At 65.0% G+C, this 51,034-nt stretch carries 32 protein-coding genes and 1 pseudogene; 10 read left to right on the top strand and 23 right to left on the bottom strand.

Features of this window, described 5'->3' with window-relative positions; translation table 11 throughout:
• A pseudogene (locus KIH78_RS09395) lies at positions 1-271 on the top strand (hypothetical protein); the annotation flags it as partial.
• Here the strand turns inward: KIH78_RS09395 and KIH78_RS09400 are convergent.
• On the bottom strand, positions 249-4,118 hold the full coding sequence (locus KIH78_RS09400; RefSeq protein ID WP_219132142.1) for a phosphodiester glycosidase family protein: 3,870 nt from the start codon (positions 4,116-4,118) through the stop codon (positions 249-251). The pseudogene KIH78_RS09395 and the gene KIH78_RS09400 sit on opposite strands and share 23 nt — an antisense overlap.
• A 265-nt stretch (positions 4,119-4,383) precedes the next feature.
• On the opposite strand from KIH78_RS09400, the gene upp reads away from it, so the two are divergent.
• The 4 genes from upp to KIH78_RS09420 all read left to right on the top strand — a co-directional run bounded on the left by upp (position 4,384) and on the right by KIH78_RS09420 (position 8,127).
• Positions 4,384-5,025 (top strand): uracil phosphoribosyltransferase, encoded by a 642-nt coding sequence (gene upp / locus KIH78_RS09405; RefSeq protein WP_214313899.1) that lies wholly within the window; start codon positions 4,384-4,386, stop codon positions 5,023-5,025.
• Between the two features lie 144 nt (positions 5,026-5,169).
• Complete coding sequence (gene rlmH / locus KIH78_RS09410; RefSeq protein ID WP_214313897.1) at positions 5,170-5,649, top strand: 23S rRNA (pseudouridine(1915)-N(3))-methyltransferase RlmH; 480 nt, start codon at positions 5,170-5,172, stop codon at positions 5,647-5,649.
• Between the two features lie 10 nt (positions 5,650-5,659).
• Entirely contained in the window at positions 5,660-6,778 is a 1,119-nt protein-coding gene (locus KIH78_RS09415) for a glutamate--tRNA ligase family protein (RefSeq protein WP_214313895.1), read from the top strand.
• Positions 6,779-6,981: 203 nt separating this feature from the next.
• On the top strand, positions 6,982-8,127 hold the full coding sequence (locus KIH78_RS09420; RefSeq protein ID WP_219132143.1) for a glycerophosphodiester phosphodiesterase family protein: 1,146 nt from the start codon (positions 6,982-6,984) through the stop codon (positions 8,125-8,127).
• Between the two features lie 156 nt (positions 8,128-8,283).
• On the opposite strand, the gene clpB is transcribed toward KIH78_RS09420, so the two are convergent.
• The 9 genes from clpB to KIH78_RS09465 all read right to left on the bottom strand — a co-directional run bounded on the left by clpB (position 8,284) and on the right by KIH78_RS09465 (position 18,624).
• Complete coding sequence (gene clpB, locus KIH78_RS09425; protein WP_219132144.1) at positions 8,284-10,980, bottom strand: ATP-dependent chaperone ClpB; 2,697 nt, start codon at positions 10,978-10,980, stop codon at positions 8,284-8,286.
• A gap of 199 nt (positions 10,981-11,179) precedes the next feature.
• Positions 11,180-12,217: a hypothetical protein gene (locus KIH78_RS09430; protein ID WP_219132145.1), complete on the bottom strand. Its 1,038-nt coding sequence runs from the start codon at positions 12,215-12,217 to the stop codon at positions 11,180-11,182.
• 96 nt (positions 12,218-12,313) lie between these two features.
• Positions 12,314-13,501, bottom strand: a complete 1,188-nt coding sequence (locus tag KIH78_RS09435) for a tetratricopeptide repeat protein (protein ID WP_219132146.1) — start codon at positions 13,499-13,501, stop codon at positions 12,314-12,316.
• A gap of 91 nt (positions 13,502-13,592) precedes the next feature.
• Positions 13,593-14,174, bottom strand: a complete 582-nt coding sequence (locus KIH78_RS09440; RefSeq protein ID WP_219132147.1) for a hypothetical protein — start codon at positions 14,172-14,174, stop codon at positions 13,593-13,595.
• Positions 14,171-15,169 (bottom strand): hypothetical protein, encoded by a 999-nt coding sequence (locus KIH78_RS09445; protein ID WP_219132148.1) that lies wholly within the window; start codon positions 15,167-15,169, stop codon positions 14,171-14,173. The genes KIH78_RS09440 and KIH78_RS09445 overlap by 4 nt, the downstream gene beginning before the upstream one ends.
• Complete coding sequence (locus KIH78_RS09450) at positions 15,166-15,732, bottom strand: hypothetical protein (protein ID WP_219132149.1); 567 nt, start codon at positions 15,730-15,732, stop codon at positions 15,166-15,168. The genes KIH78_RS09445 and KIH78_RS09450 overlap by 4 nt, the downstream gene beginning before the upstream one ends.
• Entirely contained in the window at positions 15,732-16,145 is a 414-nt protein-coding gene (locus KIH78_RS09455; protein WP_034529050.1) for a hypothetical protein, read from the bottom strand. Before KIH78_RS09455 ends, KIH78_RS09450 begins: the two co-directional genes overlap by 1 nt.
• 66 nt (positions 16,146-16,211) lie before the next feature.
• Complete coding sequence (locus KIH78_RS09460) at positions 16,212-17,678, bottom strand: SPFH domain-containing protein (protein WP_219132150.1); 1,467 nt, start codon at positions 17,676-17,678, stop codon at positions 16,212-16,214.
• A 208-nt stretch (positions 17,679-17,886) separates the two neighbouring features.
• Entirely contained in the window at positions 17,887-18,624 is a 738-nt protein-coding gene (locus KIH78_RS09465; protein WP_219132151.1) for a hypothetical protein, read from the bottom strand.
• A gap of 175 nt (positions 18,625-18,799) precedes the next feature.
• Here KIH78_RS09465 and KIH78_RS09470 point away from each other — a divergent pair, with 175 nt between their 5' ends.
• On the top strand, positions 18,800-19,612 hold the full coding sequence (locus KIH78_RS09470; protein WP_219132152.1) for an ATP-binding protein: 813 nt from the start codon (positions 18,800-18,802) through the stop codon (positions 19,610-19,612).
• Between the two features lie 260 nt (positions 19,613-19,872).
• Here KIH78_RS09470 and KIH78_RS09475 read toward each other — a convergent pair whose 3' ends face one another.
• Both KIH78_RS09475 and KIH78_RS09480 read right to left on the bottom strand, forming a co-directional pair.
• Positions 19,873-20,955 (bottom strand): zinc ribbon domain-containing protein, encoded by a 1,083-nt coding sequence (locus KIH78_RS09475; RefSeq protein WP_219132153.1) that lies wholly within the window; start codon positions 20,953-20,955, stop codon positions 19,873-19,875.
• A 6-nt stretch (positions 20,956-20,961) separates the two neighbouring features.
• A complete protein-coding gene (locus KIH78_RS09480; RefSeq protein ID WP_219132154.1) occupies positions 20,962-22,554 on the bottom strand; it encodes a zinc ribbon domain-containing protein in 1,593 nt (530 codons plus the stop codon).
• An 83-nt stretch (positions 22,555-22,637) separates the two neighbouring features.
• Between KIH78_RS09480 and KIH78_RS09485 the strand changes: the two genes are divergently transcribed.
• Positions 22,638-22,916: a helix-turn-helix domain-containing protein gene (locus KIH78_RS09485; RefSeq protein WP_219132155.1), complete on the top strand. Its 279-nt coding sequence runs from the start codon at positions 22,638-22,640 to the stop codon at positions 22,914-22,916.
• Between the two features lie 353 nt (positions 22,917-23,269).
• Here the strand turns inward: KIH78_RS09485 and KIH78_RS09490 are convergent, their stop codons facing one another.
• From KIH78_RS09490 to KIH78_RS09505, 4 genes are all read right to left on the bottom strand, one after another.
• Positions 23,270-24,091 carry a fumarylacetoacetate hydrolase family protein gene (locus KIH78_RS09490; RefSeq protein ID WP_219132156.1) on the bottom strand — a complete coding sequence of 274 codons (822 nt, stop codon included), beginning with the start codon at positions 24,089-24,091 and terminating at the stop codon, positions 23,270-23,272.
• Positions 24,092-24,175: 84 nt separating this feature from the next.
• On the bottom strand, positions 24,176-24,862 hold the full coding sequence (locus tag KIH78_RS09495) for a DUF4190 domain-containing protein (RefSeq protein WP_219132157.1): 687 nt from the start codon (positions 24,860-24,862) through the stop codon (positions 24,176-24,178).
• 223 nt (positions 24,863-25,085) lie between these two features.
• Positions 25,086-25,349 (bottom strand): acylphosphatase, encoded by a 264-nt coding sequence (locus tag KIH78_RS09500; protein WP_338024140.1) that lies wholly within the window; start codon positions 25,347-25,349, stop codon positions 25,086-25,088.
• Between the two features lie 89 nt (positions 25,350-25,438).
• Entirely contained in the window at positions 25,439-26,305 is an 867-nt protein-coding gene (locus KIH78_RS09505; RefSeq protein WP_219132164.1) for a YggS family pyridoxal phosphate-dependent enzyme, read from the bottom strand.
• 301 nt (positions 26,306-26,606) lie between these two features.
• On the opposite strand from KIH78_RS09505, the gene KIH78_RS09510 reads away from it, so the two are divergent.
• A complete protein-coding gene (locus KIH78_RS09510) occupies positions 26,607-27,641 on the top strand; it encodes a LacI family DNA-binding transcriptional regulator (RefSeq protein ID WP_214313838.1) in 1,035 nt (344 codons plus the stop codon).
• A 221-nt stretch (positions 27,642-27,862) separates the two neighbouring features.
• Here the strand turns inward: KIH78_RS09510 and hypBA2 are convergent, their stop codons facing one another.
• From hypBA2 to KIH78_RS09540, 6 genes are all read right to left on the bottom strand, one after another.
• Complete coding sequence (gene hypBA2, locus KIH78_RS09515) at positions 27,863-33,658, bottom strand: beta-L-arabinobiosidase HypBA2 (protein ID WP_219132159.1); 5,796 nt, start codon at positions 33,656-33,658, stop codon at positions 27,863-27,865.
• Positions 33,659-34,244: 586 nt separating this feature from the next.
• Positions 34,245-40,484, bottom strand: coding sequence for an Ig-like domain-containing protein (locus KIH78_RS10775; RefSeq protein WP_219132160.1), 6,240 nt, complete (start codon positions 40,482-40,484; stop codon positions 34,245-34,247).
• A gap of 1,068 nt (positions 40,485-41,552) precedes the next feature.
• On the bottom strand, positions 41,553-43,526 hold the full coding sequence (locus tag KIH78_RS09525) for a glycoside hydrolase family 127 protein (protein ID WP_219132161.1): 1,974 nt from the start codon (positions 43,524-43,526) through the stop codon (positions 41,553-41,555).
• 105 nt (positions 43,527-43,631) lie between these two features.
• Positions 43,632-44,450 carry a carbohydrate ABC transporter permease gene (locus KIH78_RS09530; RefSeq protein ID WP_214313830.1) on the bottom strand — a complete coding sequence of 273 codons (819 nt, stop codon included), beginning with the start codon at positions 44,448-44,450 and terminating at the stop codon, positions 43,632-43,634.
• 20 nt (positions 44,451-44,470) lie between these two features.
• Positions 44,471-45,394: a carbohydrate ABC transporter permease gene (locus KIH78_RS09535; protein WP_214313828.1), complete on the bottom strand. Its 924-nt coding sequence runs from the start codon at positions 45,392-45,394 to the stop codon at positions 44,471-44,473.
• A 283-nt stretch (positions 45,395-45,677) separates the two neighbouring features.
• Positions 45,678-47,003 carry an ABC transporter substrate-binding protein gene (locus KIH78_RS09540; RefSeq protein WP_219132165.1) on the bottom strand — a complete coding sequence of 442 codons (1,326 nt, stop codon included), beginning with the start codon at positions 47,001-47,003 and terminating at the stop codon, positions 45,678-45,680.
• A 526-nt stretch (positions 47,004-47,529) separates the two neighbouring features.
• Here KIH78_RS09540 and KIH78_RS09545 point away from each other — a divergent pair.
• Entirely contained in the window at positions 47,530-48,546 is a 1,017-nt protein-coding gene (locus KIH78_RS09545; RefSeq protein WP_214313826.1) for a LacI family DNA-binding transcriptional regulator, read from the top strand.
• 88 nt (positions 48,547-48,634) lie between these two features.
• On the opposite strand, the gene KIH78_RS09550 is transcribed toward KIH78_RS09545, so the two are convergent.
• Positions 48,635-48,772, bottom strand: a complete 138-nt coding sequence (locus KIH78_RS09550) for a hypothetical protein (RefSeq protein ID WP_219132162.1) — start codon at positions 48,770-48,772, stop codon at positions 48,635-48,637.
• An 829-nt stretch (positions 48,773-49,601) separates the two neighbouring features.
• On the opposite strand from KIH78_RS09550, the gene KIH78_RS09555 reads away from it, so the two are divergent.
• Positions 49,602-50,558 carry a hypothetical protein gene (locus KIH78_RS09555; protein ID WP_236034564.1) on the top strand — a complete coding sequence of 319 codons (957 nt, stop codon included), beginning with the start codon at positions 49,602-49,604 and terminating at the stop codon, positions 50,556-50,558.
• The last annotated feature ends 476 nt before the right edge of the window (positions 50,559-51,034 follow it).

Below are 51,034 nucleotides of genomic sequence, written 5' to 3' on the forward strand. Positions count from 1 at the left end.
CCCCGAACCGGAAGAACCCCGGCCGGAACCGCTCGGCGGCAGCGAAAGAACAACTTACACGCAAACCCCAACCAACGCAACCCCACCCCACCACAACACCCCACAAACCCCGGAAACACAACAAACCCTCGGCGTGTCGAAAACACCAAAAACACGACAACAAACCCACCCAACAACAGCCGTCGAACCCCAACACGGCAATCGGCCGGCGGCATCCACTGCCACCGGCCGATCCCATCAACCGCACGTCACCGCGCACCGCGACGCCTGAGCACCAGCGTCACGCCCGCGCCGGCACCGGCCAACAGCAGGGCCGCCCACGCGATGGCAGCCGTGTCGGCACCCGTCGAGGCCAGACCGTTCTTGGTGGGCTTCCTACCGGAAGCGGAAGCACCGCCCTTCCCAGCGCCGCCCTTCCCAGCGCCGACACCACCGCCCTGACCGCCCTGACCCGGCTCGGAACCACCCGGCTGCCCCGGCTGCGACGGCTGCGGCTTGGCGCCCACGTGCAGCGTGATCGTCTTGGTTTCCCCGTTGACGGTGAGCTTCACCGTGACGTCGCCCGCCTTGACGGCGGTGAGCCGGCCGGTCCGTGCATCCACGACGACCGCGGTGGAACCGTTCGCCTGGTCCACGGCCTTGCCGATGCCGTCGTCAACGGTCACGCCCTTACCGGACCACACGTAGCTGACCGGCCATTGCACCGGCACCGTGCGCGTGCCGTTCTCCTGCGTGAACGTGGCGGACAGGTCGACGGACGACCCCTCCTGCAGCGAGATCCCCTCGGCGACCGGCTTGCCATCGGAGCCGAGCACCGTGAGCGAACCGGCATCGATCTGCGGTCTCGTCTCCGCGCGCATCCAGCCGAGACGGGCCAACGGCGACGCCGTGGCGACGGAACCCACCTCGCCGGAGGACGGGTTGACGCCGAGCATCGTCCAGCCGATGAAGCCGCCGTTGTCCGGCGTGCTCGCCGGGCCCTTGCCGCTGTTGCCGTTGGTGATCTGGCTGACGCCATTGAACGCGGTGGCGTTGAATCCGCCCACGTGACCGTTGACGATGGCGATCGACTTGCCGCTGTCCGCGCGGAAGTCGGACAGCTCCTTGGCGAACCGGGCGGCTTCGGTGCGGTCGCCCAGCTGGCTGTTCTTGGACGGCAGGTAGTCGTCGATCGGCATGTGCGTGAACACGAGCACGCCGGTGACGGCGGCGTCCTTCTTCGCCGCGGCGAGCTGCTCCTCGAGCATCTTCAGCTGGTCGACGCCCTGGCCGTGCAACGTGCCGGAGGACGAGTCGAGCGTGATGACCTTGGTGACCTTGCCGGAGCCTTTGGCCTTGACGTCGGTGTGGCTGCTGGCGGTGCCGATCACCTTCTCGAAGGTGGCGATGCTCCGGTCGCCCATCTGCTCGTGGTTGCCGGGCACGTACAGGTACGGCAGGTCCTTGGGGACCTCCTCGTCGAGGATCTGCTTGGCGAACGCGAGGTCCGCCTCGCTGCCTTCGTCGACGAAGTCGCCGTCGATGACCATGAGGTCCGGTTTCGCGGCGGCGATCTGACGGATCGTCTCACGGGCGTGCGCCACATTGGCGCCGTCCGGGTCGCGGGCCACGAACTGTGCGTCGCTCATGACCGCCACCTTGAGCGGGCGGGAAGCGACGTCGGACGTGCCGGTGGCGATGACCGGATCATGCACCGGCGTGTTCGCGGGCTCCTGCGCGTCCGGGGCGACGACCTCCTCGAGGTCGGAGAGGGTGATGTCGCCGTGGTAGGAGGCAGTGGAGCGGATCTCCATGATGCGGATGCGCTGGAGGGTCAGCGGGTAGGCGGTGCCGGCGGGCACGGGGAACGAGACCTGCTTCCAGCCGGTCCAGTCGATGTTCGGGCCGTTGAGGTTCGTGGTGACGCCGTCGCCGGTGACCACCTGGATGCGCGGCCAGGCGCCGGAGCCGTCGCCCTTGATCCACAGGGTCAGCATCTGCGGCTGGCCGTCGAGCACCTTGTCCGCGGGCAGGACCGCGTAGTAGCCGCGGGTGGCGGTGCTTTGCGTGAAGTCGTATTGCAGGCGCAGGCCCTTGAGCCCGGTGGCGTGGCCGTCGGCCGGCTCGAGCGAGCCGGTGGCGCGCGCCTGGTCGGCCTTCCATTGGGCGGCGTCGGCGAAGTCGAGCACGGGCACGCTCTTCAGGCCCACGGTGACGGCCTGCTGCACGGTGACGTCGGCGCCGTCCGCGCCGGCTTTGGCGATGGTGTAGGTGAGGGTGGCCGCGCCGGAGTCGACCAGCGGGGTGAGCAGGAACGTGCCGTCCGATTGCGGTTCGGCCTTGACGACGCCGTCGCCGCCGGAGACGGTGATGTCGCGCGGTTCGACGAGCGCGTCGTAGCCGTCGGCGTCGTAGCCGGTGATGGTGGTGGAGGCGGTGTCGGTCTTCTGCTGCAGCGACACGGTGGAGTCGGACGCGACGGCGTGGTCGAGCCGGCCGAGCACGGTCACGTCGCTGCTGGCGGTGGCGCCCTGCGTGGTGAACGTGACGGTGCCGGCGCCGTGCCTGGCGCCGCGCACGACGGCCGTCGAACCGGCGGCGGCGGACGGCTGTTCGAGCGCGACGTCGCCGCGTGCGGCGAACGTGCCGTCGGAGGCGAGACGTGCGCCGTTGGACGCAACGCCGGAGCCGGCGAACGTGCGGGTCAGGCCTGCGAACACGCGCGTCCCGGCCTTCGCGGCGGCGGGCTTGACCTGCGCGTCGGCGAGCGTGGTGGCGCTGGCGGAGCTGCGGAACACGAGCGCGTTGGCAACGGAGCGTTCGTTGCCGTCGGAGGGGCGGTTCACGATCCGCGGTGCGGTGGTGCCGGCCTTGCGGGCGATCATCGTGGCGGAGCCGCCGCCGTCGAGGTTGACGGCGTTCCAGGCGCCGAACGCCTGCAGCTGCCGTGCCATCTCGTACAGGGTCATGCCGGCGCTGTCCGCCTGGTTGCCGTCCACTTCGAGCAGGTACAGGCGGGTGCCGTCCTTGCTGATGCCGGCGGCCATGCGCGCGTGCTTGTAGTCGTTGTCCTGCTGCACGGTGATGGCGCCCGCGTTCATGAGTTCGGCGCCGCCGCCCGCGGCGACCTTGACGTTCTTGTCGAGTCCGACGGTGACCTGCACGGGTTCGGCCGGCGTGAGCGCGGCGACGGCGTCGCCCTGCGTTCCGGTGCCGACGAGGATCGCCTCGCCGTCGGCGAGCGCGGTGTCCGCGGCGAGGTCGTCGATGGCGCCGACGCGTTCGACCTTGCCGTCCTTGATCCATGCGGCGTGCACGTTGGCGGCGTTGGCTGCGGTGAACACGTTCTTCAGCGGCCACGTGCCCCAGGCGCGCGTGTAGTAGGCGAGGCCGTCGGCCTCAAGGGACGGCGAGTTGACGCTGGCGATCGGCTGCGGCTTGCCTTGCGCGCCGTCGGCGCCGAACGTGACGGTGGAGGCGCCGGTGAGCTGTTGGATGGCGGCTTTGCCGTTCGCGTCGACGGTCACGGCGTTCTGCGCGCCGGGTGAGATGGAGCGGATGCCGGAGGCGGCGGACGCATTCGTGTTGACGGGCGCGTTGGAGGCGTTCATGTCGAAGAAGTCGGAGTTGACGGCGGCCACGACCTTCGGGTCGTTCGCGATCTGTTGGGAGACGGGTGCGACGCCGGCGACCGAGCCGGTGTCGACGAGGTCCATGGACAGCGTGGGTTCGGTGGTGTCCGCCACCAGCACGTTGCCGGTCACCCAGCGGTTCGCGTCGCCGTTGAACGTGCTGAAGGAGGTGACGTCGAGTCCGGGGGCGACCTGCGCGGTGTCGCGCGTTTTGAGGACGCTGTTTCCCGTGCTGAAGTCAAGTGCAGAGCCGTTGGCCGCAGGGGTTTCCGGCGTGGCGGCGGCCGTCGCGGCGGTTGCGGCGCCGGCGGGTGCGACGGCAAGGATGCCGGCCGCGGCCAGTGCGGCGAGGCATGCCGTCAGGCGTGCGACGACGCCGCTGCGGTGCGGTGCCGGTTGTGGCGCGGTGCGCGTGTCTTGTGTGTCTTGTGCGATGCGTGCGGCCTGTTCGGTTCGCCCGGTCTGTTCGGTTCGTTCGGTTCGACTGGCTGGTGTGCGTGAACGCATGTGCGGTCCCTTCTCCGTGTTCCTCATGCAGGTCCCACACGTTCCGGCCGCATGTGTTCCGCCGTTCCGATCCGGGACGGAGGGACACGCGCGAAGGCGCGTCGGATGCACGATGCCGTCTTCAGGGTGCCGGCCGAAACCGAACGGCGGATGACGAACCGCCCATCGCCAGTTGAACTCCGGATGACCGTTGCGCAACCGGATGCACGCGCATCCTCCCGTTCCATGGCGGTTCCGGCGGGCGCACCGGGTACTCTTGGGAACCATGGAACTTCACGTTTTGAATCATCCGCTCGTCGAGCACAAGCTGACCGTGCTCCGCGACAAGAAGACCCCGTCCTCCACCTTCCGCGAGCTCGTCTCCGAACTCGTCATGCTCGAGGCGTACGAGGCCACGCGCGACCTGTCCGTCGTGGCCACGCCGATCGAGACCCCGGTGGCCCCGATGACCGGCAAGAAGCTGGCCGAGCCGCGCCCGATCATCGTGCCCGTGCTGCGCGCCGGCCTCGGCATGCTCGACGGCATGACCCGCCTGCTGCCCACCGCCGAAGTCGGATTCCTCGGCATGAAGCGCGACGAGGAGCACCCCACCCAGCAGATCACGTACGCGAACCGTCTCCCGGACGACCTGTCCGGACGCCAGTGCTTCCTCATCGACCCGATGCTCGCCACCGGCGGCACGCTCGTCGCCGCCACCCACTACCTGGCCGAACGCGGCGCCAAGGACGTCACGGCGATCAACATCATCGCCGCGCCGGAAGGCATCAAGTACGTCGAGGAGCACATCGATCCGTCCATCGACTTCAAGGTCGTGGTGTGCGCCGTCGACGAGAAGCTCAACGACAAGTGCTACATCGTGCCGGGTCTGGGCGACGCCGGCGACCGCCTGTACGGCGTCATCGACTGACGCCGTAGGCGAGGCATACGGGACGTCGGACGACGTCCCGAACCCATCGGAAAACGTACGCCAAGACGCGCTTGGCGTACGTTTTTCATATCGGCTTCCCTATCGGACGGACCATCGGACACCATCAAGGACGGACGGAACCACATGCAGATCGACATCATCGCGCCCGGACGCGTGAAGGAACGCTACCTGCGCGACGCCATCGACGAATACTCGAAACGCCTCTCACGCTACTGCCGGCTCAACATCATCGAAGTGGCCGACGAGAAGACGCCCGAACACGCCTCCGAAGGCGTCGAACGCCAGATCAAGGCGAAGGAGGGCGAACGCATCGCCAAACATCTCAAGGACAACGCGTTCGTCATCGCCCTCGCCATCGACGGCAGACAACTGTCCAGCGAGGAACTGGCCGCGAAGATGGCGGACTGGACGCTGCACGGCGTAAGCCACATCCAACTGGTCATCGGCGGATCCATCGGACTGGACGACGCGATCCTGCGCCGCGCCGATTTCAAGTTGAGCTTCTCGAAGATGACGTTCCCTCACCAGCTCATGCGCGTCATCCTGCTCGAACAGGTCTACCGGGCGTACAAGATCAACGCCGGCGAACCGTACCACAAGTAGGACGGACGGCATGACGGGACGATTCGCGCCGACCCCTTCCGGGCGCATGCACATCGGCAACATGACGGCGATGCTGGCCGCGTGGCTGGACTCCAGGGCGCACGGCGGACGCATGCTGCTGCGCATCGAGGACATCGACACCCCGCGCGTGCTGCCCGACGCCGACCGGTGGATCATGGACGACCTCGCCTGGCTCGGACTCGACTGGGACGGCGAGCCGGTCTACCAGTCGCGGCGACTCGACCTGTACGAACAGGCGCTGCGGCTGTTGGAACCGCAGACCGTCGACGGCGACCCGCTCGTCTACCCGTGCTTCTGCTCGCGCGCGGACATCCGCGCCGCGTCCGCCCCGCAGGAGGGCGACGGCTTCCAGATCTACCCCGGCACCTGCCGCCGGCTCATGCGCGACCATCCTGACGAGGTCGCCGCGCGTCTGGCGCGCGGCGACCGTCATTCGCTGCGCATCGCGATGCCGTGCGGCGGCGCGGCCTGCGTCGGAACCGGTGCGGATGGCGGGACCGACGGTGCCGTCACGGTCGACGACCGCGTATACGGGCCGCAGACGTTCGACCTCGCGCACGACATCGGCGATTCGGTGATCCGACGGTCCGACGGCCTGTTCGGCTACCAGTTCGTCGTCACCGTGGACGATCTCGCGATGGGCGTCGACTCCGTGGTGCGCGGACGGGACCTGCTGCGTTCCGCCGCACTGCAGTCGTTCATCCGCGGACGGCTCATCGCGGGAGGATTCCCCGCGGCAGCGTCGTCTGCCGGGAGCCTGTCCGATTCCGACTGCATCGCGTCGCCCGCCCATCCCGTGTACACGCATATCCCGCTCATCGACAACGCTGCCGGACGTCGCCTCGCCAAACGCGAACGGTCGCTGGACATGGGTGCGCTGCGCCGATGCGGCGTCACCGCCGAACAGGTGACGGGCGTATGCGCGTGGCTGCTGCGGCTCGTCGACCGGCCCGAACCATGCACGGCGCACGACCTGCTCGACACGTTCCGCGCGGATGGATGGGAGCCGCTGCGGGCGGATCACACGGACCGTCGGCTCGACCCGGACGATCCGCACATGCCCGCGTGGTTGGCCGGTGCATTGCGAAACGAGCCGGCATCGGCGTGACCGTCTGCTTCGCGGAAACCCCTCTCCGCGAAGCAAGTCGGTACGGGTCAACCCAACCGCTTCGCCAGACGCCATCCCGGCGAAACAAGTCGGAACAACCCAACCCGGCCACTTCGCATGCAGGCCCCGAACCCTGCCGGCACGCACGCGCGGTGTAGGCTGGAGGCATCATCGGCAACACTTGGCTTATGGGAGGGATTGCCATGTCGAAAGCTTTGAGGAACGCCATCATCGGCGGCGCGGCGCTGGCCGGCGCGGCCGCATGGGCCATGGCCCCGCGCTCGTTCAACGACAAACGCCGCAACTTCGTGCCGGTCATCCCGGACGTCTGGTACGCGCACCGCGGCCTGCACGACGCCGGTTCCGGCCTGGTGGGCGTGGCCGATATCCCGGACTACACGGGCGACAACCCGCTGAGCGCCGCCGCGGACACCACCGAGGCGTCCATCGCGGAGAACGCGGACTACGTGGCGCTGGCGCGACGCATGGCCATGAAGGCCGGATACGGCACGCCGGACGAGACCGGCCCCATCGCGCCGGAGAACTCGCTGGCCGCGTTCGCCGCCGCCTGCGAAGCCGGATATGGCATCGAACTGGACCTGCAGCTCACGCTCGACGGCCAGGTCGTCGTCGTGCACGACGCGGACCTCCTGCGCGTGGCCGGCGACCCGCGGCTCGTCAGGGACCTCACCTACGACGAGCTCACGCGCATCCCCCTGTTCCCCGCCGCCCGCGCCGACGGCCACGGCTCCAAGCCGGGCGACCTCAAAGCGCATCCGCTGCCGGGCGCGGACGAGAAGCCGCCGCTCGTGGTGACGCCGTCGAGCGCGCCTGAAGGCTACTACCAGCATGTGCCGCTGTTCTCCGACGTGCTCAAGGTGGTGGCCGGCCGCGCGCCGCTCATCGTGGAGTACAAGTTCAGCGACAACAGCGCGTGGGGCGCCCGCGAGGAGGAGCTCATGGAGAAGGGCCATGCGCTGCTCGACGCCTACAGCGGCCCGTACGTCATCGAATCGTTCCATCCGGGCGCGGTGAACTGGTACAAGACGCATCATCCAGAGGTGTGCCGCGGCCAGTTGAGCTGGCCCGCGCCGTTCAAGGCCGGCAATCCACTGGAATGGGCGGCCGGTCTGTTGGCGTTCGACTGGTTGTCCCGTCCTGATTTCGTGGCGTACGACTGGACCGGCGGCGCGTCGCCGCAGGTGCGTCTGGCGCGTGCGATGGGTGCGACGACGGTGTCGTGGACGGTGCGTTCCAGCGCCGAGCTGGCGGACTGCGATCAGTGGTTCGACCATCACATCTTCGAGGCGTTCGTTCCGGCGGAGCACGGAGCGTCTTCCGCGTTGTAGACGGCTCGACGTACCACACGTACGCCCATCGCCGTCTACGCCTTGAACCCGCACACGTGCCCGCCTGCACTTCGTTCCGGCGGAGCACTGAAGCCGAATAACGCAAATGGCCGGCTCCCCGTTTGAGGGAGCCGGCCATTGCTATTCAGTCACGCGTCACTTGGACGGCTTGTCGTCCTCGACGCTCACGTGCACGTCCGGATCGTCCTCGGCCGCGCCGGAACCGTGGCCGAGCGGGTCCTCGGGCATCGCGGTGAGCTCGAGGTGCTCGCCGCCGGTCTGGTCGACGAGCACGGTGTCGCCGTCGTGGACCTTGCCGGCGAGCAGCATGCGGGCCAGCTGGTCGCCCACCTCGGTCTGGACGAGGCGGCGCAGCGGACGCGCGCCGTAGGCCGGATCGTAGCCCATGTTGGCGAGCCATTCACGGGCCGCGGTGGTCACGTCGAGCGTGATGCGGCGGTCGGTGAGGCGCTGCGCCACGCTGTGGACCTGGATGTCGACGATGCCGCCGAGCTCCTCGCGCGTGAGCGGGTGGAACATCACGATGTCGTCGAGACGGTTCAGGAACTCCGGCTTGAAGTTCATGTGGACGGCGTCCATCACGGCCTTCTTCTTCGCGTCGGCGTCGAGCTCCTCGTTGACGAGGAACTGGGAGCCGAGGTTGGAGGTCATGATGAGGATCGTGTTCTTGAAGTCCACGGTCCTGCCCTGACCGTCGGTCAGACGACCGTCGTCGAGCACCTGCAGCAGCACGTCGAAGATCTCCGGGTTGGCCTTCTCGACCTCGTCGAACAGCACGACGGAGTACGGGCGACGGCGCACGGCCTCGGTGAGCTGGCCGCCCTGCTCGTAGCCGACGTAGCCGGGGGCCGCGCCGATCAGACGCGAAACCGAAGCCTTCTCCATGTACTCGGACATGTCGATGCGGACCATGGCCTTCTCGTCGTCGAACAGGAAGTCGGCGAGCGCCTTGGCGAGCTCGGTCTTGCCCACGCCGGTGGGGCCGAGGAACAGGAACGAGCCGGTCGGACGGTTCGGGTCGCTGATGCCGGCGCGCGAGCGGCGAACGGCGTCGGACACGGCTTGGATGGCTTCCTTCTGGCCGATGACGCGCTTGCCGAGGTAGTCCTCCATGTGGAGGAGCTTCTCGTTCTCGCCCTGCATCAGGCGGCCGACGGGGATGCCGGTCCATTCGGACACGATGCCGGCGACGGAATCCGCTTCGACGTGGTCCGGAACCATCGGTTCGGGCTTGTTCGCGCCGTCCTCCCCGCCTTCGCGGGATTCGGCGTCGGCCTTCTCGGCGGCGGCGAGCTCCTTCTGGATGGCCGGAATCTCGCCGTACAGGATGCGCGAAGCCTCCGCGAGGTTGCCTTCACGGGTGAACTTGTCCGCCTGCACACGCAGGTCGTCGAGCTTGGCGCGCAGGTCGCCGACCTTGTTGTGGCCGGCCTTCTCCGCGTCCCAGCGGGCCTTCAAGCCGGAGAGCTTCTCGCGGGCGTCGGCCATTTCGGCCTGCAGCTTCTCGAGACGCTCCTTGGAGGCCGGATCCTCGGCCTTCTTGAGCTGCATCTCCTCCATCTCGTAGCGGGTCACCTTGCGCTGGAGCTCGTCGATCTCCTCCGGGGAGGAGTCGAGTTCCATCCTCAGGTGCGCGGCGGCCTCATCGACCAGGTCGATGGCCTTGTCGGGCAGCTGGCGTCCGGAGATGTACCGGTTGGACAGGGTGGCGGCCGCGACGAGCGCGTCGTCGCCGATCGTCACCTTGTGGTGCGCCTCGTAACGCTGCTTGAGGCCGCGCAGGATGGCGATGGTGTCCTCCACGCTCGGTTCGCCGACGAACACCTGCTGGAAGCGGCGTTCGAGCGCCGGGTCCTTTTCGATGTTCTCACGGTACTCGTCGAGCGTGGTGGCGCCGATGAGGCGCAGTTCGCCGCGGGCGAGCATCGGCTTCAACATGTTGCCGGCGTCCATCGAGCCTTCGGCCGCGCCGGCGCCGACGATGGTGTGGATCTCGTCGATGAACGTGATGATCTGGCCGTTCGCGCTCTTGATCTCGTTGAGGACGCTCTTCAGGCGTTCCTCGAATTCGCCACGGTACTTCGAGCCGGCCACCATGGAGCCCAGGTCGAGCGAGATGAGCTTCTTGCCCTGCAGCGTGGTGGGCACGTCGCCGGCGACAATGCGCTGGGCGAGGCCTTCGACGACGGCGGTCTTGCCGACGCCCGGCTCGCCGATGAGCACCGGGTTGTTCTTCGTACGACGCGACAGGATCTGGATGACGCGGCGGATCTCCTGGTCGCGTCCGATGACCGGGTCGAGCTTGCCTTCCTTCGCGGCGGCGCTGAGGTCGGTGGAGTACTTCTCCAGCGCCTTGTAGCTGCCTTCCGCGTCCGGGCTGGTCACCTTGGCGCCGCCGCGCACGGACGGCACGGCCTTGCGCAGGGCGTCCGGCGTGACGCCGTACTTCTTCAGGATGTCGGCCGACTGGTTCGGCGCGCTTGCGGCGATGCCGATGAGCAGGTGTTCAGTGGAGACGTATTCGTCCCCCATCGCCTGCATCTCCTTTTCGGCCTGTGCGAGCGCGGCGCTCAGCTGACGGCTGGCCTGCGGCTGCGCTGTGGTGGAACCGCTTGCGCTGGGCAGTGCGACGAGCGCGTTGCGCACGGCCGCGCCGATGGTCTGTGGGTCGCCGCCGGCGGCCTGGATGAGGCCGCGTACGACGCCCTGCTCCTGGCGCAGCAGCGCGTCCATCAGATGCAGGGTGTCGACCTGCGCGTTGCCTGCGGCGGCGGCGCTCTGGACGGCGTCGCCGATGGCTTCCTGAGCCATGGTCGTGAACTTCTGTTCCATAAGTCTGTCCTCCAAGTCTCTTGGGCCCGTCGGATTGCGGTCCGGAGTGCTCCGGATCGCCGGCCGCCGGGCGTCCATGTCATGTTCTGACATGTCCAACCGACCTGGAGGACATTCTATTCCCAAAACTTGAGCGCTCGTGGCTCAAGTTTGTGATTCGGGCGATACGGATACCCGCAAACGGCTCGGAGGCCGCAGGCTATTGCCGGTTCCCGCCACCCAGCGCCTGCGCGGCCCGCTGCTCGTATGCCGCCTCGCGCTTCATGGCCCGTTCGCTCGGCGTGAGCGGGAACCAGTCGAACCGTTCGCGGACGGACAGGTGGATGGCGTGGCGACGGTAGAAGTCGCAGATGCCTGGGAACCATATGCCGATGGTCACGCCGAGAATCGCCACGACCGTACCCCATACGAACGTGCCGAAGTCGGCCGGCGTATTCGTCGCCCGGACCATCATGCCGATGATCGGGAACAGGTACGGCATCGACGTCACGCTCCAGACGATCAGCGTCAGGAGGAACAGGAACAGCAGGTTCAGCAGCGACAGCAGGAACGCCAGCGGACCGGGGGCGGGGCTCCTCACGTATCCGCCGCCATACTGGTTTCCCCAGCGGCGTCCCGGATCCTCGGTGGCGTTGCTGGCGGCCATGACCACACCGGACAGCGCGCCGCCCAGCAGAATCTTCGCCTTGTTCCTGAATATCCAACCGAACACCAAACGAATCAGCCACGTCCACAACCGTCCGGGCAGGTTGACGAACACAGCGAACCGGCCGAGCAACGAGGGACGCAACGAGCCGCCCTGCGCGCTTTTGCCGGTGAGCAGGGCGAGGACGAACGCGAGCACGGCGAACGGCACCCAGAGCATCACCATGAACAGCGCCATTCCCAGCGGATCGGTGAACAGCGGCGTCAGATCGTCCAGCACAGCCGGCCTGGGGTTGCCGGTCACCGCCAGCGGCAGACCCGCGGCCCACATCATGTACGCGTGGATGGGACCCCAGATGGGCGAGGAATCCTCCGGAATCACCGCATCCAATCCCAACACCGCGATGAGCAGGAACGCGATCAACGTGAACACGGAATTGACCATGCATACCAGCGTGTAGACCACGCCGCCCTGCATCCTCGCCAACATGGACTCGAATCCGGTCATCGCCGGCGGTGCGGGCTGCGGCCACACGAACGACGGCCCCGGCGCCCCTGCAGGTTTCGTGATATTCGGCATGGCACCACTCATGACGCCCTCCTTCTCTTCTCTCGCGCGGAGTCTTTCACTGTGGCTCTGCTGCACTCATCCTACGGCAGCGGCATGGCGAACGGACCACCACCGCGGTCATTGCGATTGCCGGCCGTCGCCTCCATTGTTTCCGCTGTTCCCGTTGCCTTTGGCGGACACCACCTTGCCGGCCACGAAGAGGACGACGGCGAGGACCAGCATCCACAGCTTCGCACCGCCGAACAGCAACAGGACCACCCACAGCACCGCCAGCACGATGCCGAGCACCGTCAGCACCCGCCCCGGGCCGCTCTGTTTCGCCGGAGCGGCGTTCTGCGAAGTCGGAGCGGCCTGGCCCGACTGCGACGTCTGGCCGGGTGCCCAGGGCTGCCCAGGCTGCCAGTTCGAAGCCGGCGTGGCCGCCCCACCCGCGGGCGCGGCGGGCCGCGGCGGCATCGGCACGGATTGCTTCGCACTCGGATTCGCCGTCGACCCTCCGTGCGTGGACGAACCGCCGGAGGCGCCACCACCCTTCTTCCCGTAACGGTCCAGAACCGCCTGCTGCTTGTCTTCCAACGGATAGCCGTTGGCTTGGGCACGGGCGTACATGGCGGCGGCGACGTGCATGTTGGGTTCGCCATGATCCATGGTCCCCTGCGCGTTCAAATCGCCGAGCATCACGGCCGCGGTTCCATGACCATGTTTGCTGGCGAGCGAAAGCCAGTGGGAGGCCGAATACAGGCCCGTCTTGATGTCCAAGGACTGGAGTCGCCGGGCCTGGTCCCTGGTGAACGCCATCCCCATGGCGTGAAGGCATCCCATGCCGAGCGCGTATTCCGCACGCGCCACGCCCTGTTCCGCAGGCCCCTGCAGCATGTACATGGCGGTCAGGAACTGCTCGGGGTCGTCACTTTCGGCCATCTTCTCGGCCATTCGGATGTCCTTCAGGTACGGGGTCGGATCAGTGCCGTACGACTTGGCCTCACCGGCTCCTCCCACGGTCGTCATAGGGCCGACCGCCTTGACATTGAGCTCGGCCTGCATCGCCTTCTCGGACCACTGACGGGTTTCGGACGGAGACAGCGTGTGGTACATCCTCGGATCGCCCAGATCCTCCATGGCGTCCAGGAACCCGTTCTCCGCGGACTTCCGGCACCAGAAGAGGGCCAGATCGTAGTTCTTCGGCACGCCGTCGCCGTCATGGAAGGCCCGGCTCATCTGCCATTGGGCGTACTTGTTGCCGTTCTGTGCGCGGCGCTGGATCATGTTCATGTCATGGGGCCATTCGGCGGAACTGAGCATCATTCACCTTTCCTTTATCGTTCTCTGTTGTTCTCTCATCGTTGATGCGAAGCGATGTGAAACATCGACCGAATCCGCAACGTCCCGGCCAACGTCACACCCGGCCGCCGCAGTTGGGGCATGCCGTCTGATGGTCGGCGGGCACCAGCCACGTCCTGCCGCAGGAGCCGCACGTACGGTTGACGTACAGCAGTTCCTTGCGGATGTAGTCCAGGGTCTGCGTGGTGGCCGCGTCCGCCTCGCCTTTGAGCAGGTGGGTCATGTAACGGTCCGATTCGATGTACACGAACTTGCCGCGGCGGATCACGCGCCGGATGAAATCGGCGAGGACCGTGATCATCGGCACCACGAGCAGTATGGCCATCGCCACGGTGAACACCCATTTGACACCGGTGATCATATACCGCCCGTAGTCGGTATACACGTCGTCACCCACGATCGGCTGCAGGGCGCCCACCAGGGCGTCGCCCCACACGGCCTTGCGGAACACGACGACGGTCACGGCGGCCAGCGCCACGTACAGCACCGACAGCACGCCGTACGCGCGCAGGTACTTGCGGTCGCGTTGGCGCGCGGTCAGCTGCACGTCGTCCTCGGGACGACCCTTGCGGATGGTCGGCGCCGGCCCGGCAGCAGGCTGCGGCCGCCGCACGGGCCCATTGGCGAAGGCGCTCATCGCACATCTCCTTCCCTTGGCGGAACGCACCGCGGCACGTCGGACTCGCCGATGACATGCCCGCACGTCGCACACGTGTACGGACGGTTGAGCGGTCCGCTCCCCACGGCGCCGCATGTCGGACAGACGATCGTCACGCGGCCGCCGGCGGCGACCGCGGACGCCGCCGCGGCCCGCGCGGAATCGACCTGCGCGGTGGCGCCGTAACGGTCGGCGACGATGTCGGACACCGTCAGCGGACGGCCGCAACGCGGACACGCCGGCGGCCGATCGGCGCGTCCTTGGACGGTCGCGGCGCACCGGCGGCAGCGGAACGTCACGTCGGCGGCATCGCCCCAGATGGCACGGCCGTCCACGGCATGCACCTGACGCAACGTGCCCAGGTCGCGTTCGGTCACGCCGACGCCGTCCCGCAGCAGCTCGTCATCGTGTGCGACGCCGCGTCCGACGATGCCGGTGGCGGTGGCCGTCGCCTGCGCGGCGAACGAGATCGGATTGCCGCAGGCGGCGCACAGGATGGCGTGCCCCATCGGCAGGAGGCATTCGCTGCCGCAGGACGGGCAGACGACCGCCTTGTCCATGTCCGAGGCGTTGACTCCGGCCGCGCGATGCATGTCCGTGGAGTACCGCGTCTCCTCGGCGATGCGACGGTCCACGCGCCGATCGAGTTCCCGGCGGGTGGCCTGCATGGCGGCCGCGTCACGCCACTCCTCGAACACGCAACGCAGGATCAGCACGATGCCGGCGCCCATGCCGACCAGACCTTTGACGGTGTTCACGGTCCCGCCGTCCGTGAACGTGCCGTACCCCCACGACAGCAGGAATATGGCGCCGCAGGGCAGCAGGAAGTACCAGATCTTGAAGCGTGCGCCGGCGATGGCCGACGACCGCTTTACCAGCTTGACGATGAGGATGACGGCCACGACCGGCATGACGATGGTGGCCAGCAACAGCAGCACGATGGTGACGACCATCGATGATCCGGATACGGTCATGACGCCTCCCCGTTACGTGATGGACGCGACGGATATGGCGGGTACGGCGGAGCCGGCATGCCGGCGGGAGCGGACGGCGCCGGCCACACGGGCGCGCCGGTCGGAGCCGGCATGCCGTCTGCGGGCGCGCCGGCGGGGACCGAAGCCCCGGGTACCCCGGACGCGGCGCCCATGGTGCGGTCCAGCGTCTCGCGCGTGCGGGCCATCGTCGGCTCATACCCCATGTTCGCGGCAATCTTGGCGGAGGTCAGCGTATAGGTGCGATGGCTATAGGTGTCGCGGATGTCCTGCGACATGGTCATCGTGGAGGCCATGCCGAGCAGCGAGGTGACCGTCAGCAGCACGTAGACCGGCAGCACGCCGTCGAAGAACGCGGACATGCCGCGGAACACCGCCACCGTCTGCGGATCGAACTGTTCGGCGACCCCCGGCTGGTTCACGAAGAACGTCATGCCCTGCAACGTGAGCACCCCGAACGACGCGAGCACCAGCCATGCCGCCACCACGATCCATACGCCCGTGGCCAGGCGCACGAACAACCGCTTGGCGAACAACGCCTTCATCAGAAGCCGCCCTGCTTGGGCGTGAACCGGTTGGCGGAATCCTGCGCGTAGTATGCGTTGGCCGCGTCATTGCGCCGTTCCGTGTAGGAGACGGCCAACGCGATGCCGCTGACGGCCAACAGCGCAAGCAGCTCGACGATCAGCGTGACGCGCCACCAGCCCGTGTTGGAGAAGAACGTGAGCACGATCTGCAGCACGTAATTCGCGCCGAGCGCCACGAACGCCGGCAGACGCGTGGTGTAATCGGTGGCGGGCCGGACCAGCGCGGGGATGAGGAACGCCAGGCCGCTCAGGGTGAGCATGACGAACGCCAGCCAGAACGACAGCACGTTGGCATGCGGGATGACGAGCATGATGACGTCGACGACGACCGTGGCCAGCACGGCGAAGATGATGGGTTGCTTGTTGTTCATGGATGGTTCCTTTTCCTGCTTTTGTGCTCTTGTGCTCTCGGATGGCATGGAACGGGCGGCCGATGCCTACATGCGCGCGAGAATCTCCTGCTGCTTGGCGGCGAATTGGTCGTCGCTGATCAGACCCAGGTCGTGAGCCTTCTTCAACGTGGACAATGCCTCGATGGGGTCCGACACCGGTTGCGCGGGTTGCGCATGCCGTTCGGCTTGCGTGGGCCGGGCCGACTGAGCCGGTTGCACCGGTCGGGCGACGGAGGCGGCCTGCGCCGCGGCCGCGGCCGTCGCGGCCTGGACGTCCGAAGCCGCGGCGTCGGGGGTCAACGGCTGATGCGCCGGCGGCTGACGCCGGCTCGCGTCCGCCGACCCCACGCCGGACGCGCCGGCACCGGCACCGGATGCGGCCGTCGTGCCGGATGCGGCCGCAGGGGTGAAGTCCGTCACTCCCAACGAGGAGATTGCGGAGTTCAGCCCCTTGACGAGGGAACCGCCCACGCCAAGGCCCACGCCCAGCCCGATGCCGCCGTTCATCAGATCGGAACCGGAGCCGGTGTTGCCGGCCGCAGTCTGGAGCACATCCAGCGTGTGCTCCTGCTGGAAGGTGTATCCACGCTGGTTCTGGTCGTAGGCCTTGGCGTCGGTGTGGGCCATGCGACCCATCGCATCGAGACGCTCCCGCATGAGCTTCGTCTGGGCGTCCATGACACCCGTGTACTGACGCGCCTCCGCCTCGCTGACCTGGTCCTCGAACGCCTGGGCGCGCTTGGCGTACTGCAGGTAGGCGCGGCTCGACTTGTCGATGACGATCGCGTTGAGCATGAAGTCGAAGACCCTGACGCCGTACTGCTGTTCCATACGGGTGAACGGTTCCTGGAGGCGATGCCGCATCTCGTCGGCGATCTCGGACTTCCTGGCGTCGATCATGTTGATCTGGATACCGGAGCCGATGAGCACCTTGCCCAGCTCGTCGCCGATGATCTCGTTGATCTTCTGCCGCAGCACCGCCACCACATCGTCCACGGAGGTGACTTCACGGTCCGAGACGAACTGGTGGAAGAACGCATCGATGTGCGCGGCATTGGCCTGCTCGGTCTGCGGTCCCGAATACACGTCCGGATCGAAGTAGGACAGGGCGATCGAATATTCGCCGTTGGCCCCCGCGGGCAGGGTCAGGCCGCCGCTGCGCGGCCCCACGTTGCCCACCACCGGAATGTTGATCGGCGAAGGGGTGCCCCACTTCACATTGGTCTTGTCGGTGAGATTGATGAAGTACACGCGCGCGTCGTTCGGGTTGACCCCGCCGGTGAACATCTTGGTCACGCCCGTCAGCAACGGCGCGCTGTTGCCTTCGATGACGTGCGCACCCTCGCGGAACGTCTGCGCTATCCGGCCGTTCTTGACGAATACGGCGATCTGATGGGGCATCACCGTGAGCTTGGTGCCGGCCTTGAGCTCGGTGCCCGGATGCCTCCACGCGAAGATGTCCTTGGTATCGCCGCCGCCGTAGCGGACCACATCGATGAAATTGAATGGCATACGGTACCTTCTCCCTCATATCAAGCCCTCGATGGCTGAAAACCAGCATCCCCCCCCCGGTAGACACAACGGCATGGCGGACCAGCACCCCATCCGGCACCGGCACCGTCACCGGCATCATCGCATCTTTCGGTCGCGGACCGACGGCATGCGAAAGGGCGCCCTCTCCGTTCGGAGAGGGCGCCCTTGATGCGGGAAAGCCGGCGCGTCACACCCGCATACCGTCGAACAGGGTGTTCGCCTCCATCATGTCCCTGTGCTCGGCGTCGAACTTCTCGCGGCTCATGGACTTGTATCGCCATGGACTTTCCAACTGGACATCCTTGTACCGCGAATCGCCCTTGAACCGTACGCTGATCGTGAATTCATACGGCTTCCGCAGCCGATACCAACGGCCGTTCACCTCGCTGTGGTACGCGTACACCTGCATGAAATCCGCCCAGGTGTATTGGCCCGTGACAGGCGACACGCCCGTCATGCTGGTCGTCCTTCCATATACGGTGCCACGCCAATCCAAGGCCTGTGAGGTCTGTCGCCCCGTGAGCTCGTCGGTATGGGTCCGTCGAATCAGTTGCCCCAAGGGATGGCCGTCATTCGGCACGCACACGTCGTAGGCGGTGAGCCAACCTCCTCTGGGGAACACGTCGTCGATGCCGTCGACGCCCTGCGCCTGCGCGCCCTGCCCCGATTGGTGCGTGGCCTGCTTCGCCTGGGCACGGAGCCGCCGCTGCCGCTCACGCTCCTGCTCGCGTCCCGCGCGTTCCCTCTCGCGCTCCGCCTGCCGCCGTTGCCGCTTCGCGGCCCGCTGCTCCTCGATGGCCTTCTCCTTCTCGGGATGCTTCTTCAGGTCGAAGAACTCCCACACCATCAGTATCACGAACCCCACCGCCGCCACCGCGGCGACGATCAGCACCCAATGCACCACCGTGCCCAACACATCCAGCATCGTCGGCTCCTCTCAACCGTTGCCATCCAGTGTCCGCCAGTCTTCCGACATCGCCGGCCGACGGACGCGGACAGGCCGGACTCCCCGTCACCCGCTTCGCGCCCCAAGAGTTCAAGCCCAATCTCCGCCATCACCGCGTTATGCGATTTTATCAGCCTCCAAATAATCAGGCCGAGTGGGGCTGACCCACCTGCTGCCGTTGACATACTCCGAGCTTCAGGCCGCGAACCTCCAGCCGGCGAATGTGGACGAATGGCTCCTACACGGCGGATACCCACGACTGTATTCGCACGACATCGCCCCGGGGCTGTTCTTCGACACCTACATCAGCACCTATGTGGAACGCGACGTCCGGGAAGAGCTTGGAGTACGGAAACTCGCCGAATTCCGCCGATTCCTCGCCCTGAGCGCCTACCGCATGGGCGAGGTCACCGCCGACAGCTCCCTCGCGGGCGACGCGCGCATCAGCGTCAATACCGCCGGCGACTGGATGTCCATTCTGGAAGCGAGCTTCATCACTTTCCGGTTGCAGCCCTATTACCGCAATTTCGGCAAGCGCCTCATCAAGACGCCGAAGCTCTACTTCTACGATACGGGTCTCGCCGCCCACCTGCTGGGACTGGACGACATCGACGACATCCGCGCGAACATCACATTCCGCGGCCACCTGTTCGAGAACATGGTCGTCGCGGAGGTCCTCAAGGAACACCACGCCCGGGGCAAAACGCCGCACGTGTACTACTGGCGCGATTCCAACCGCAAGGTGGCCGATCTCATCATCGAAAAGGGCGGGCGCATACGGTATCTGGTCGAAATCAAGGCATCGTCCACATACGCCCCCCACGCGTTCGCCACATTGGACTCGCTGGCGGAAATCATGGGATGCGACGCCAGCCAGAAAATCCTCGTCTATGGAGGCGATGATTCGTTCATGACGCGGCACGGCAGGGTCATCGACGTGAGCCGCCTGCACGAACTCGTCGAATAGGCGAGTAACTAACGTAAATCGTCGCTTACACATTGAAAATAAAGGAAAACACAGATTTTACAAAACAGTTCCGCCCCGCATCTCGCCCCGCATCTCATGGTTTATCACGGTTTCTAATAACACTCAAACGCCCAGATTTTCCAATCGAGCCTTTCTTATTGGCTACGTCGATAATGGTCCGTTATATCAACGGGGTCACCGCATGTCACGTCATTAAGGAAAACCAATGTGGTCAGTACATACGAATCAAAAAAAGAATCTTACTCATCGCTATCACGTATGCCATTCTGGTTCTCGTCCACCGGAATGTATCCGGAGCTATTAGAGGGATCGGGGTTATTCTCCGCTCCAAATGGAAGATAATTCACATCTCCGTCCTTCATTGTTTTATAGACGGAACTACAGGGAGCGACTGCCCCAGTATCACCGACAAAACAGTTGTAATCCTTATATTTGTCATATCCGACAGCATCATCCGGCGTTCCATGATCAATAGCAGAAGAGCTTTCAGAAGATGAATCACCATTCGACGATTCTGGTTGTTCATCGGATTCTTGGGAAGAACTTGAATCAAAACGATTCTGTCCAATCATGCAGTATGTATAAGCCGGCTGGCCATCCATCGATGGAAGGCAACTAGCAATCACCTTATGAGTCAGCTCAACCGAATGGGCCAGTCTAAGCGTATAAGGAACGACGAGGCTACCATCACCACCTATAGCAAGATTCTCCAAAGCAGACTGCAAATCACCTGAGTATCCAATGGCCTTGCTCATACAGCTGAATACGGGCCCCATACCATTATCATCATTCCCAAAGCCGGTTAAAAGAGCATTATCATAGCCCCCTGAGGAACTCCACGCTATCATAACGATATGTCCATCTGAGCTATCGTTCAAATAATTCTGTGCAGCTTTTCCTTCCTCCGCTGGTTGCATATATTTCGCACATTGATCGGTAATTTTGCCGAGTTCGGGAGTATTGTATTTCCACCCGTCATAATCAAGGGCTTCACCATTCCACACCCTCAAATTGATTGGTTTTCCGTCCTCACCGAACCAACGCGTCTTGTTGTAATGAGCAACGGCTATTGCACTTATGACGACAAGAATCAAGACAAAAAGAACCGCAATCAAACGTTTTCGGGGTTTGATGGCAGACCACACAACTCCAGCATTCTTATTGCCTCTGCTTGGCATTGCCTCATCAGGACCCTTTAATGTTTTCGTTGGTTCTGGTACGGAATTCGGTTCAGAATCTTGAATCTTCCATATCGGAGTACCACATTTAACGCAGTACTGAGCATCAGGCAACAACTTCGCGCCACATTTATGACAGAACATGATTGATCACTTCCGATAGAACACCGATTGGTCGGATATAGTCGTTTCTCTCTGCTGCCCGATGACAAGATAGTCACGGGAAGAATCAGGAGGATTACCCGAATCGATGGGATAGTAGAAATATTCCTGCTGGAAATACTGCATATTCACTCCCGGCATCACGAAATAGACGTTTTCCTGAGAACCTTGATCACAGCCCATTGACCCTTGACAACCAGCGAACATAGGGAACGGCTCGGGACTCGACGGCATGGTCTGCTTGGTTTGATACTGGAAACCGAGTTCGACTTGGGACTGACCGTTCGGCAATGGATTGGAAGAGGAATCCCCGGCAGTAAAACTCAATGTTCCCGGAGTTCCCTCATAGGTATTCGGGTCGTAGAAATCGTTCTTTGCGATATGGACGCATACGCCATCCGCCCGGCAATAGTCCCCCGCGATTTTCGACCAGTCGTTGTCATCCACGGTCGTCTTCCACAAATCAGCGAAATCGGTATCCACTGCCGATGAATCGCTACTCTCGGCATTCTGATTGCTACTGGATGTCGAGGAATCTGACTGGGTCGTCTGATTGGAATCGTGGATGTTGGTTACCCAATCAGGAAGATTATCAGCGTCATAGACAATGATATCGACGGCGAATTGTTGCCCACCATCAACGGAGTATGCGACTACCCCAAAAACAACATCGCCATATCCGGAAACCGAATACCGGTAATACGGGACCTGCTTCTTAAAATCCTCTACCTTCTGCACTCCTGCTTCATCAAGACTTCCGTTGAAGCTGAGAACACTTTCGTTATAGCCTACGGTTCCAAGCGCTTTACTCACCATTGGCGAAAGATAAGAAAACGGATTTGCTCCAATCGTTTTCCCGAAATACCAAAGGACACCGCTCTCGTACTGCAGGTTCCCGACCGACGAACCAATGTAGACATAAGGCACAAATTCAGTGCTGGCATTCCTGCCTCCCAGCTGAACAGACTCATTGCCTATGGTTTTGTCACTGAGCTGTTTGAAAAGATATCTCAGTGTCGCAGAAGGGTTGTCTTCGGAGTCACTATCGCAACTTTCATCATAAGGAGCTCCTGATACCACAAAGCACTCGGAATTAGAGCCGCTCCCTTCTGACGCCTCGTGGCTCTTACCGGGTTGCGTAGTCGACCGAAAGTTCAACACCGCGCCAACAACCGCAGCGACTATGATCAACGCAACTACGATTATCACGATGATGCGCTTACGATTCCACTTCTGTTTCTGCTGAGTCGCTCGCCGTTCCTGAGCTGCTTCAGATTCCCGAATGACCTGATCGTCAGAACGCTTCCACCAATGCGGCTCATCGTCATCGGCATCCTGACCTGATTCATCCGTGACATCACGTTCGTTTTGCTTGCTTTCCTCATCGAGCGCGATATCGAATTCCTCCGCACCGTCTTCTGCGACAGACGACTGTGATTCATCCATAGGCTCAGAATCATCAGGTGCAGACTCGTCGGCCTCACCGCTCTCCACTACTGCCGTCGCTTTCCCGCACTTGGTGCAGAACAAGGCTCCTTCCGGCAACAATGCCCCGCAGAAGCGGCAGTACTTATCCTCCATATCGGCACCTTCACCTTTCTGAGCTCAATAATGCCATATACAGGAGGCCATATACAAAACGGCTCACTCGTATCTTTCGGGATATGCCACGTAACACGCCTTCGGGTTCTTGGAACCAGTATGTCCGAGAACTCGGGCTGAACATGCAGAGACTTCGCATTTCCCGTGGCCTGTCTCAGGAACATGTGGCATATGAGGCCGGTTTGAGCCGATACACCTATCAGAAGTTCGAGAAAGGCGAATCCATGCCGGGGACGCCGGCAAATCCCAGCCTGAAGAACATCATGGCGATCGCCCAAGTGCTGGGCGTCACGCTCGACGAACTGTTGCCCAGTCCATGGCCTGACCTGCACGCCAAGTAAGGCTGTTGTGCTATCTGCCGTCAAGTAGACATGCTTACCTCTAGCAGTCATCATTCAGAACGTCAGCACTCCAAGAGTTTCCAGATGATGCCCCCTCACTCCTCTTCTCCCTTACCGTTTCCGAGACCTGACTCCCTCAAGAAAAGAACAGCTAGCGTTCCCCGCAACAATTCCGGAAACGTTGGAATTACAGCGGGGTGGTCGGCATGCCTTCTGCCTAAACCCGAAAAAACTACGTGACTACCTCAACACCCAATTGAACACATACACGGGGCGTCCGCAATCCGACACGAAGTCGGATCACGGACGCCCCTGCACCGAATGAAATCGAATGAATCAGACGTACCGGTGGCTCACGCACGCACGATGACGTTGCGCAGATCGCCCACGCCCTCGACGTGGACGATGGCCTCGTCACCCGGATCGAGGTGACCGGAGGCGTTCGGCGTACCGGTCATGATGACGTCGCCGGGCAGCAGCGTCGAGAACGAGCTGATCGCGGCGATCTGCTCGGGGATGCCGTGGATGAGGTTCGCGGTGGTGCCGGACGCCATCTCGACGTCCTCTCCGTTGAGCGTGAACGAGATGTGCGCGTCACGCCAGTTCACGTCGTCGCGCGTGACGATCCACGGGCCGAGCGGGCAGGACGTGTCGAAGCCCTTGGCGCGCGTCCACGTCGGGTCGAGGCCCTGCAGGTCGCGCAGCGTCACGTCGTTGACGCAGGTGAAGCCGAGCACGTAGTCCATCGCCTTCTCGACGGGCACGTTCTTCGCGACGCGCCCCATCACCACGGCGAGCTCCGGCTCGAAGTTCATGTCCTTCGAGCACGGCGGGTACACGATCGGGTCGTCCGGGCCGATCACGGACGTGGACGGCTTGGTGAAGATGACCATGTCCTCCGGCGCGTGCTTGATCTCGCTGTGGCCGGCCTCGTGCATGAACTGCGCGTGCGCCTCGTAGTTCTTGGCGAGTCCGTACACCTTGGAGGGCAGGACCGGCGCGAGCAGGCGGATGCCGTCCTGGTCGAGCGCGTAGCGCTTGCCGGTGGGGGCGACCTGTCCTCCGAGCAGCGGATGGCCGTCGAGTTCGACGAGGTAGTCCTTGCCGTCCGTCTCGTCCGTCTGGACGAAGGCGTAGCGCGGGGTGTCGTTCAGTGAAAAACGTGCGATTCTCATGGTGTTCAGTCTAGCCTTCCGTATCTGTTTCCCGGCGTCGTTCCCTGTCAGCGTTCCCTGTCGGTGTTCCCGTCCGACGCCGCGTCAGCGCTGCGGGAGCGCCACGTAGGCGTCGGCGATGACGCGGCCGAGCGCGTCGCCGCGTGCGTTCGCCGCGTTGGCGGCCGTCACGAACGACGTGGTGTCGGTGGTGTCGCCGTAGTCGTATTCGTAGCCGTAGTCGGAATCGTCGTAGTCGCTGTAGTCGTCGTAGTCGTAGGAGTCGTACGAGCTGGCGGCGCCGATGCCGGCGACGATCATGATGATGACGAACAGCAGGCCCAGTATCATCTGCGCGGCGCTGATGATCACGCCGGCGAGCGCGAGGCCGTGGCCCTTCTCGCCGGTCTCCTTCGTCTGCTTCATGCCGATGATGCTCAGGATGAGGCCGATCAGCGCGAAGAAGAACGAGCAGATGAAGCCGGCGATGGCCATGCCGTTCCACTTGGGCTCCTGATAGTACTGCGGCTGGCCGTAGTACGGGCCCTGCACCATGCCGGGGGCGCCGGGCGCAGGCTGTCCGTACGCGCCGGGGGCGCCGGGCGCGCCGGCTCCGTAGGCCCCCGCGGGCTGTCCGTACGCCGGCTGGCCGTACTGCGGTTGGCCGTAGGCGTCACCAGGCTGGCCGTACGGCGCCTGTCCCGCACCCTGCCCGTACGGCTGCTGGCCATACAGCTGGCCGTATGCGTTCGGGTCGTTGGGATTGTTCGGATAGTTGTACGGATTGGTCATAGCGCCCTCCTCGCCGTGCGACGTCCCGCATCGCGCGCGTTCCTCGCCGCGCGCCGGTTCCACTGCTTCACGTCTGCCATGCGGCGCCTGCGATGGGGCCGGACCGCCGCCGTTCGCCTCCCAGCATACTCCCGCCGTGTCAACGTCCGCCGGTTCCGCCTGCGACCCGATACGGGAACCGGCTCCGGCCGCCGGCTCCGACCGCAAACGTCGATTCCGACCCTCAGTTCCGCACGCGGAAGCTGCTCTCGCCGCGTTCCACGCGGACGAGCTCCGCGTCGACATCGTCCACGTGTCCCCATTTCGGGCCGACTTTGAGCCGTGAGACGAACGCGGCCACGGCCGCGCGCGTCCCCTGCGCCTCGGCCTCCACGTCGCCGCTCCACAGGTTGCGCACCCAGCCGGTCACGTCGGTCTCGATGGCCGATTGGTAGGCGAAGTACCGGTATCCGACGCCCTGCACCAGTCCGTGCACCGTCAGATGCACGCGGACGACGTCGCCTAGCGCGTCGCCGCGCCCGCAGCGTCCATCGCCGCACCCACCGTCACGGCCACCGCCATGCGCACCGCCGCCCATCAGATGAACGCCCTGGGTCCGAAGATGGCGGTGCCGACGCGCACGATGGTGGAACCCTCGGCGATGGCGAGCGCCATGTCGTTCGTCATGCCCATGGACAGTTCCCTGCAGCCGGCGGTGCCGTCCGCACCGGAGGCGAGGATCTGGTCACGCGTGCGGCGCAGGTGCGCGAAGCCTTCGCGGATCGTGCGCTCGTCGTCCACGTGCGCGCCGATGGTCATGAGGCCTTCGAGCCGCAGCCCGCCCATCGCGCCGATGCGTTTCGCGAGGTCGATGGCGTGGCTCGGCGGGCATCCGCTCTTCGATTCCTCGCCGGATTCGTTGACCTCGAGGAGCACGCCGACGGTGATGTTCCGCATGACGGCGCGGCGGGAGATGCGTTCCGCGAGTTCGATGGAGTCGACCGATTCGATGGTGCCGACGACGGGCAGCACCTTGCCGATCTTGTTCGCCTGCAGCTGTCCGATGAGGTGGAACGGGATGTGCCGTGAGGCGTCCGCCCCCGCGGTTCCGTTCGATCCTGCAACCGCGGCTGCTCCGCCGGCCGCCCCGGCCCCCGCGGTTCCGTCCTCGATGGCGCCGAGCGTGTAGCCGCGCTCCTCGAGGCGTTTCGCCAGTCCCAGCGCCTTGGCCTGGACCTCCTGCGGACGGTTCTCGCCGATCATGCGCACGCCGGCGTCGATGGCGGTGAGGATCTCGCCCACGTCGCGCGTCTTGGTGGCGGCGAGGAGCTTCACGGAGCCGACCTCGCGGCCGGCGGCCTCCTCGGCGGAGGCGATCTCGTCGAGCGTGCGGCGCACGCCGTCCGCGATCTGCCGTGCGCGTTCCGGTTCGATGGTCTCGTTCGCCAGGTCCTTGTGGTCCATGTACGCCATATGCCGCTGCTCCCCTCTGGTCATGTGGCCGCTTGTATGCTGCCCTCCATGGTAATCGTTCCGCCGGCATACGGCCGCCGGCCGGACCGGTAATGCACCCATACCTCCTGTTTCGCGGATTTCGTTACTTGCATCATGACATTTCATCGTTTTCGCACGGCCGCGGGGTGACGCTACAATGGGACGGACGCCGGGCGCCCGGAAGGAGGCCGCCCGCAACCCCGGACCACGGGCCCGCATCGCCCGGAACCGGAAGACACGCACGAGCACCATGCAGAAGGGACGCACACCGATGACCGCCGAAGCCTACGAGGGCACCGCACCGCGCAAAAGCACCCTGGCCGACGTGGCCGCGGCCGCGGGCGTATCGCTGGCCACCGCGTCCAAGGCCATCAACCACCAGCCGCGCGTGAGCGAGACCACGCGCGCCAAGGTGCTCGCCGCCGCCCGCAAGGTCGGCTACATCACCGAGACCGCGCCGGCGGCCGTACCGCCGGCCGAACGCTCCGACTCCATCGGCGTCATCACCTCCGACCTCATCGGGCGCTGGAGCATCCCGATCCTCATCGGCGCCGAGGACGAACTCGGCGGCACCTCCAACACCGTGCTGCTCAACAACGCGCGCGGCGACGCGCAGCTGGAACGCAACGGCCTCGACTTCTTCGTCTCGCGCAACGTGGACGGCGTGCTCATCGCCGGACAGGAGACCAACCCGCGCCCCTCGCTCAGAAACAACACGAACGTGCCGCTCGTCTACGCGCTCGCCCCGAGCGAGGACCCGAACGAATGCTCCGTCACCTACGACAACGTGCAGGCCGGACGGCTCGCCGTCGAACACCTCATCTCCTGCGGCAAAAGCAGGATCGCCATCATCGGCGGCAGCGAGACATTCGACGCGGCCACCGACCGCCTCAAAGGCGCCATGGCCGCGCTGCACGACGCCGGCCTCGAACCGGTCGGCCCCGTGCGCTTCAACGAATGGTCGGAAAGCTGGGGCCGCGCGGCCACGCGCCTGCTCATCGACCAGCACGTCGACTTCGACGGCGTGGTCTGCCAGAACGACCAGATCGCCCGCGGATGCCTCACCGTGCTGCGGCAGGAGGGACTCGAGGTGCCGCGCGACGTGGCCGTCATCGGGCACGACGACTGGCAGGTCCTCACCCTCGACTCCATGCCGCCGCTCACCTCGATCGTGAACCCCATGGAGGAGATCGGGCACATCGCCGCACGTAAGCTGCTCGACGCCATCAACGGACATCCGCACCACGGCGTCGAATACGTGCCGTGCCGTCTGGTGCAACGCGAGTCCACGCTGCCGCTGCGGTAGCGGGCGTCGCGGCCGCACGCGTACGGCCGTACGCGTACGGCCGCCGCACGACCACCGGATCGGACGTAACGGACGCAATAGACACAGCCGACGAAACCGACGTATCGGACGCAACGGTCACAACCGATACAACGGACGCGAAAAGGCCCCGGACCAAGCCGAATGACTTGGTTCCGGGGCCTTCCCTATGCCGCTACGAGGCCGCTACAGGCCTACGCGCCTCAGGCCTTGCGGCGGCGGGCCAGGACGAACGCGCCGGCGGCGAACAGGGCCGCGGCGGCCACGGCCAGCGCGGTCACGGCCGCACCGGTCTTGGACAGCACGCCCTTGCCGTCGTTCTTGTTCTGGTCGGTCACGCCGGGCTGCTGGGAGCCGGGCTTCTCCTCGGCCTTGGTGTTCCAGTAGGCGGCGTCGAGCGCATCCTGCGCGGCGTCGACGTCCTTCTGGGAGGCCTTGGCGTCGGCGAGCACCTTGCGGGCGGCTTCAAGCTGCTGCTGCAGCTTGGCCCACGCCTCGTCGGTGTACTTCGACTTGTCGGCCTTGGCCGCCTGGTCGATGGATGCCTGGAGGTCGTTGCGGTTCACCGTCTCACCGGACGGCTTCTCGTCAAGGGCCTTGACGGCCTTGTCGAGTGCCGCGGAGGCGTCCTTGACGGCGGTCTGGGTGACCTCGCCCGCCTCGTCGCCCTTGAGCACGCCCTGCGCGGCCTCGATGGCCTTCTTCAGGGCCTCGACGGTCTTGTCGGTGTACTTGCCGGAATCGACCTTGGCCTGGGCGTCGTCGATGGCGTCCTGCAGCGTGGACTTCTCCACGTCGGTGGCGAGCGCGACGAGCGCCTTCTGGCCGTCCTCGAGCTTGGTCACCTGGGCGGCGACCTCTTCGGCGGTGGCGTCGGCCTTGTCGTACACGGCCTGGGCGGCGTCGATGACCTTCTGGAACTCGGCCTTGGAGGCGGCGGTGAAGTTGCCCTTCACCTGCTCCTTGGCGGCGGCGAGCGCGGACGCGAGGGCGGTCTTGTCGACCCGCTCGGGTTCGGGCTCGGTCTTGTCGGCGGCGTGCACGCCCCACTCGGCCACGGCGGTGCCGAAGGTGCCGGTGCCGGTGTGCGGGGTGAGCACGAGGCGCAGCGACTTGGTGGTCACGGGCTCGAAGGTCACGGTGCTCCAGCCGTCGTTCTCGGTGGCCAGGGCCGCCGGCGAGTTGCGCACGGTGGTGTAGTCGCCGTCCTTGGTGGGGGTGACGTCCTTCCACGTGCCGTCCTTGGTGGGGGTGACGTCCTTCCACGTGCCGTCCTCGGCGAGGTACTGGATCTTCCAGGCGTCCGGGGTCTCGAGGCCGCCCTTCGCGTCGTCGGTGGCGGCGAAGTTGGCCCAGTACTGGACGCGGCTGGAGTCGACGGTCACGGCCTGGCCCCAGTCGTACTGGGCGTACATGCCGTCCTTCGCCTGTCCCCAGGTGCCCCAGACCTTGGCGTTGACGTCCTGGTCGTCCTCGGTGGGCCAAGAGTCGTCCACCACGACGCCGTCGTTGAGCTTGCCTTCGGCCTTGGACCAGCTGGCTTCGGCGGAGGCGGTGGTCTTGGTGGCCTTGCCTTCGATCCATCCGGTCAACGGTTCGGGTTCGGGCTCGGGCGTGGTGGAGCCGTTCGGGTCGGCCACCACGTGGACGGTGAGCTTGGCCGCAGAGGAGGAGGAGCCGTCGTCGACGGTGCCGGACACCTCGTAGTCGCCGACCTTGGTGAGGTCGATGGCCTTGACGTCCGCGTCCTTCCACGTGACCTTGCGGTCGTCGTTGTAGCCGTTCGGGAACTTCACCGGGACGGTGGCGGGCAGGCTGACGGACTTGGAGCCCTGGTAGACGGTCTGCTCGACCGGCTGGGCGGCGCCCGTGGTCTGCGCGTTGGCGTCGAAGCGGGCCGCGATGTGCGCGACGGTGCCGCTCAGAGCGCCGGCGACGGTGCCCTTGACGTCGAAGGTGGCGTCGACGGCGAGCTGGTCGTCGGTCACCTTGCCCCACGTGACGGCGAGGTCACGACGGGAGCCGTCGGTGTAGGTGGCGCTCACGGTCTTCGGCAGGTTGAGGTCGGAGGCCTTGCTGCCCTTCTGGACCATGCGGTTGACCTCGTCCACGCTCACCGGCTCGATGGCGTACGCCTCGAACTCGGAGGCTCCGACGATCGCGCCCTTCGGGAAGACAATGCGCAGCTTGTCCGTCTCGACGGTCTCGGCGAACTTCACCTCGTTGCCTTCGTTCTGGTTGACGGTGTAGGACTGGCCGTCGGCCAGCTTGACGTCCTGCCAGTCGCCGTTCCCGTCCACGTACTGGAGCTTCCAGCTGGTGGCCATCGGCACGCCGCCGCCGTCGGTCCAGAAGAAGACCTTGGCCTTCTTGAGCGGGACCTTGCCGGCCCACTTGAGCTGCAGCCACGGCTCGACGCCGGTGTTGTCGCCCCAGTTGTTCCAGGTCTCGTTCGGCGTGTTGGTGTAGACCACCTGGCCGTCGACGACCTTCTTGGCGTTGTCCTTCGGCTGGTAGCCGTTGGTGTAGCTGGCGCTGGCGGAGGACTGCGGGGCCACGTTCACGGTGCCGTCGGACGGGATGCCGTGGACGGTGATCTCCTTGGAGGATTCCTTCTCGCCGTCGGACGCGGTGAGCTTGAGCACGTAGTCGCCTTCCTTGTTGAAGGTGACGGTGGTGCTGGCGGCGGTGGCGTCGGCGAACTTGGCGGTGCCGCCCTCGGGGCCGGAGACGAGCTCCCACTTGGTGGTGATGTCGCCGTCAGCGGGCAAGCCGTCGTCCTTCACGGTGCCGACGACCTTCGCGCCGGAGGAGGTGGAGGAGTCGACGTAGGCGTCGACCTCGGGCGCCTGGTTCTCGGAGGAGCCAGTGGCCTTGATGCCGGTGTTATACGCCTCGATCTCCTTGAGGCCCACGGCCATGCCGGCCTGCGGGGTGAAGGTGGCGCGGATTGCCTTGGTGGTCACCGCGTCGAACTGGACGCGGTTATAGTTGGCGCCCGCGTAGTTCGGGGTGCGCACCTGGTTGGCCAGCGGCTTCCAGGTGCCGTCGTCGGCGAGGTATTCCAGCTTGTAGTTGGCCGGCTCCGCATAGCCGGAGATCGTCTGGCTGGACGAGCTCTGGTAGTAGTAGAGGCGGATGTCGTCGATGGTCTTCGCGCCGCCCTTAAAGGTGACGGTGATGCTGTCCTTCGCGTTGGACGAGCCCTTGGTGCCCCAGAACGATTCCATGACGGTACGGCCGTCCACGGCGTTCTTGGCGGGGTAGCTGGTGGTGTCCTTGGCGTAGGTGGCGTCCACGTCGGCGTCCTTGGCCACGTTCTCCTGGCTCTTGGAGGCGGAGTCGACGTTGGTGCCCGCCTTGGCGAGCAGGTCGGTCACGCGGTCGGTGGAGGAGAAGGTCACCTGGTTGGCTTCCTTGACCTCGGAGGTGGTGTTGCCGGTGATCGTCGCGCCGGACTTGGCCACGTCCTCCACGGCGCCGGTGGACGGGTCGTAGATGAGGTGTGTGAGCTTGTCCGAGGTGAAGGCGAGCTTGCCGCCCACGTACAGGCTGTAGCCGGCGGGGCCGCCGTAGTGGCTGCCGTCCTTGTCCCACACGATGGACACGTCCTGGCCGTGGTAGCTGAGGTTGTTGACGGTGAAGTAGTTCCAGCCGGGGATCTCAATCGGGTTGAGCTCGATCTTGCTGTCCTCGCGCGGGACCATGCCGGCCACGTCCTCGACCATCGTCCAGTTGGTGGTGCCGAGCTGGGTGTGGTGGATCCAGGAGCGGTAGGTGATCTTGCCGCCGTTCTGGGCCGCATCGAGGTTCTTGTCCTGGTTGTTGACCTTGCCATCGCCGTTGAGGTCGCCGACGCTGTTGTTGTCCTCGTTCCAGAACTCGTTCTGGTCCGGGTAGTTGTTGTCGCCGCCCTGGTAGTGCGCGAACGCCACCCAGTACAGCAGCTTCTTGAACTGCTCGTTGGTGATGTACCCGTTGGTGTTCGCGTCATAGTTGCGGATGCCGGCCGAGTAGACCTGCAGCAGCGGCTGCGCGTTGATGATGGAGAAGTTGTTCGAGCCCGGGAAGTTCAGGGCCGCCTTGTCCGCCTGGTTGGCGGTGAAGAACGGGAAGATCGGGAACTCGTCGGAGTCGGCGAACAGGCGCAGGGCCTTGTTGTAGTTCTCGTCGCCGGTGGGCATGAGGCCCTCGGAGTACGGGTAGTAGTTGTTGATCTCCTTGTACTTGGCGAAGGCGTTGTCCGAAAGCCACTTGTGCTTGAGGAGGTTGTCGGACTTGTCCCACAGGTTGTTCAGCACGTCGGACTTGATGCCGTCCGCGATCTTCTGCATCTTCTCGGCGTTGGCGGTGTCGCCGGCGGCCTTGTAGGCCTGGGCGGCGGCGTTGGCGTTCGCCCACATGTTGGCGGAGCCGTCGGCGCGGTCCATGCGCTGGCCGGAGCGGCCGGGTTCGGAGAAGGAGACGGCGTCGGCGTCGTTGCCGGTCATGGACCACCAGGACCAGTCGATGAGGCTGTTGCCGTTGTTGTTCTGGTTGTCGTTGTTGTCCGGCTCGCTCTTGGAGTTGAGCAGGCCCTGCACGTCCTCGGCGCCTTGGTCGGCGAGCTTCTCGGCCACGGTGGACGGGCCGCCGTGCACCTTGTAGGAGTCCCAGCCGGCGCGCGTGATGTACTGCGTGTAGGAGTGGTTCCAGTTGGCGGGGTCGCCCGGGTTGTCGTGGTAGTAGTAGTAGCCGCTCTTGCCCTTCTTGGCGGTGTCGCCGGCGGAGAGCCAGGTGCCGTAGGAGTATTCGGGGTTGCGGAACCACTTGGTGTCCATCATGAACATGCCGGAGGTGAGCACGATCTGGTTGTTGTAGCCGAGCACGCCTTCGATGGAGGTCGGGTACTGGAACGTGTTGCCGGGCATGTTGGCGTCGAGCATGTTGAAGCGGCTCAGCCACCAGCGGTAGACGACGGTCTTGTCGATGTTGTCCTCGGGGGTGTCCACGTAGGGGGCGTTGTCCACCCACCACTGGTTGTACGTGGTGACGGAGTCCTTGTAGGAGGCGGCCGGGTCCTTGAGGTCGCCGGTATAGCGGGCCTCGTATTCGGTGGTGGAGTCCGGCAGCTCGTTGGCGATGAGGCCGAGCTGCAGCTTAGTGGTGACGGCCTTGTTCGCCTCGAGTTTGACGGTGCTGACGAGCTTGCCGCCCTTGACGGCGAAGCCGTTGCCGGAGAAGCGCGGGTAGATGGTGGTCAGGTTGTTCTTGACGTTGACGCGGCCCGTGAGCTCGGTGGCGCCGTCCGCGCCGGTGGTGGCGAACGGGGACGCCGCGGTGAGCGTGACATCGCCGCCCTTGGTGCCGGTGAGCGTGAGGTTAGCAACCATCACGTTGTTGTTGGTGATGTACTTGACCTCGGTAATGCTGAGCGTCTTGTCCTTGTTGGTGAAGACGGTCCTGAAGTAGCTCGGCGTCTGCTTGCGCTGGGAGCTGTCCTCGGTGAGGGTCTCGCCGTTCACGGTGACGGTGAAGCCGTTGCGGCTGGTCTGGTCCCAGTAGGCGGTGTCGCCCACGAAGCCGAGCTGGCCCGGCTTGTGGCTGTACATGTAGGCGGCGCGGCCACGGGTGAACAGGTAGTTGTTGCCGTCGGAGCCTTCGTACGTGTAGTCGCCCTTCGCGTTGGAGCTCTTGCCGGTGGGCTGGGCTCCGGTGCGGGCGAGGATCTTGTCGATCCAGAAGTCGTGGTCGGTGTCGGTGCCGGCGCCGTTGGCCTGGTCCTTCTTGAAGGTCTCGGCCAGGTAGCTGGTGGCGGGGTTGTAGGCGGTGGTGTTCTCCGCAGTCTTCATCGGGTCCTTGGATCCGGTGAAGGTGGGGTACGCCACGTCGGCGTTCGGGTGGGCGATGCTGCCGGCGTCCGCCGCCTGCGCGCTGACGGCGCCGCCTGTGGCGAGCGTCGCCGCCGCGGCCAGCGCGCCGATGGACGCGAGCCACCGCTGCTTCGTTTTCTTGTGCATGTGCACGTGGACCTCTCCGTCCACTGCCGGCCTACGCGCATTTGTTACGCCCGGTTCCGGTTCCTCGTGTGGACTTGTCAGGTGACGTACGGGCTTCTTCACCCCGATGTCACATTGCTTCGTTGTTATGCGGAACAAGTACGCGCCATCAGTCTGTAGATTGGAGCCACCGATGCCAACGTGTCCCTTATCTTAATGGCGCGAATACGTTTTCTCAAGCTTTCACAAGGTTTGACAAGGGTTGCGGCAAGAACAAAGCTATGTAATTTCAAGCTTTCGCACATAGTTTTCGCATGCGTGAGCGTTCACACCGCGCGTGTCGCGTCATCGCGGACCGCACGGAACCGAACGTTTCCGTACGCAATCGCACGTCATCGGATGTTCGATTGCGCACAGGGACGCACGTACGAAGACGCACGCACGAAGACGAAGGACGCCGCAGGCGCCGCCCCGAGGTCGAGGGCGACGCCTGCGGCGTCCGGAAGTCCGAGGGGAGGCGAGGCGCCGGGCCGAGGAGGACCCGGCGCCTCATCCGATCGGACGGGGAGGACGGTGCGGGCCGTCGGACCGACGGCCCGTCCGTCCGTCAGTCGCGGCGACGGCGACGGGCGATCACCGTGCCGGCTCCGGCCAGCAGGGCGATGACGGCCACGGCCGCCACTCCCCCGACCGTCGCGCCGGTGCGGCTCAGCTTGCCGCCGTTGCCGGCGGCACCGTTGCCCTGGCCGTTCAGGCCGCCCTGGGCGCCGGGCTGCTGGCTGTCCGGCAGCGGGACCAGCGCCTTGATGGCGTCGTCGACGGCGGCGGCCGCCTGGTCGAGCTCCTTCTGGTCCACGCTCTGGCCGGCCTTCACGGCGTCACGCAGGGCCTTCGCGCGGCTCAGCGCGGTGCCGAGCGCCTTGGCGGAGTCAGGCGTGAACTTGCCGAGGTCCACGGCCTCGCCCCTGGCGATGGCGTCGTTGAGCTTGTCCAGCTTGGTGTCGGTGCCGGGCTGGTCCGGGTTCTCCGGGCCGGGCTCGCCCTTCTCCTCCACGGTGACGTCCACGGAGGCGGAGACCTTGCTTCCGTCGTTCGCGGTGGCGGTGATCGTGGCGGTTCCGGCGGCCTTGGCGGTGATGACGCCGTTCTCGTCGACGGACACCACGTCGGGCTTGCCGGAGGTCCAGGTCACCGTCTTGTCGGCCGCGTCGTCGGGCTTGGCGACGGCGGTGAGCGTGGCGGTGTCGCCGACCTTGAGCGTGCCTTCCGGCGCGCCCTGGATGGCGAGTTCGGTCACCTTCACCGGCTGCCTCTTCAGCGCGGCGATGGCGTCGTTCAGGGCCTTCGCGGCGGCGTCCACGGCGGCCTGGTCGACTGTCTTGTCGCCGGCGGCGACCTTGGACTGCACGTCCTTGGCGGCCTTGAGCGCGGTCTGGAGCTCATCCCAGCCGGAGACGTAGTCCTCGGCCTTGAGCGACTCGGCCGTGGTGACGGCCTTGTCGAGCTCGGTGGTGACGAGCGTCTCGGGCGCGGCGTAGGCGGCGATCTCGCTCACGCCGATGGCGGCGTACTTGGTGCCGTCGGTGTTGGCGTTGACCGTCACACGCAGCTTGGCGGTGGTGACCGGCTTGAAGGACACGGTGCTGGCCTTGTCCTTGTTCACCGTGTACTGCTCGCCATCCTCGAGGGTCACGTCCTTCCAGTCGTTCGCCTCGGCGTCGAAGTACTGGACGGACCAGCCCTTCGGCAGCGGCACGTTGGCGGACGTGTCGTCGGCGGTGTTGTCGTACCAGAAGTAGGTGGAGACCTTGTCCAGGCTCACCGGGTTCTCCCAGTCGTACTCGAGGGACTGCGTGGCCGGGTTGGCGGCCTGCCAGGTGCCCCAGACCTTCGGGTTGTCCGTGTCCGTGCTGCCGGTCGGGGTGAAGACCACCTCGCCGTCGTTGACGGCTTCGGCCTTGTTCCAGCTGGTCACGTAGGACGGGACCACCTTGGCGTCCTTGGCGACGTTGCGCGGCGCGTCGGCCAGCTTGTCGCCGAGGCCCTTGATGGCGTCGTCGATGGCCTTGACGGCCTTGTCGACGTCGGCCTGGGCGGCGTTGGCGTTGGCGAGCACGCGCTGGCCGTCGGCGAGCGCCTGGTCGAGCGCGTCGAGCTTGTCGGAGGCGTAGGCCGAGTGGTCGGTCTTGGCGGCCTTGTCGACCGCCTCGGTCAGCTTGCTCTTGTTCACGCCCTCCTTGAGGCCGTCGCGGGCGGCGGTCAGCTTGGCGAGCGCGTCGTCGACTTGGCTCTGGGTGGCGTTGGCGTCGTCGTTCACCGTCTTGGCGGCGGCGAGCGCGTCGGCGTAGGCCTTCCAGGAATCCGCGGTGTACTTGGATTCGTCCAGCTTCTCGCCTTCCACTTCGGCGATCTTGGCGGCCAGCTTGGTCTTGTTGGCCGGGGTGGGCTGCGGGGTGTCGCCGCCCTTGCCTTCGATGACGTGGACGGTGAGCTTGGCCGCGGGCTTGTCGTTGGCGTTGATGTCGCTGGTGGCGGTGCCGTTGACGACGTAGTCGCCGACCTTGTTGAGGTCGATGGCCTTGACGTCGTCCGCGTTCCATTCGACCGGCAGCATGTGGTTGTCGCCGGAGTTGGACACGCCGATCACCTGCGTGGGCAGGGTGATGGACTTGGCGCCCACGTACACGGTCTGCTCGGCGTCGACGGTGGCGTTCATCGTCACGCCCGGCGAGGAGCGGACCCAGATGCGGGCTTCGGCGGGCAGCGAGGAGCCCTTGACGGTGCCGGCGATGGTGAAGTCGCCGTCCTGCGCGAGCTTGGAGGCGTCGATCTTGTCCCAGGTGACGGGCAGCGACTGGCGGGTGCCGTCACCGTAGTAGACGCTCACCTCACCGGGCAGCTTCGGCTGTTCGCCGGTCTTGACGGAGACCTCGACGGGGTCCACGCCCAGCGGGTCCTCGGCGTAGGCCTCGAACTCGGAGACGGCGATGCCGTAGTAGCTGCCGCTGGCGTTGAAGACGGCGCGCAGCTTGCTGGTGACGATGGTGGAGGCGAACTCCACGTTGTTCATCTGGTCGCCCTTGGCCGGGTAGCCGGTGCCGGCCTTGAGCGGCACGTCCACCCACTCGCCCTTGTCGTTCTGGTACTGCAGCTTCCAGCTCTTCGGCACCATGGTGCCGCCGCCGTCGTACCAGAACGCGACCGCGGCCTTGGTGAGGCGCTGCGGGGTGTCCCAGTCGTACTGCAGCCATTCGCTGGCCTGGTTGTCCTGACGCCAGGTGCCCCAGGCGTTCGTGGAGTAGCCTTCGTTCTGGTTGTACACGATCTTGCCGTCGTTGACGGTCTTGATGTTGTACCAGCTGGTGGCGGTGTAGCTGGCGGACGGCGTGCCGTTCGGCGCGACGTTCACGGTGCCGTCGGAGACGGTGGCGTTGACGGTGAGGTCGAACGAGCTGGTCTTGTCGCCGTCGGAGGCGGTCAGACGCAGCACGTAGGCGCCTTCCTTGGAGAACTTGGCGGTGGTGGTCACCGACTTGGCGTTCTCGAAGGTCGCTTCGCCGCCTTCCGGCGCGGAGACGACGCTCCATTCGGTGGAGAGCGTGCCGTTCGGCAGGCCGTCGTCCTTCACGGTGCCGCTGATCTCGACGCGGCCCACGCGGGTGTCCTTGATGAAGGCGTCGACGCTCGGCGCGGTGTTGCCGGCCGCTTCGGCCTTCTCACCGGTGTTGTAGGCCTCGAACTCCTTGAGGGCCACGGCGTAGCCGGGCTGCGGGGTCACGGTGACGCGCAGCTTGGAGGTGGTCACGGGCGAGAACTGGACTCGGTTGAGATTGCCGGCGGGGATGGCCGGGGTGCGGGTCTGGTCGGGCACCGCCTTCCACGTGCCGTCCTTGTCGAGGTATTCGACGGTGTACATCTGCGGTTCGGCGAGACCGGCGTCCGTGGCGGACGTGGTGGTCTTGTAGAAGAAGAGGCGCACGTCGTCGACGGTCTGCTCCTTGCCGAGGTCCACGGTGAGCGTGTCGGTCTTGTTGGGCGAGCCCTTCGTGGACCAGTACTTGACGTTCGTGGTGGTGCCGTCGACGGCGTTCTTGGCCGCGCCGTTGTTCTTGTCCGCCTCGTAGGTGGCTTCGACGTCGGCGCCCTTGGCCAGGTTCTCCGTGCTCTTGTCGTCGTTCGCTGCGTCGACGCCGGCCTTGGCGAGCACCTGAGTGACGCGGTCGGTGGACTTGTAGACCACGCCCTTGGCGTCGGGCAGGTCGGCGGTGGCGGTGTTGGTCACCTTGGCGCCGGACTTGTCCTGCACGTCCACCTTGCCGGTGGTCGGGTCATAGACCACGTGGGCGAGCTTGTCGGAGGTGAAGACGAGCTTGTTGTCCACGTAGGCGCTGTAGCCCTTGGGCGCGTCGGTGTAGTGTCCGTCGTTGTTCCAGACCACCGTGAGGTTCTTGCCGTGGTAGCTGAGGTTGTTCACGATGAAGTGGTTCCATCCGGGGATGGCGATCGGGTACAGCTCGAGCTTGTTGTCCGTGCGGGTGCGCACGCCGGCCACGTCCTCGACCATCGTCCAGTTCGTGGTGCCGAGCTGGGTGTGGTGGATCCAGGAGCGGTACTGGACCTTGCCGCCGTTCTCGGTGGAGGCGTTGTTCCAGAACTCGTTCTGGTCGATGAGCTGGTTGTCGCCGCCCTGGTAGTGGGCGAAGGCGTTCCAGTAGAGCAGCTGCTTGAACTGTTCGGGGGTGACGTAGCCCTTGTCGGCCGCGTGGTACTTGCGGATCGCCTCGGAGTAGATGCGGAAGTACAGCGTGGAGTTGATGACGGAGAAGTTGTTCGTCGGCTTCTTGCCGAGTTCGCGCACGAGCTTGTCGTCCGCCTGGTTGGCGGTGGCGAACGGGAAGACCGGGTGCTGGTCGGCGTCGGCGAGCAGGCGCAGGGCGCTCTCGTAGTCGTCGTTGTAGTCCGAGTCGCCCTCGGCCGGCATGAGGTCGGTGAAGTACGGCGTGAAGTTGTTAATCTCCTTGTACTTCGCCTGCTGGTCCTTCTTGGCGCCGTTGGCGAACTGGTGGCGGATCAGCTTGTCCTTGGAGTCCCAGAGGTTGTCGATGACGCCGTTCTTGACCTTGGCGGCGTATTCGTCCATCTCCTTGGCCTTGGCCTCGTTCTCGGCGCCGCCCACCTCGCGGTAGGCCTCCGCCGCGGCCTTGGCGCCCGCGTACACGGTGGCGCTTTCGGCGCGGTCCAGACGTGCGCCGCTGACCTCGTCGAAGGAGACGGCGTCGGCGTCGTTGCCCGTCCAGGCGTTCCAGTTGGTGTCGAGCAGACCGTCGCCGTCGGAGTCGAGCGCGGCGAGCTGGCCCTTGGTGTCGCCGTACGCGTAGTCGGCGAACTTCTGGGCGATGTCCGCGTCGCCGCCGTGGATCTGGTACGACTTCCACGCGGCTTCGCTGATCCATTGCGTGTGGCTGGCGCCCCAGTTCTGCGGGTCGGCCTGGTTGTCGCGGTACTGGCCGTTGCTGCGGGCGTTCTCACCCATGTTGAGCCACGGGCCGTAGGAGTATTCGGGGTTGCGCATCCACTTGAGGTCATCGATGAACATGCCGACGGTCAGGTCGATGGCGTTGTTGTAGCCGAGCACGCCCTCGATGGAGGTCGGGAAGGCCATCGGGCCGCCGGGGATGTCCGCGTCGAGGTAGTTGAAGCGGGAGAGCCACCAGCGGTAGAACAGCGTCTTGTCGATGTTGTGCTCGGGCGTCTCCATGTAGGGGATGTTGTCCACCCACCACTGGTTGTATTCGGTGACGTGCGCGGTGTAGCTCGCGGCCGGGTCCTTGCGGTCGCCGGTGCGGGTGGCCTCGTATTCGGTGCGGGAGGCGGGGATCTCGTCGGTGACGAGGCCCAGCTGCACCTTGGTGCGCACGGGGTCCTTCGCGCCGGCGGTCACGTGCACGGTGCTCACGAGCTTGCCGTCCTGAGGCGTGAAGCCGTTGCCGGAGAAGCGCGGGTACACGGTGGTCAGGTTGTTCTTCGCGGCGAAGCGGCCGGTGAGCTCGTCGCCCTCGGCGGTGGTGGCGAGGGGCGCGTTGGCGGTGAGGGTCACGTCCTGCGTCTTCGTGCCGGTCAGCTGGAGTTCGGTGACGAGCACGTTGTTGTTGGTGATGTACTTGACGACGGTGACGGTGAGGGACTTGTCCGCGTTGGTGTAGACGCTGGTCCAGTAGCTCGGGGTCTGCTTGCGCTGCGCGCCGTCCTCGGTGAGGGCGACCTGCTGGCCGTCCACGGTGGCGGTGATGTCGTAGCCCTCCTGGTCGGTCACATCCCAGTAGGCGAGGTTGCCGCCGAAGCCGATGACGGACGGATCGTACGTGTACATGAAAGCGGCGCGGCCGCGGGTGAACAGGTAGCCGTTGCCGTCGGGGTTATTGTACGAGTACTTGTTCCCGTTGGCGTCCTCGCCTTGGGCGACCCAGTTCTCCGGGCCGTAGGGGCCTTGGAAGCCGGGGGCGCCGGAGACCTGCTGCGGGTCGGTGCCGGTGCGGGTGAGCATGCGGTCGATCCAGAAGTCGTGCTTGGTGTCGGTGCCGGCGCCGTTGGCCTTGTCCTTGTCGAAGATCTGCTGCAGGTAGCTGTTCGCCGGGCTGATGGTGTTCGTGGCGAGGCCGTCGACCGCCGGAATCGGATCCTTGGCGCCCTTGAACGTCGGGAACCCGAGCGAGGTGTTCGGCCGGCTGACGCCGTCCGCCGCGTAGGCGGATGTGGTGAATGGCATGACCATCCCCACGCTGAGCACGCCCGCGAGCAGTATCGTCGCCGATCTGCGCGCCACGTGGTGTGAACTGTGCGTAACCATAGGTGCTATGGCCCTTCCTTCCCTTGACGGGCGTGCGTCATCGCGCGGCAGGTCCCGGTTCCCGGCGCCCGCGTCCCCGCCCGTCACGGCCGATTCGTGCCCGCAGTGGCGCGCATCCTCCGTATCAGGCGAAAGCCGATGCCGAAACTTCCTCCCCGGTCCTCTTGCGCATCCCGGCATCCCTGCCAAGGCGCACGTGTCCGTCAGTGTGTACCCTTTTGCGTGGAACAAGTCCCCCACCCGGTTCTATGACGTCATTGGAGCGAACCGGCCAAGATGGCTTCAGGATAACAATGCGAATGCGCTTTCTCAAGTTTTCTTCAGCAATCACAAGTAATCACACCAGCAATAACTCAAATAACTCGCCGCTTTCGCAGACTATTTTCACATTCGGAAGTGGTACCGCCGCGCGTGTCACCGCCCAAAACCAACAGTGAAACGAACATGAACACACGGAATGCGACATCTTCGTCGCATCGCGGCCCAAATGCTGATCGTTGTTGACCATTCGTCCGATTCTATAGAAACGGATGCCCCACCCGATAATCAACCCCCCGCCACGCCCAATCCTATAGAAACGGACAATCCACCCAACAATCAAACCCGCGCCACGCCCGATTCTATAGAAACGGACGCCTCAGGCGGCAAACGGACAGCACACACGCCCAATCCTATAGAAACGGACACTTCAGGCGGCAGACGGACGGCACACACGCCCGATTCTATAGAAACGGACGTCCTAGCCGCGGATTTGACCCGCGCCGCGCCCCATCCCGAATGGAACCCGCGTTGCTTCGCCTACCCGCCTCCACCCGATGCACCGTTGCGCGCATGAAAAAACCTCCCGCATGGGTTTGCAACCCCATGCGGGAGGCCTCGTTCCCCGGGCGGTTCACGGCTCCAATCGCTCGCCGTCCGGCCCGCGGCTCCGGGAGACGTCGGCGTCGACACCCCGGCCTTCCAAAACCGCAAGAATAGTTGCCGTTCCGCCGGCGGACACCCCCGAGCGGAGGTATCGGCCGGCCGCGGAAGCCGTTCCGCCCGCACGGACGGGACGGCACGGACGCGTTATCGGCGCTGGAAGACGCGCATCTGGCCCAGCTCGCGGTTCGCCCACGAGTAGTACGGCACCAGCGTGAGCGTCGTCGCCTTGCCCTTGCGCGGCTCGTCGGCCGGAAGGTACAGCGGGGCGTCGTCGTCATCGGCCTCCTCGCGCACCGCCGGCAGCGCGATCGTGTCCACGCCGCCCAGCAAATCCGGCTTGAACGCCACGTCAGCGGACACGCCGGTCACGCCGTCGGCCAGACGGTACGACCACAGATCGCCCTCGTTGTCGGCCTGCTCGGCGCAGTACACCAACGGGCCGCGCATCACGGCCACCTGGCCGGCGTCGGAGCGCACGTGCGAGTTGGCGCGCACGAACTTGACGGACATGTCCAGGTCGAGCGTGAGGGCGAACGCATCGCCCGGCGCGACGTCGAAGTACACGAAGCCGTCCTGGACGGAGGCGGCGACGGGCTCGCCGTCCCGCTTCAGCGCGAACGCGGACGCGGACCATGCGGGGATGCGCACGCCGAACCGCACCGGGGCGGCGGCGTCCGCCGGCAGCGACACATGGAAGGGCACGTGGCCGTCCCACGGGAAGTTCGACTCCTGCGTCACGGCGAGACCGTTGTCGAACGCGGCCTCGTTGGCGATGAACTGATGGCTGAGCACCGTGGCGCCGCCGTCGCGCACCGTGTAGATGTAGCGGTCCACGGAGGCGATGAGACGGGCGATGTTCGCCGGGCAGCAGGCGCAGCCGAACCAGTCGACGCGGTGCGAGAGCACGTGGTGGCGGTCCGGATTGGCCAGGCCGTCGGGCGTGGTCTCCAGGGCGTTGACGTAGTAGTACTGCTTGCCGTCGAGGCTGATGCCGGCGATCGAGCCGTTGAACAGCTCCTTCTCCAGCACGTCCGCATACTCGCCCTTCGGCTCGGCGAGCAGCATCTGCTGCGCGAACATGCTCATCGACACGGACGCGCACGTCTCGCCGTACATCGTGTCGTTCGGCAGGTCGTAGTCGTAGGTGAACGATTCGCCCACGTGCGTCGATCCGATGGCACCGGTCACGTACATGCGCTTGGTGACGATGCTGCGCCAGAAGCGCTTCGCCGTCTCCATGAGGTCCTCGTCGCCGGTCAGGCGGGCGACGTGGGCGATGCCGGTGCACAGGTAGCCGACGCGCACCGCGTGGCCGTTGGCGTGCTGCTGCTTGCGCACCGGTTCGGCGGCCTGGAAGTACTCGGGCTTGTAGAAGCCGAGATCCGGGAAGATGTTGTCCCCGTGCATGGCCTCGCGCTGCTTGTCATAGAACTTCGGGTCCTGGCCGCGCACGTCGATGAGGTACTGGGCGAGCGTCAGGTAGCGCTGCTCGTGCGTGACGTCGTACAGCTTGGCGAGGGCCAGTTCGATCTCCGGGTGGCCGTCGGCGCCGTGGATCTTACCGTCCTCGGGGCCGAAGTTGGCGTCCAGGCAGTCGGCCATCTTCCTGGCCACGTCGAGGGCCTGCTCGTTGCCGGTGACCTCGTGGTAGGCGACGGCCGCCTCGATGTAGTGGCCCATCACGTACATCTCGTGGCTCTGCTGGATGAGCGAGAAGCGCGGACGCTCCGCCCAGATGCCGGACTTGATCTGATAGGGGGTGTCCAGGTAGCCGTCGGGCTGCTGGGCGCGGGCGATGAGGTCCACCGTCCTGTCGCACAGGGCCTTGAGCTCCGGGTCCGGATGGTAGGCCAGCGCGTACGCGGCCTCCTCCAGCCACTTGTAGACGTCCGAGTCCTGGAACACCATGCCATGGAACTCGTCGTCGAGTTCGCCCGCGGCCACCTTGAGGTTCGCCACCGCGTGGCTCTTGTTGTCGGAAAGCTGGTTGCCGGCGGGGTCGTCCGGAACGACGGTGTCGATCTCGTCGTTCATCACGCCCCACTGGTACGGGATTACCGACTCGACGATCTGGTCGCGGCGCTGCTTCCAGAACGGGGAGGTAATCGTTACCTTCATGATTGACCTTTCACGATGAACGGCTGTGGCGCGGCGTATCACGCGCCACAGCCGTGGTGATGGATTGAATTGGCCGGTGAGCCCACCGGGCTCCCCTGAAGGGCATCAGCCCTTCACCGCTCCAGCCATGAAGCCCTTGACGTAGTACTTCTGGAGGGCGAGGAACAGGATGGCGCAGGGGATGAGCAGCACCACGACGCCGGCTTCGGTGGCGCCGTAGTCGATGACGCCCATCGTCTGCTGGCGCATGTTCACCATGGCGAGCGGCAGGGTGCTCTTCGCGGAGGAGCTCAAGTACAGCGGGATCATGAAGTTGTTCCACGCCTCGAGGAAGGCCAGCAGGCCGACGGTGACCATGGACGGCTTGACGACCGGCACCAGGATCTTGAACAGGGCCTGGAAGGAGTTGCAGCCGTCGACCATAGCGGCCTCCTCCATGTCCTTCGGGATGGCGTCGAACGCGTTGCGCATGATGAACGTCGACATAGGCAACTGGAACAGCGTGATGACGAGGCCGACGCCGAGTAGGGTGTCGTTGAGGCCGATGTCCTTGAACCAGACCATGAGCGGGATCAGCAGGGAGGCGTACGGGACCATGAGGATGGACAGGGTCACCATGAAGCCGAGGTTGCGGCCCGGGTAGTCGAAGCGGGAGAAGGAGTAGCCGGCGAGCGTGCAGACGACCACGGAGAAGACCACGGCCACGGCGCTGACGACGATGGAGTTGAACAGGTACTTGGGCAGGCCCTCCTGGTAGCCGAACAGGGTCAGGTAGTTGGCCACGCCCCAGCCCTTGGACTGGGCGGAACCGGCCTGGGGGCTGAAGGAGCTGACCACGACCCAGATCAGCGGGGAGATGAAGATGAGGGCCAGCAGGCCTTCGAGGACGCGGGCGATGACGCGCTTCCACAGCGGGGTAGACATGATGTGTTACCTCCCCTTTCTCACTTGGTGTTGTCGCGCATGCCGCGCATCTGGATGGAGTTGATGATGACGAGGGCGACGAGCACGATCAGCGACAGCGCCGCGGCCATGCCGAGGTCCTTCTTGGAGTCGAACGCGAAGTTGTAGATGAGCTGGACCACGGTCATCGTGGAGTTGTTCGGGCCGCCCTTGGTGAGGATGAAGAACTGGTCGAAGGCGAGGATGGAGCCGGTGACGCAGTAAACGAGGCACATCACGATGGTGGGCTTCATGAGCGGCAGGGTGATGGAGCGGAAGATGCGCCAGGTGCCGGCGCCGTCCATGCGGGCCGCCTCGTAGAGGTCGCCCGGGATGGCCTGCAGGCCGATCATCATGAGCAGCATGTAGTAGCCGGAGAAACGCCAGACGATGACGACGATCGTGGCCCACAGCGCGGACTGTCCGGTGGCGAGCACGGAGCCGCCGTCCTGCATGAGGCCCAGGGCGCTCAGGATCTTGGTGAGCGGGCCGACCTGCGGGGAGTACAGCGCGTAGAACAGCAGGGACGCGGAGGCGAGACCGGTTGCGGAGGGGAGCAGGAAGCAGGTGCGCAGCACGTTGTTCCACTTGGTGCTCTCCTGCACGATGAGCGCCATGCCCAGACCCAGCGCCAGCAGGAAGATGGTGACAATCACCGTGTATTCGAGCGTGAACCAGATGGAGGGCCAGAACAGCTTGTTGTTGACGACCTCGACGAAGTTGTCCGGGAAGTTGAAGCCGCGGTTGCCGCCCAGCAGGGACCAACGCGAGCAGGCCATGATGACCAGCAGCACGATAGGCACGAAGAAGAGGACGACGATCATGGCCCAGTCCGGCAGCGCGTACAGGATGCCGCGCTTGAATGCCTGCGCCTTGGCCGTGGACTTGTGCTCGGGCACAGCCGCGGACTTGGAAACACTTGACATGCTTCTCTCCTTTGGGATGTGTGATCGAATGATCGAAAAAATGGGATGACGGGATTGGGGATTGAAAGACAACCTTGGATGCAATCCGTTATCGGGGCCGGTTCCTGGAGGAGAAAGGAAGGAGAAATATCAACAGGAAGACGGAATCGGCCCCGGCAACAGAACACATGCATGGATGCGGTGAGGTGTTCTGAAGCCGTCTCCGGCCCGGTCCTGGGAGACGGACCGGAGGCGGGTGTTCAGTTATCTATGCGACGTGGTCCGAGGACCCGCCGGATGGCGATCAGTTGCCGGCGAGGACGTCGGTGACGGCCTGGTTGTCGGCCTTGAGGTTGCTCTTGCCCCAGACGGCGTTCTGGACGAGCAGCTGCCACGGGGAGCCGGCGGCGTTGAAGCCCTCGTTGAAGGCGGCGGACTTCGGGGTCTGGCCGTTGCCGTCGATGATCGTGGAGTTGATGGTCTGGATGCGCGGATCGGCGTCCTTGTAGGCGGTCTTCAGGGTCTCGATGTTGGAGGCGGTGTAGCCGTTGTCGGCGAAGACTTCCTTCTGGGTGTCGGACTGCATCAGCCAGTAGAGGAAGTTCCAGGCCTGCGCGACGTGCTTGGAGTCCTTGGAGATGCCCATGGCGTCGCCACCGAGGAACGTGGAGGTCTTGCCTTCCTTGGTGCCCGGGATCGGGGTCACGCCGACCTCGAAGCCGCCGTTCTTCTCAGCGTCGAAGATGTCGTTGAGGGAGGTGTTCGGGTAGGGCATGACGCCGATCTTGCCGTTCGCGAACGGGGCGGTCCAGGTGGCACCGGTCTCTTCCTTGGAGCCCGCGCCGAGGCCGTTCTTGGTGTTGGCCAGCTCCTTGTAGGCGTCCAGGACGGCCTTCATGGAGGAGTTGTTCAGGGTGGCGGCGGTGCCGTCCTCGTTCATGACGGACTCGCCGTCGGCCCACACGGACGGGAAGAGGTCGAACACCAGGGCGCCGCCGGACTGGCCGGCGAGGTAGGAGCCCGCCACGCCGTCCTTGTCGAGGGCGGCCACGGCCTTGGCCTGGGTGAGGAAGTCATCGATGGACTTCGGGCCCTGCTCCGGGTCCAGTCCGGCCTCCTTGTAGAGGTTCTTGTTCCAGACCATCACGGAGACGTCGGTGATGAACGGCAGGGTGTGCTTGGCGCCGTCCACGGTGCCGGCCTCGATGTGGCCCTGCTGCAGGTCCTTGAGGTTGTCCAGGCCGTCAATCTGCTTGGTGATGTCCGCGAAGATGCCTTCGGAGGCCCAGTAAGGAATACGCACGACGTCGCCGGCGAGGATGTCGGGCAGGGAGTCGGTCTGCGTGGCGCCGCCGACCTTGCCTTCCATATCGTCGTTCGGGATGATCTCCAGCTTCACCTGGTTCTTGTGGCTCTTGTTGTAGGCCTCGACGACGCCCTTGGCCTGGCGCTCCAGCGGGGAACGGGTCCACATGGTGATGGTGGTGCCGTCATCGGTGCCCTTGGCCGGGATGTCCGAGGTGTCGGCAGCACCGTTGCTGCTGCCACCACCACAGGCGGCCAGCGGGATAAGCATCGCGGCGGCGGCGATGCCGGCAAGCGTGCGAGTGACCTTGTTGAAAGACATAATCACTTCTTTCTCTAGTTTGTTTCCGCTCATCTCTGAGAGGCGGTGGCGGACCTTCCGCCTCCTGGCCTTTCGCGGCATCCCGCTCGGTCCTCCTTCGACTGAACGAAACTCTGCGAAAGCCTTTTCACAATATAGCGCACCTCATCGGAAAACGCAAAACCGCTTTCGCACTTTCGCGAAAACGCCCCCGACACGCCGTGAAATGTGCGTTTTAGACCTCCGTCGAACCGGTTTGACACCACAAATACTGGCGTAAAACGAGACGTGTCGCCTCTTTTTGGCTACTTCACAGGAAAACCGAACACTTTCGCACTTTCTCATGTCGAAACGAACGCAATCTACCAAACACCTCACGCAACATGCCAAAATGCGAAAACTTTCGCATCGTGGCCTATAATAGGGGAAGCTTCGTCGCACAAGCGGTTCCATCGACGTCGTTGGCGCCACGGCGTCAAAGCGCCAATCGCATACGTGCGCGACGCACGCCACCCACCGGCGCGCATCGCCTACAACCTAAGGACAGGACATGGCCGAAGACAGAAGACAGGCCGCACGACTGGAAGACGTGGCCGCCGCCGCGGGCGTATCGCTCGCCACCGCGTCGAAGGCGCTCCACAACAAGCCCCGCATCAGCGAGGAGACACGCAAACGCGTGCTCGCCGCGGCCCAACAGCTCAACTACTCCCCCAACAAACTCGCCCAATCGCTCGCCCGCGGCACCTCCGGACTCATCGGACTCATCACATCCGACCTGCAGGGACGCTTCTCCACCCCGATCCTCATCGGCGCGGAAAACGAACTGCGCGCCCAATCCACCTCCATCCTCCTCGCCAACGCGCGCGGCGACGCACAGCTCGAACGCGCGCACATCGAAAAACTCCTCTCCCTCAAAGTGGACGGCATCATCCTCGTCCAACGCGGCACCAACTCACGCCCCTCCGTAGGCGACGACTGGGGCGTGCCCATCGTCTACGCCTACGGCCCCTCCACAAACCACGACGACTGCTCCGTCACCTGCGACAACGTCGAAGCCGGACGCATCGCCGTCAACCACCTCATCTCCTGCGGCCGCAAACGCATCGCCATCATCGCCGGCGACGAAACCTACCAGGCCGCCACCGACCGCTACAAAGGCGCCATGGAAGCCCTCGCCGAACTCGGCATGGAACCCGCCGGACCCGTACGCTTCGGCCCATGGAACGAAGACTGGGGACGCGCAGCCACACGCCTCCTGCTCGACCAGGGCGTGCAGCTCGACGCCATCATCTGCCAGAGCGACCAGCTCGCGCGCGGCTGCATCGACGCGCTCAAACAGCGCGGGCTGAGCATCCCGGACGATGTCGCCGTCATCGGCCACGACAACTGGGACATCCTCACCACCTACTCGCGCCCCGCCCTCACCTCCATCGACAACGAGACCGAGACCATCGGACGCGTGGCCGCGCGCTGCCTCATGGACGCCATCAACGGCAAACCGCACCACGGCACCACCTACGTGCACTGCCGGCTCGTCCAACGCGAATCGACGCTGCCGCTGGACTGAGCGGGTCAGGCGGGCCGGGCGGCGTCAAGGTGGCGGGTCAGGCGGGCCGGACGGGTCAGGCGAGTCAGGCGGGTCAGGCGGACTGACGTCACGCGCGGAACCCGAACGTGCGCGAACCGTATCCGGTGCCGGATGGCACCGTCACCACGGCCTGCGCGGCGTCGGCATCCCAACGCACGGGCCAGTCGGCGAAACCTTCGCCGGCGGGCAGCAGAGTCGCGGCCACGACGTCGCGGCCATGGAGCCACGGCGCCACGGCAGGGCAATCCGCACCTCACGGCCTTCGCCGCGTTCGCCGCCTACGTCGCCTCGACGCCGTCCATGCGCACGGCGCACATCACCACGAAATCGTCGTCACCGTTGTCGAAGGTCAGGGCGATGCGCCCGGTATTCCAAGTGAAATATCGAGACATCGCCGTCGTGCCCTTTTCTCTTACGACGCCGCCGTGCATCGCTTTGCGTCTCTGCACCGATTGGGGCGATCGGGTTGATCGGGCACAGACTAATCGGGCCCGGTCAGACCTCTCCCCAGCGTATGGAACATCCGACGCCCACGCATGGATTAGGTCTCGACATGTCGGCGATGCTCTCATCGCCGTAACCATATCCACTGCAGCCACCGCATCCGTGGCGGCCGATAATCGCGGCGGAACACCAGCCACCGCGACAAACGGCCTCCAAGAAGACACCAACGGCCGAAAATCACAGGAACCACAGCTCCACCGCGACTATCGGACGCACAGCACCAACCAGCGGCCGAAAATCGCAAAAACCAAAGCCTCACCGCGGGTATCGGCCTCCAAGAAGACGCCAGCGGCCGATTACCGCGACGGAACACCAGCCACCGCGACTATCGGACGCACAGCACCAACCAGCGGCCGATTGCCGCGACAACAAACCAGCCACCGCGACTATCGGACGCGGCCGAAAACCGAGTTATCCACAATCAGCCCAGGCGAGGGGGCTCTATCCACATTGCCCGGTTCACGTTGACATGGAGGTCTCGGCCTCCTTACCGTCGAATCATGAGAACACACCACGGAGTCACGGCACTGTTGCAGAACGCGGAGCACGCGCGACGATGCGCCATCGGCGAAGGCGACGCCATGCAAAAGGCGCTGCGGCGACGCTTCGCCGCCAAGGAACTGGTACGGCCATATCCCAACTGCTACGCGGACGCAGCCTACTGGGCGAACCTCAACGCGGAGGAACGCTCACTGCACATCATCCGGGCGTTGGCGACGAAGCACAAGACCTGGGTCTTCGCAGGAATCAGCGCCGCATGCCTGCACGGATACCAACACTCCTATACGCTTCACGACGGGTCAGTGACGATCGCCAGCAACGGAGGGCACAGCCCACGCGACCACGAGTCGCTGCGCCGCATACCCATGACCGACATCCCGAAGTGGCGAACCAGCCAAGGCATACTCATGACGTCGCCGGCACGCACGCTCATCGACTGCGCCGCATACCCATTCGTCCAAGCCCTGCCCATCTACGACTCCGCATTGCGCACCGGGAAGGTCACCGCCAAGGATGTCCGTTCCGCGATGGCCAAGATCCGCCGACGCGATGATGACGCCGTAGCCACGCTGCTACGCCACGCCGACCCGCGCAGCGAGAACGGCGGGGAATCGATGCTCCGTGCGCACATCCTGACCCTCGGCTACGCCGCACCGGAACTGCAGGCGGAATTCACGAATCCGGACAATCCGGCTGCCCCCTACCGGGTGGATTGCTGCTGGCGGCTCGCCGACGGCCAGATACTCGTCATGGAATACGACGGCATGGCCAAATACGCGGATACCAGCAATCCGAATCGCGCCAGTCTTCAGGCGAAGATGGACTACGCGCGCCGTCGGGACCAACATCTCCGGGAGCAAGGTGTCAGCGGCATCGTGCACGTGTTCTACGAGGACATCATGCAGCCGCAGCGATTGGAGCACAAGCTGATGGGGCTCGGAGTACCCCAGCCGACAGGCGGGAACGGCATTCCGCCGAAGGCATGATGGGTTACGGATGATGGGGCGATGGATGACGGGGAGACGAACGACATGTGATGGACCCCTTCCACGGCGAAGCACTGCATCATTGATTCATGCCGGAGGCCGGGAATCGCGGCAACACGATGGCGCCGCGGAAATCGGACGCACAGCACCCGTCCGAGGCCGATTGCCGCAGAAACCACAGCTCCACCGCGACTATCGGACGCCCAACAACTCTCAGAGGCCGAAAATCGCAAAAACCAAAGCCACACCGCGGGTATCGGCCTCCAAGAAGACACCAGCGGCCGATAATCGCGGCGAGACCTCGGCCATCGCGACAAACGGACCCTCAGCACCAGCCAGAGGCCGATTACCGCAGAAACCACAGCTCCACCGCGACTATCGGACGCCCAACAACTCTCAGAGGCCGAAAATCGCAAAAACCAAAGCCACACCGCGGGTATCGGCCTCCAAGAAGACACCAGCGGCCGATAATCGCG

This window comes from Bifidobacterium saguinibicoloris (genome assembly GCF_019331725.1).
Taxonomy (GTDB): Bacteria; Actinomycetota; Actinomycetes; order Actinomycetales; family Bifidobacteriaceae; genus Bifidobacterium; species Bifidobacterium saguinibicoloris.

Coding starts and splice junctions, on each gene's coding strand:
- KIH78_RS09455 (WP_034529050.1), bottom strand. CDS start 16,145: ATGAACAACAAGCAACCCATCATCTTCGCCGTGCTGGCCACGGTCGTC.
- KIH78_RS09465 (WP_219132151.1), bottom strand. CDS start 18,624: ATGCTGGATGTGTTGGGCACGGTGGTGCATTGGGTGCTGATCGTCGCC.
- KIH78_RS09450 (WP_219132149.1), bottom strand. CDS start 15,732: ATGAAGGCGTTGTTCGCCAAGCGGTTGTTCGTGCGCCTGGCCACGGGC.
- KIH78_RS09510 (WP_214313838.1), top strand. CDS start 26,607: ATGACCGCCGAAGCCTACGAGGGCACCGCACCGCGCAAAAGCACCCTG.
- KIH78_RS09400 (WP_219132142.1), bottom strand. CDS start 4,118: ATGCGTTCACGCACACCAGCCAGTCGAACCGAACGAACCGAACAGACC.
- KIH78_RS09445 (WP_219132148.1), bottom strand. CDS start 15,169: ATGACCGTATCCGGATCATCGATGGTCGTCACCATCGTGCTGCTGTTG.
- KIH78_RS09545 (WP_214313826.1), top strand. CDS start 47,530: ATGGCCGAAGACAGAAGACAGGCCGCACGACTGGAAGACGTGGCCGCC.
- KIH78_RS09420 (WP_219132143.1), top strand. CDS start 6,982: ATGTCGAAAGCTTTGAGGAACGCCATCATCGGCGGCGCGGCGCTGGCC.
- KIH78_RS09505 (WP_219132164.1), bottom strand. CDS start 26,305: ATGGACCACAAGGACCTGGCGAACGAGACCATCGAACCGGAACGCGCA.
- KIH78_RS09530 (WP_214313830.1), bottom strand. CDS start 44,450: ATGTCTACCCCGCTGTGGAAGCGCGTCATCGCCCGCGTCCTCGAAGGC.
- hypBA2 (WP_219132159.1), bottom strand. CDS start 33,658: ATGCACAAGAAAACGAAGCAGCGGTGGCTCGCGTCCATCGGCGCGCTG.
- KIH78_RS09480 (WP_219132154.1), bottom strand. CDS start 22,554: ATGGAGGATAAGTACTGCCGCTTCTGCGGGGCATTGTTGCCGGAAGGA.
- KIH78_RS09525 (WP_219132161.1), bottom strand. CDS start 43,526: ATGAAGGTAACGATTACCTCCCCGTTCTGGAAGCAGCGCCGCGACCAG.
- KIH78_RS10775 (WP_219132160.1), bottom strand. CDS start 40,484: ATGGTTACGCACAGTTCACACCACGTGGCGCGCAGATCGGCGACGATA.
- KIH78_RS09430 (WP_219132145.1), bottom strand. CDS start 12,217: ATGAGTGGTGCCATGCCGAATATCACGAAACCTGCAGGGGCGCCGGGG.
- rlmH (WP_214313897.1), top strand. CDS start 5,170: ATGCAGATCGACATCATCGCGCCCGGACGCGTGAAGGAACGCTACCTG.
- KIH78_RS09495 (WP_219132157.1), bottom strand. CDS start 24,862: ATGACCAATCCGTACAACTATCCGAACAATCCCAACGACCCGAACGCA.
- upp (WP_214313899.1), top strand. CDS start 4,384: ATGGAACTTCACGTTTTGAATCATCCGCTCGTCGAGCACAAGCTGACC.
- KIH78_RS09475 (WP_219132153.1), bottom strand. CDS start 20,955: ATGTTCTGTCATAAATGTGGCGCGAAGTTGTTGCCTGATGCTCAGTAC.
- KIH78_RS09415 (WP_214313895.1), top strand. CDS start 5,660: ATGACGGGACGATTCGCGCCGACCCCTTCCGGGCGCATGCACATCGGC.
- KIH78_RS09535 (WP_214313828.1), bottom strand. CDS start 45,394: ATGTCAAGTGTTTCCAAGTCCGCGGCTGTGCCCGAGCACAAGTCCACG.
- KIH78_RS09490 (WP_219132156.1), bottom strand. CDS start 24,091: ATGAGAATCGCACGTTTTTCACTGAACGACACCCCGCGCTACGCCTTC.
- clpB (WP_219132144.1), bottom strand. CDS start 10,980: ATGGAACAGAAGTTCACGACCATGGCTCAGGAAGCCATCGGCGACGCC.
- KIH78_RS09440 (WP_219132147.1), bottom strand. CDS start 14,174: ATGAGCGCCTTCGCCAATGGGCCCGTGCGGCGGCCGCAGCCTGCTGCC.
- KIH78_RS09435 (WP_219132146.1), bottom strand. CDS start 13,501: ATGATGCTCAGTTCCGCCGAATGGCCCCATGACATGAACATGATCCAG.
- KIH78_RS09485 (WP_219132155.1), top strand. CDS start 22,638: ATGCCACGTAACACGCCTTCGGGTTCTTGGAACCAGTATGTCCGAGAA.
- KIH78_RS09460 (WP_219132150.1), bottom strand. CDS start 17,678: ATGCCATTCAATTTCATCGATGTGGTCCGCTACGGCGGCGGCGATACC.